The 57,671-nt window shown below is 36.3% G+C and carries 53 protein-coding genes and 1 other annotated feature (1 of these 54 running past the window's edge); of the genes, 37 read left to right on the top strand and 16 right to left on the bottom strand.

Annotated features, from left to right (window positions below; translation table 11 throughout):
- Positions 1-82: the 5' portion of an ABC transporter permease gene (locus tag FC66_RS04130; RefSeq protein WP_057974125.1), read on the bottom strand. It extends 1,013 nt beyond the left edge of the window; the window shows 82 of its 1,095 coding nt (coding positions 1-82); it begins with the start codon at positions 80-82; the stop codon falls past the left edge of the window.
- Complete coding sequence (locus FC66_RS04125) at positions 79-804, bottom strand: ABC transporter ATP-binding protein (RefSeq protein ID WP_057974124.1); 726 nt, start codon at positions 802-804, stop codon at positions 79-81. Before FC66_RS04125 ends, FC66_RS04130 begins: the two co-directional genes overlap by 4 nt.
- A gap of 552 nt (positions 805-1,356) precedes the next feature.
- On the opposite strand from FC66_RS04125, the gene apf reads away from it, so the two are divergent.
- From apf to FC66_RS04105, 4 genes are all read left to right on the top strand, one after another.
- Entirely contained in the window at positions 1,357-1,956 is a 600-nt protein-coding gene (apf, locus tag FC66_RS04120) for an aggregation-promoting factor (RefSeq protein ID WP_404825117.1), read from the top strand.
- A gap of 132 nt (positions 1,957-2,088) precedes the next feature.
- A complete protein-coding gene (locus FC66_RS04115) occupies positions 2,089-2,778 on the top strand; it encodes a YjjG family noncanonical pyrimidine nucleotidase (RefSeq protein ID WP_057974123.1) in 690 nt (229 codons plus the stop codon).
- 51 nt (positions 2,779-2,829) lie between these two features.
- Entirely contained in the window at positions 2,830-3,264 is a 435-nt protein-coding gene (locus tag FC66_RS04110; protein ID WP_057974122.1) for a hypothetical protein, read from the top strand.
- A 44-nt stretch (positions 3,265-3,308) separates the two neighbouring features.
- On the top strand, positions 3,309-4,181 hold the full coding sequence (locus tag FC66_RS04105) for a TMEM175 family protein (RefSeq protein ID WP_057974121.1): 873 nt from the start codon (positions 3,309-3,311) through the stop codon (positions 4,179-4,181).
- A gap of 66 nt (positions 4,182-4,247) precedes the next feature.
- Here the strand turns inward: FC66_RS04105 and FC66_RS04100 are convergent, their stop codons facing one another.
- Entirely contained in the window at positions 4,248-5,498 is a 1,251-nt protein-coding gene (locus FC66_RS04100) for a dicarboxylate/amino acid:cation symporter (RefSeq protein ID WP_057974120.1), read from the bottom strand.
- A 194-nt stretch (positions 5,499-5,692) separates the two neighbouring features.
- Here FC66_RS04100 and FC66_RS04095 point away from each other — a divergent pair, with 194 nt between their 5' ends.
- Positions 5,693-6,121 carry a CopY/TcrY family copper transport repressor gene (locus FC66_RS04095; RefSeq protein ID WP_057974119.1) on the top strand — a complete coding sequence of 143 codons (429 nt, stop codon included), beginning with the start codon at positions 5,693-5,695 and terminating at the stop codon, positions 6,119-6,121.
- A gap of 24 nt (positions 6,122-6,145) precedes the next feature.
- On the opposite strand, the gene FC66_RS08175 is transcribed toward FC66_RS04095, so the two are convergent.
- From FC66_RS08175 to FC66_RS04085, 3 genes are all read right to left on the bottom strand, one after another.
- Positions 6,146-7,297 carry an MFS transporter gene (locus FC66_RS08175; RefSeq protein ID WP_338131899.1) on the bottom strand — a complete coding sequence of 384 codons (1,152 nt, stop codon included), beginning with the start codon at positions 7,295-7,297 and terminating at the stop codon, positions 6,146-6,148.
- Between the two features lie 43 nt (positions 7,298-7,340).
- Positions 7,341-8,210, bottom strand: a complete 870-nt coding sequence (locus FC66_RS08170) for an MFS transporter (RefSeq protein ID WP_268904476.1) — start codon at positions 8,208-8,210, stop codon at positions 7,341-7,343.
- Positions 8,211-8,309: 99 nt separating this feature from the next.
- A complete protein-coding gene (locus FC66_RS04085; protein ID WP_057974118.1) occupies positions 8,310-8,780 on the bottom strand; it encodes a MarR family winged helix-turn-helix transcriptional regulator in 471 nt (156 codons plus the stop codon).
- A gap of 1,017 nt (positions 8,781-9,797) precedes the next feature.
- Here FC66_RS04085 and FC66_RS04080 point away from each other — a divergent pair.
- The 6 genes from FC66_RS04080 (at position 9,798) to FC66_RS04055 (ending at position 17,230) form a co-directional block, all read left to right on the top strand.
- Positions 9,798-10,910 (top strand): aminotransferase, encoded by a 1,113-nt coding sequence (locus FC66_RS04080; RefSeq protein WP_057974117.1) that lies wholly within the window; start codon positions 9,798-9,800, stop codon positions 10,908-10,910.
- A gap of 635 nt (positions 10,911-11,545) precedes the next feature.
- Positions 11,546-12,781, top strand: coding sequence for an arginine deiminase (arcA, locus tag FC66_RS07955; RefSeq protein ID WP_057974116.1), 1,236 nt, complete (start codon positions 11,546-11,548; stop codon positions 12,779-12,781).
- Positions 12,782-12,805: 24 nt separating this feature from the next.
- Positions 12,806-13,822 carry an ornithine carbamoyltransferase gene (gene argF, locus FC66_RS07950; protein ID WP_057974115.1) on the top strand — a complete coding sequence of 339 codons (1,017 nt, stop codon included), beginning with the start codon at positions 12,806-12,808 and terminating at the stop codon, positions 13,820-13,822.
- Between the two features lie 152 nt (positions 13,823-13,974).
- A complete protein-coding gene (gene arcD, locus FC66_RS04065) occupies positions 13,975-15,399 on the top strand; it encodes an arginine-ornithine antiporter (RefSeq protein WP_057974114.1) in 1,425 nt (474 codons plus the stop codon).
- A 23-nt stretch (positions 15,400-15,422) separates the two neighbouring features.
- Positions 15,423-16,370 (top strand): carbamate kinase, encoded by a 948-nt coding sequence (gene arcC, locus FC66_RS04060; RefSeq protein WP_157051992.1) that lies wholly within the window; start codon positions 15,423-15,425, stop codon positions 16,368-16,370.
- 128 nt (positions 16,371-16,498) lie between these two features.
- The gene (locus tag FC66_RS04055; RefSeq protein WP_057974112.1) at positions 16,499-17,230 is read left to right on the top strand and encodes a Crp/Fnr family transcriptional regulator; all 732 of its coding nucleotides are present in this window, start codon (positions 16,499-16,501) and stop codon (positions 17,228-17,230) included.
- 62 nt (positions 17,231-17,292) lie between these two features.
- On the opposite strand, the gene FC66_RS04050 is transcribed toward FC66_RS04055, so the two are convergent.
- Positions 17,293-18,303, bottom strand: coding sequence for a YeiH family protein (locus tag FC66_RS04050; RefSeq protein ID WP_057974111.1), 1,011 nt, complete (start codon positions 18,301-18,303; stop codon positions 17,293-17,295).
- 98 nt (positions 18,304-18,401) lie between these two features.
- Between FC66_RS04050 and FC66_RS04045 the strand changes: the two genes are divergently transcribed.
- From FC66_RS04045 to FC66_RS04030, 4 genes are all read left to right on the top strand, one after another.
- Positions 18,402-19,223: a LysR family transcriptional regulator gene (locus FC66_RS04045; RefSeq protein WP_057974110.1), complete on the top strand. Its 822-nt coding sequence runs from the start codon at positions 18,402-18,404 to the stop codon at positions 19,221-19,223.
- Positions 19,224-19,361: 138 nt separating this feature from the next.
- Complete coding sequence (locus FC66_RS04040) at positions 19,362-20,324, top strand: ring-cleaving dioxygenase (protein ID WP_057974109.1); 963 nt, start codon at positions 19,362-19,364, stop codon at positions 20,322-20,324.
- A 2-nt stretch (positions 20,325-20,326) separates the two neighbouring features.
- Positions 20,327-20,959, top strand: coding sequence for an alpha/beta hydrolase (locus FC66_RS04035; protein ID WP_057974108.1), 633 nt, complete (start codon positions 20,327-20,329; stop codon positions 20,957-20,959).
- Between the two features lie 7 nt (positions 20,960-20,966).
- Positions 20,967-21,584 carry a flavin reductase family protein gene (locus FC66_RS04030; protein ID WP_057974107.1) on the top strand — a complete coding sequence of 206 codons (618 nt, stop codon included), beginning with the start codon at positions 20,967-20,969 and terminating at the stop codon, positions 21,582-21,584.
- A 201-nt stretch (positions 21,585-21,785) separates the two neighbouring features.
- Here the strand turns inward: FC66_RS04030 and FC66_RS04025 are convergent, their stop codons facing one another.
- On the bottom strand, positions 21,786-22,262 hold the full coding sequence (locus FC66_RS04025; RefSeq protein ID WP_057974106.1) for a nucleoside 2-deoxyribosyltransferase: 477 nt from the start codon (positions 22,260-22,262) through the stop codon (positions 21,786-21,788).
- The gene (locus FC66_RS04020) at positions 22,259-23,170 is read right to left on the bottom strand and encodes a nucleoside hydrolase (protein WP_057974105.1); all 912 of its coding nucleotides are present in this window, start codon (positions 23,168-23,170) and stop codon (positions 22,259-22,261) included. Before FC66_RS04020 ends, FC66_RS04025 begins: the two co-directional genes overlap by 4 nt.
- A gap of 217 nt (positions 23,171-23,387) precedes the next feature.
- Between FC66_RS04020 and FC66_RS04015 the strand changes: the two genes are divergently transcribed.
- From FC66_RS04015 to FC66_RS03990, 6 genes are all read left to right on the top strand, one after another.
- The gene (locus tag FC66_RS04015; protein ID WP_057974104.1) at positions 23,388-24,425 is read left to right on the top strand and encodes a BMP family lipoprotein; all 1,038 of its coding nucleotides are present in this window, start codon (positions 23,388-23,390) and stop codon (positions 24,423-24,425) included.
- Between the two features lie 104 nt (positions 24,426-24,529).
- Complete coding sequence (locus FC66_RS04010) at positions 24,530-26,050, top strand: ABC transporter ATP-binding protein (RefSeq protein ID WP_057974103.1); 1,521 nt, start codon at positions 24,530-24,532, stop codon at positions 26,048-26,050.
- Positions 26,051-26,070: 20 nt separating this feature from the next.
- The gene (locus tag FC66_RS04005) at positions 26,071-27,132 is read left to right on the top strand and encodes an ABC transporter permease (RefSeq protein ID WP_057974102.1); all 1,062 of its coding nucleotides are present in this window, start codon (positions 26,071-26,073) and stop codon (positions 27,130-27,132) included.
- Positions 27,132-28,091 carry an ABC transporter permease gene (locus FC66_RS04000; RefSeq protein ID WP_057974101.1) on the top strand — a complete coding sequence of 320 codons (960 nt, stop codon included), beginning with the start codon at positions 27,132-27,134 and terminating at the stop codon, positions 28,089-28,091. The genes FC66_RS04005 and FC66_RS04000 overlap by 1 nt, the downstream gene beginning before the upstream one ends.
- A 136-nt stretch (positions 28,092-28,227) precedes the next feature.
- Complete coding sequence (locus FC66_RS03995; protein ID WP_057974100.1) at positions 28,228-29,256, top strand: galactose-1-epimerase; 1,029 nt, start codon at positions 28,228-28,230, stop codon at positions 29,254-29,256.
- Positions 29,257-29,385: 129 nt separating this feature from the next.
- Complete coding sequence (locus FC66_RS03990) at positions 29,386-30,021, top strand: SDR family oxidoreductase (RefSeq protein WP_057974099.1); 636 nt, start codon at positions 29,386-29,388, stop codon at positions 30,019-30,021.
- A 69-nt stretch (positions 30,022-30,090) separates the two neighbouring features.
- On the opposite strand, the gene FC66_RS03985 is transcribed toward FC66_RS03990, so the two are convergent.
- Positions 30,091-32,679 carry a hypothetical protein gene (locus tag FC66_RS03985; RefSeq protein ID WP_057974098.1) on the bottom strand — a complete coding sequence of 863 codons (2,589 nt, stop codon included), beginning with the start codon at positions 32,677-32,679 and terminating at the stop codon, positions 30,091-30,093.
- A gap of 129 nt (positions 32,680-32,808) precedes the next feature.
- On the opposite strand from FC66_RS03985, the gene FC66_RS03980 reads away from it, so the two are divergent.
- Both FC66_RS03980 and FC66_RS03975 read left to right on the top strand, forming a co-directional pair.
- Positions 32,809-33,408, top strand: coding sequence for a WxL domain-containing protein (locus FC66_RS03980; protein ID WP_057974097.1), 600 nt, complete (start codon positions 32,809-32,811; stop codon positions 33,406-33,408).
- 71 nt (positions 33,409-33,479) lie between these two features.
- On the top strand, positions 33,480-34,541 hold the full coding sequence (locus FC66_RS03975) for a WxLIP family cell surface protein (protein WP_057974096.1): 1,062 nt from the start codon (positions 33,480-33,482) through the stop codon (positions 34,539-34,541).
- A gap of 65 nt (positions 34,542-34,606) precedes the next feature.
- Here the strand turns inward: FC66_RS03975 and FC66_RS03970 are convergent, their stop codons facing one another.
- A complete protein-coding gene (locus tag FC66_RS03970) occupies positions 34,607-37,243 on the bottom strand; it encodes a hypothetical protein (protein WP_057974095.1) in 2,637 nt (878 codons plus the stop codon).
- Positions 37,244-37,514: 271 nt separating this feature from the next.
- On the opposite strand from FC66_RS03970, the gene efp reads away from it, so the two are divergent.
- Together efp and yidA are read left to right on the top strand one after the other, a co-directional pair.
- Complete coding sequence (gene efp, locus FC66_RS03965) at positions 37,515-38,078, top strand: elongation factor P (protein ID WP_057974094.1); 564 nt, start codon at positions 37,515-37,517, stop codon at positions 38,076-38,078.
- A gap of 62 nt (positions 38,079-38,140) precedes the next feature.
- On the top strand, positions 38,141-38,950 hold the full coding sequence (gene yidA, locus FC66_RS03960) for a sugar-phosphatase (RefSeq protein WP_057974093.1): 810 nt from the start codon (positions 38,141-38,143) through the stop codon (positions 38,948-38,950).
- Positions 38,951-39,031: 81 nt separating this feature from the next.
- Here the strand turns inward: yidA and FC66_RS03955 are convergent, their stop codons facing one another.
- Complete coding sequence (locus FC66_RS03955; RefSeq protein WP_057974092.1) at positions 39,032-40,546, bottom strand: ABC transporter permease/substrate-binding protein; 1,515 nt, start codon at positions 40,544-40,546, stop codon at positions 39,032-39,034.
- Positions 40,546-41,505, bottom strand: a complete 960-nt coding sequence (locus tag FC66_RS03950) for an ABC transporter ATP-binding protein (protein WP_057974091.1) — start codon at positions 41,503-41,505, stop codon at positions 40,546-40,548. The genes FC66_RS03955 and FC66_RS03950 overlap by 1 nt, the downstream gene beginning before the upstream one ends.
- Before the next feature lie 217 nt (positions 41,506-41,722).
- Between FC66_RS03950 and FC66_RS03945 the strand changes: the two genes are divergently transcribed.
- The 7 genes from FC66_RS03945 to FC66_RS03920 all read left to right on the top strand — a co-directional run bounded on the left by FC66_RS03945 (position 41,723) and on the right by FC66_RS03920 (position 46,695).
- Entirely contained in the window at positions 41,723-42,157 is a 435-nt protein-coding gene (locus FC66_RS03945) for a MerR family transcriptional regulator (RefSeq protein WP_057974090.1), read from the top strand.
- A 6-nt stretch (positions 42,158-42,163) separates the two neighbouring features.
- Positions 42,164-42,589 (top strand): cupin domain-containing protein, encoded by a 426-nt coding sequence (locus FC66_RS03940; RefSeq protein WP_057974089.1) that lies wholly within the window; start codon positions 42,164-42,166, stop codon positions 42,587-42,589.
- Between the two features lie 14 nt (positions 42,590-42,603).
- Complete coding sequence (locus FC66_RS03935) at positions 42,604-42,924, top strand: carboxymuconolactone decarboxylase family protein (RefSeq protein ID WP_057974088.1); 321 nt, start codon at positions 42,604-42,606, stop codon at positions 42,922-42,924.
- 210 nt (positions 42,925-43,134) lie between these two features.
- The gene (locus FC66_RS07945) at positions 43,135-43,317 is read left to right on the top strand and encodes a hypothetical protein (protein ID WP_157051986.1); all 183 of its coding nucleotides are present in this window, start codon (positions 43,135-43,137) and stop codon (positions 43,315-43,317) included.
- A gap of 66 nt (positions 43,318-43,383) precedes the next feature.
- The gene (locus tag FC66_RS03930; protein ID WP_162253174.1) at positions 43,384-44,670 is read left to right on the top strand and encodes a sensor histidine kinase; all 1,287 of its coding nucleotides are present in this window, start codon (positions 43,384-43,386) and stop codon (positions 44,668-44,670) included.
- Positions 44,670-45,449: a LytR/AlgR family response regulator transcription factor gene (locus FC66_RS03925; protein ID WP_057974086.1), complete on the top strand. Its 780-nt coding sequence runs from the start codon at positions 44,670-44,672 to the stop codon at positions 45,447-45,449. The genes FC66_RS03930 and FC66_RS03925 overlap by 1 nt, the downstream gene beginning before the upstream one ends.
- A gap of 1 nt (position 45,450) precedes the next feature.
- On the top strand, positions 45,451-46,695 hold the full coding sequence (locus FC66_RS03920) for a collagen binding domain-containing protein (protein ID WP_057974085.1): 1,245 nt from the start codon (positions 45,451-45,453) through the stop codon (positions 46,693-46,695).
- A gap of 60 nt (positions 46,696-46,755) precedes the next feature.
- Here the strand turns inward: FC66_RS03920 and FC66_RS03915 are convergent, their stop codons facing one another.
- On the bottom strand, positions 46,756-46,950 hold the full coding sequence (locus FC66_RS03915; RefSeq protein WP_057974084.1) for a hypothetical protein: 195 nt from the start codon (positions 46,948-46,950) through the stop codon (positions 46,756-46,758).
- A 168-nt stretch (positions 46,951-47,118) separates the two neighbouring features.
- Between FC66_RS03915 and FC66_RS03910 the strand changes: the two genes are divergently transcribed.
- The 4 genes from FC66_RS03910 to FC66_RS03895 all read left to right on the top strand — a co-directional run bounded on the left by FC66_RS03910 (position 47,119) and on the right by FC66_RS03895 (position 52,681).
- On the top strand, positions 47,119-48,093 hold the full coding sequence (locus FC66_RS03910) for an aldo/keto reductase (RefSeq protein ID WP_057974083.1): 975 nt from the start codon (positions 47,119-47,121) through the stop codon (positions 48,091-48,093).
- A gap of 133 nt (positions 48,094-48,226) precedes the next feature.
- On the top strand, positions 48,227-49,117 hold the full coding sequence (locus FC66_RS03905; protein WP_057974082.1) for a MurR/RpiR family transcriptional regulator: 891 nt from the start codon (positions 48,227-48,229) through the stop codon (positions 49,115-49,117).
- A 279-nt stretch (positions 49,118-49,396) separates the two neighbouring features.
- Positions 49,397-51,244 carry a beta-glucoside-specific PTS transporter subunit IIABC gene (locus FC66_RS03900; RefSeq protein ID WP_083478959.1) on the top strand — a complete coding sequence of 616 codons (1,848 nt, stop codon included), beginning with the start codon at positions 49,397-49,399 and terminating at the stop codon, positions 51,242-51,244.
- A 12-nt stretch (positions 51,245-51,256) separates the two neighbouring features.
- Positions 51,257-52,681, top strand: a complete 1,425-nt coding sequence (locus FC66_RS03895) for a 6-phospho-beta-glucosidase (protein ID WP_057974081.1) — start codon at positions 51,257-51,259, stop codon at positions 52,679-52,681.
- Positions 52,682-52,852: 171 nt separating this feature from the next.
- Here the strand turns inward: FC66_RS03895 and spxB are convergent, their stop codons facing one another.
- Both spxB and FC66_RS03885 read right to left on the bottom strand, forming a co-directional pair.
- On the bottom strand, positions 52,853-54,592 hold the full coding sequence (gene spxB, locus FC66_RS03890) for a pyruvate oxidase (RefSeq protein WP_057974080.1): 1,740 nt from the start codon (positions 54,590-54,592) through the stop codon (positions 52,853-52,855).
- 147 nt (positions 54,593-54,739) lie between these two features.
- On the bottom strand, positions 54,740-55,714 hold the full coding sequence (locus tag FC66_RS03885; RefSeq protein ID WP_420911472.1) for an NADP-dependent oxidoreductase: 975 nt from the start codon (positions 55,712-55,714) through the stop codon (positions 54,740-54,742).
- A gap of 135 nt (positions 55,715-55,849) precedes the next feature.
- Positions 55,850-56,051: a binding site (T-box leader), on the top strand.
- A 57-nt stretch (positions 56,052-56,108) separates the two neighbouring features.
- Between FC66_RS03885 and tyrS the strand changes: the two genes are divergently transcribed.
- Positions 56,109-57,365 carry a tyrosine--tRNA ligase gene (tyrS, locus tag FC66_RS03880; RefSeq protein ID WP_057974079.1) on the top strand — a complete coding sequence of 419 codons (1,257 nt, stop codon included), beginning with the start codon at positions 56,109-56,111 and terminating at the stop codon, positions 57,363-57,365.
- The last annotated feature ends 306 nt before the right edge of the window (positions 57,366-57,671 follow it).

Genomic DNA, 57,671 nt, shown 5'->3' with positions numbered 1-57,671 from the left:
GCGCAATAAAGATGAGTGCCAAAGAACGCTTATCTCTTAATAATTCAGTTAAAACGCGTTTGGCAATGACTAAAGTTCTCATTTGTTTTCCTCCTCAACCTTTAAAAAGACGGATTCAATTGAATTGACGTGATACTTATTTTTTAGCTTTTCAGGAGTGTCATCTGCAAGTAAGTGGCCGTTTAATAACATAGCAACACGATCGACTAGTTCAGCTTCGTCCATGACATGGGTTGTAACAAGGATAGTGTGACCTTCTGCTTTTAATCGGTGAAGCTCTTGCCAGATATGGCGGCGAAGAGCGGGATCAATACCAACAGTTGGTTCATCCAAAACAATTAAATCTGGATTTCCAATGAGGGCAATAGCAAGTGAAAGACGACGTTTCATACCACCAGAGTATGTAGAGACACGTTTATCCAACGCATCTCCTAAATCAACTACATTCGTGACGTGTTCAACGCTAGATGGTATGTCTTGTTTTGTGATTCCCTTCATTCGACCGAAAAAAATTAAATTTTCACGGCCAGATTGTTGTTCGTATAAGGAATCATTTTGGGCCATATAACCAATGTTTCCTAGTAATTCACGATTAGGCATTACCTGATTGAAGACAGTCGCCGTACCACTATCAGCTGTTTCTGAACCAAGTAATAATTGAATGATAGTTGATTTTCCGGCACCTGAAGGGCCAATCAGACCCAAGATAGTGCCTTCTTCTACGGTTGTTGAAATGTGATCCAGAACGACGTGTTTGTTAAATGATTTTGATAGATCATGTAATTGAATAACTGGTTTATCCATAATAATAACCTCCATTTATAAAGTAAGTAAGTATTCACTTACCCATGAAAATATTTTAATCTTTTTAAATAATGTTGTCAAATTAATCATTTATTGAAAAAATAAGTACTAGATTTTATGAATGTATTACTTCAAGAGGATATAAAAGACTCAATTATTTATAAAAGTGCTCGATTGGATACTTGGACACAGCATGATCAAGTGAAATTTTAAAAGAGTTATTGGCGAGAATTGTCGCTAATAACTCTTTTTTTTATAAAATCAAGCAAAAAAACAAACTTTTTAAATTTATTTTAACGTATTTAACGCCGTATTTTGTCACATAAAATACAAATAAATTATCTTAATGAGGCCTATCGTTGAGAGAATGAGCAGGTGAGCGGACACTTTGATTGGTTTACATTTATTACAGAATATTATAAATATTACATTATTTCAGGATATTGATATTTAGCTGAAATGCTTATGTAAAAGGTAACTGATAGTATGAACCTCGTAAGATAAATAGAAGAAATTAAATAAAACCGCTCAATAAAAAGGAGAACTAACATAATGAAATTGAATACTAAAATGACAAAATTTTCAGTCGCAATGGTCGCAACAGTCGCAGCAGGTCTTGGACTTGCAGTTAAAGCAGCAGACGCTGATGTTTATACTGTAAAATCAGGTGACACACTTAACAACATCTCAGCAACATACAGCACAAAGACATCTAATGATGTTAGTGTTGATGCAATTGTTAAAGCAAATGACATTAAAGATAGCAACTTAATCTATGTTGGTGAACAATTAACAATCAATACTGATACAGCTGTTAAAGCAACAACACCAGCTGCATCAACAAATACAACTTCTGAAGCCGTAGCACCTGCAGCATCAACACCTGCACCAGCTAAAAAAGCCGTAGCACCAGCTGCAGCAACTACTTCTGATTCATCAAGTGCTAAAGCATGGATTGCTAACAAAGAATCTGGTGGTTCATATACAGCTACAAATGGTCAATATATTGGTAAATATCAATTAAGTTCTTCATACTTAAATGGTGACTACTCAGCTGCAAACCAAGAAAAAGTAGCTAATAACTACGTTTCAAGCCGTTACGGTTCATGGGAAGCTGCTAAATCATTCTGGTTATCAAATGGTTGGTACTAAAATTTAAATTAATTATTCAAAGCTTTGGATTCGGACATATGTCCTAATTCAAAGCTTTTTTTGTTTTACAACTAATGTCAAAAATGATAATGTTTAATCACTAAGTCAGACGGATGAAAGTTGAGAGTGAAAGTGAAAAATTACGAATTTTTACTATTTGATATTGATGATACGTTACTTGATTTTGGGGCAGCAGAAGATAATGCACTAGAAACACTTTTTTTAACTCAAAAAGTAACGTTGGATGCTAAAATAAAACAGAATTATCTAAAATTTAATCGTCAATTATGGCGCCAATATGAACGTGGCGATTTAGAACGTGAAAACTTATTTAATAATCGCTTTGAGATATTTTTCAAGAAACAGTTTAATAAAGTAGTCGACGGTAGAGCTCTAGCTAAGCAATATCAAGACCATTTAACTGATGGACATGAAAAAATAAAGGGCGCCGCCGAATTATTGGCATCGATAGATAAGACAAAATATCAATTATCAATCATCACAAATGGTATTGCGGACATGCAATATAAGCGATTAGCAGAAGCAAAACTGGATCAATATTTCCCGCAAGTCTTTGTTTCCGAAACGACTGGATATCAAAAACCAGCAGTGGAATATTTTAATTATGTTTTTAATCGTATTGATAATTTTGATCCAAAAAAAGCACTTATAATTGGTGATTCTTTAACGTCAGATATTCAAGGTGGCAACAATGTGAACGTTGATACTGTTTGGTATAACCCGGGTAATACCAAAAATAAAACATCCGTAAAGGCAACCTATGAAATTGATGACTTATTGGCTATCAATCGTATAATATGATCGTTATATGGCACTCGTATTACGATTTAAGTTAAAGGGGAGATTTTTAAAATGAAAAATATCAAAAAAATAATTACATATGTTATTTTTTTATTGGCTATCTATTTCTTATTTTCACAAGTGTTGGCTATTTCCGAAATGGCCACGGATAAATCTGTTATTGAGTTTGCAAAGGTAGAGCCCGCAATCTTTATTAGCGTTTTCTTTGTAATTTATACACTCTTCATGACGATTAGTATTGCATTCTTTTATTTTTCCCATACGCTATTAAAAATTAAGGGAAGCTATGATGTCAGTCTGATTATATTGAATTTTTTCACAGTGTTTTTCACTATTTCAACGTTAGTTATAAAGTCAGTTGGTGGCGTTCTGCCGTCGTTCTTCCTCATGACTAGTTTGTTTTTTATTTTATTATCAATGTCTTTATCGACGACGGCAAAACTGTTGTCATTGCGAAAAGAACGTCTCAAAAACCAAGATATATAAGGATCGGTTATAAATAATATTAAATATTTTTAGGAGTGTTATATATGAAGATTAAGGAACGACTTGATACATTAAGTGATGCAATTATTGCAATCATCATCACAATCATGGTACTAGAAATGCCAATTGAAGTAAAAAATGGTGAAATTAATTTTGCTGATTTATTTCAAACGATTGGTATTTTTATTGTTAGTTTCTGTTTTGTGGCTAATATCTGGTACCAACACGCAGTTGTTTTTGCGGAAGTCGACGAAGTATCGAATAAAATCATTGTTATGGATTTAATTTTAATGATGTTTTTAGCATTAATTCCAGCATTTACAAGATTAATGACTACCGATACAGTTAAAGAAACAGTTGTGATGTATGGTATTTTATATGTGATTATCATTTATATTTTCAGAGGAATTGCCAAAGCAATCATTCATCAAAAATACACAGAAAAATCCGATATGCAAAAAGTTTACGTGGCGATTTATGGTAAACATAATACTGAGACTGGATTATTAATGCTAGCACTAATTATTTTAGGTTGGTTTTTCCCTAAAATAGCATTAGTTTTTTTCATTATTATCCCAATTCGTTCATTTATTGCTAATAGTGCAGATAATAGTGAATTTACGGGCGTCAGTCAGATGGATCCTAAAGGTACTGAGGCATTTTTGAAGATGTCACAAAAAGATAGAGAAAAATTGAAACCACTTATTTTGACGCTTCGAAGAGAAATGGCACAAAGAGATCCAGATGCTTGGGAAAACTTCACTGAGGATGCCGAAGAAGCACTTGATGTGAGTGAAGAAACGATACTGAGATGGTTCCATCGATATTATGAAGATTTTAAAAATGGTAGAAGAGCAGGTAAGGGCCATGATAGAGTGGCCGGTAAGGAACGGTTGGGGAGACAGGACAGAAAATAGCTAGATAAAAATAAAGGAGTCTTTCAAAATCATTAGATTTTGAAAGACTCCTTTATTTAGTATAAATTACTTTTGTGCCATAAAATCCTTCAACCAATCTTTACCTTCAACGAAACGCGTAACAAGCATTGCAGTTGCAGTATTTCCTGTTGAATTCAATAAAGTAGCTGGAATGTCAATAATTGTCGTAATGATTAAAATTAATGGAAGGGCGGCCATTGGGAAACCAAAAATTGAACAAATTAGGGTTTCGGCAACCATACCACCGCCTGGAATTGCGCCCATAACGACACCAACCAAGAATGATACGCAGATAATCATAATCATGTTATTAACACTCGTAATATCTTTACCAAAAACAGCAAATAAAAATGTTGTTTTTAAAACGCCACCAATTACAGATCCATCTTTATGCGTGTTCGCGCCTAAAGGAATAATGGTATTTGCAATATCTTCTGTCACACCCATTTTTTTAGAGTATTCTAAGTTAACAGGAATACTTGCGGCAGATGAACTTGTTGCGATTGCTGTGACAGCAGGGGCTGAAACGTTTTTCCAAAAAATAGTAAATCCGGCTTTGCCACCCGCAATGAAGGCATATAAACTCATCATTACAAAGAAGTAGAAGGCCGTAATTCCTAGATAGAGAACGAAACTACGTAAATAGCCAGCGGCAATTTGAGGTCCTAAGTTACCAATAATATTGGCAAAGAAACAACCTAAACCAATTGGCGCGTAGTACATAACGTATTTAACCATACGCATAACAACTACGTTTCCGGCTGATAAGAATTTTGTGAACGCACTCGCTTCTTTACCAGTTGCTGAGGCGGCTGTACCCATCAAGATTGAAAAGATAATTAATTGAAGCATATTATCTTTAGACAATAGGTGGTAAAAATCGTTAACAGTAAATGTGTTAACTAACGTTTCTAAACCGGACGATTTTACCGATGTATCTTTAACAGTACCCATTAATCCTTTAATGGTATCAACATTTACACCATGGATCGGATTGAAAAGGCGAACACCAATATAGCCAATAATTCCGGCAATGAAGGCTGTCGTTAAAAAAACAATTAAGGTAGTCATCATAATTTTACCAAGACGTTTCATTTCAGACATCTCTGCGATTGCTGATGAGATACTGAAGAAAACGAGAGGGACTAAAATCATGTACATTAGATTTAGAAAAAGATCACCTAATGGTTTAAGAACGGATGCTTGTTCTTTAAATAATAGGCCAACAATGCCACCTATAACTAATCCTAAAAGTAGAAATAAGGATGTTTTGTAACGATTAAAAAAAGTAGTCATAGCAATTCCCCTTAATTAAAAATAGTCTGAAGTCGTAAACAATAGTATACCAATTATATTGTGTAAAAGCTAAGGCTAAAATAAGCTAATGAGGGTAGGGAAAGCGTTAGTCGAGCGTAACCTATTGACGCGTTATCATCTTTAGTTTACAATTGTAGTCATAAAGATGATGTGAGATTAAAGGAGTGAAGACCATGACAACAAAACAATCGATTGAAATTAGTGACGCCGAGTGGGAAGTTATGCGTGTTATTTGGACGCTTGGGCAAAGTACTAGTAACGAAATATTTGAAAATTTAAAAGAAAAAATGAAATGGCAGATGCCAACAATTAAAACGTTATTGGGACGATTAGTTAAAAAGGGTGCGTTATCTGCTGATAAGGAAGGCCGAGCATTCATTTATAAACCTTTAATAGAAGAACAATCAACGATGGATCACGTTAGTCAGTTGTTATTTGATCATATGTGCCAAATGAAAATTGGATCAACAATCGCAGATTTACTGGACGAAGTGGCACTAAGTCAATCAGATATCGTACGGTTACGAAATGTAATCGATCAAAAAGCTAAAAATGCGCCGGAAAAGGTTGAATGTAACTGTCTAGCGAAAAAAACGGTTTAATTGTTTCACGTGGAACACTAATTTTTATTTATGCTTCCTTTCAGTAAAAAGACCTACGAGTGAAAAACTTGCAATAATCCATGCTGCCAACATAAAAGTTTTGGTAAAGGCTTGGGTTAGTTGCTTATTTTTTAAATTTTTAATCTGACTTAAAAGTTTAGATATTTGTTCATTTACATCGATTTTTGATACTCCACCATCCAATGTAGTTAAACCTTTATTTATTTTTCCGTCCTTAGATAATGTCTTTGATAATATATCTTGTGCTTGAGTAATATTATTGTCAGCGGACCTAGAAGATAATGCTTTAGTAAAGGCTTTTCCAGTAGTGATGTTTGGATTAGTCCCAATTTTATAAATTGAAATCAAACTAGAAAGTTGCGTAATTGATTTTGAATTTTGAATTGATTTTGGTTGAGCCTGTAAAAAAATTAATTTTTTTTCGTAAGTATTCAATATTTTTATGGCGTTGGGATTATCTTTGACCAATTCATATAGTAACGCATTATATTGGGCTGTAATTTCATTTTGCCCAATGGAAATTTTATTGGTTAGGCTGGAAACGGTATTAGGATTACCGTTAAATTGCTTTTTTAAATTTCCAAGGCCAGTATGCATTTTTGATAGTTCCTTATTTTTAATTTGATAATTGGTATTATCAGATTTTAATTCTTCACTAATCGATTTTTTTAATGCATATTGAAAATTTGGACTAACTTTATTTGAGTTTAGAATAGTTATAACCCTCGTTTTCATCAAGTTATCAATATTATTTGGTAATTTTTTGCTAGTAATTTGATCAATAGAACGTCTTTCAATAGTATTTTTGGCTGTGTCGACATTATGGGTCATTGTGCCAACTAATAGTGCAATGCCAAGACAAGTTCCCAATTGTCGGGCAGCGTTAACGATACCTGAAGCAATCCCAGCCTTATTTTCCGGAATAAATTGAACAGCTGAAACAATTGATAAACAAGCGAACCCAAAACCAAATCCCAAAATAATCATGAAAAAAATCATCAGCTGATTAGTAACATGGAACTTAAGATTTGATAATAAAAATAAACTGACTGCCATTAAGACCATTCCCGTTGTAATAATACTGCGATAACCGGTATAAGTTGATAATTTTGACCCTAAGGGCATTGATATCATAACTGTAATTGACATAAACATAATGATATAAGAGGCACTTAGAGCACTATATCCACGTACATTTTCAAGAGAAAAAATTAAAAATTAATGACGAGCAGACAATTGCAAATCCACACATAAAGTAAATAATTGTTGAAGCTGAAAAGGTCATTTCTTTAAATAAATTTAATTCAACTAAAGGCTGTTTCACCTTTAATTCAATCCAAAGAAAAATTAAAAATGTGATTAAAGTTCCAAGCATTAAACTAAAACTAGTAATAGAGTTCCAGCCAATATCGTATCCTTTAACGAGTAAGAAGGTTAATTGTGATAGGCATAATGTTAAAAAAATTAAACCGCCTAAATCAATTTTCTTTGAAATAGTTGGATCAAAAGATTCTTCAAAACAAAAAAGAATTAAAATGAATGTGATAATAACAATGGGAACATTAACAAAAAATATCCATTTCCAATTTAAAAATTTTAAAATAATACCACCAATTGAAGGGCCAGCTGCGGCTGCAACTGCCGTAACGGCACCAATAATCCCAACTGCTTGATTAGCATCTTTACGACCAAATAGGTTTACGGATAGGGGGATCATAATTGGTGTTACAATTGCGCCTCCAATTCCTTGGATAAAACGTGTAAAAATTAAAGTTGGAAGGGTGTTCGATAGCCCACAAAGTGCAGAACCAATTCCAAATATGATAAGGCCGATGCACATTAATTTTTTTCGACCAAACTGATCACCAAATTTTGAAGCCGGAATAATGGTGATTGACATAATCAAAACGTATATTGTACTAATCCAGTTAGTATCAGTTAAGTTGGAGTTAAAGGAATTTGTAATATCAGGAAGCGCAATATTTGTGATTGTTGTATCTAGTGTGACCATAAACATAATTAGGGATAAGGCTATGAGACCTAGTAAGATTTTTTTATTTTTTATCAATGGATTGGTAACTCCTTTTTATTAGTTTGTGTAGTTGAATTAAGATGTTTCCTTGGGATTCTGTTTACATTGGAAACAGGAAGGATGAAAAAAACTATTTTATCGTTTTTTTCTTTCATTAGATATATCTAAAAAAATTTGTTCCGTTTCAGTTCCTATACGTTCTAGATCCATGATAACTTCATCTGGTAAATATTTGTAAAGATTAGCGATACTTTTGTTTAATTGTTTAGAAAATTTAGCATGTGCTTTGTAAATTTCTGAGCCTTTAACGGTTAAATTAATGACAACTTCGTTTTCAGTTTCTGGAGAAATTGATTTAGTCACTAAATCATTCTTTCTCAATTGCTTAATCCGTTTAGAAACTGCTCCTTTCGTGATACCTAATAGTTCGGCTAAACGTGTAACATTAATGTCTGGATTATTGCCAATGAACTCTATCGTATGCGTTTCTGATGGATGAAGTAAGATATCAGTTCCATAGGAATACGGTGTTTTTTCAATTTCATTATATCTATTGATAACTCTTAAAAAAATATCACTTAGTTCTGAAAATGTTTCTTTTTTCATAAGTATGCCCTCAATTCAGTATTTGATTTCGTTTTTATTATAAAGGTTTGTGTTTCCAATGTAAACAAGTTCCTTTGTAAACACAAACGGCTATTACGATATTAAATGGGTCATAGGGATTAGCCAAATTTCTAATCATTTTAAATCTTAAGTCATATTTCTAACGAATACGGTGTCTGGATTGTTTCTTGAATTTCTTTTTTTGGATTATTAACTGATAGTTGTTCTAAAAAATAATGTAGTAACTGCTGTTAGTCCCGCTTGCTATATTGTATTTAATTACAGTGATGTCAGATGATTTTTATTTTATTTACTTTTCATGGTTTATATATGGAATCAGTAACGCTGCAATCGGTGGGTCTTTGAAATCCCATTTTATTAGACGGTTGACGAATGGTGAACGTAAAATTGAGGCATTTAACAGTAAGTATATTAGGTGTGGGAACAGTTATTTTTAAAATGACCTATACATCGTATTTTTGGTTATGATTGCCGTTTTTAAACATCTCATTAGGATTTAAAGATAGTAAAATTAAATTTATTGAGAGATCGATGTTAAAAGATAATATGAAAGATTTAAAAGATAACAAACAGATCACTTATCTATATTTAATTTCAGTTGATAGCCATTTTGAGTAATTATATTTTCGAACAGGTTAACTAAAAATAAGTGCCTTATTATTAATAACGTCCTTATTTAGTCTCTTAATCCTGTTGGTACAATTTCTTTGTTTTTAATACCTTTTAAGTTAAAAATGTGTCATCAAAGATGTCTCTTGTTGGTACCATTGACAGCGTTGTAGCTACGCTATTTCTGTGGGGCGTGGGCATGTTAGATAAATTTTACTTGTTTAATGTCATAATAATCGTAATAAATTTATTGCTCATGATGGTATCTTTATCGTTACTGATTGAGTCAAAAGGATGGAAAAGTGTGAAGTTCTTCCTATTTTAACAATTCATTTCTGTTATTATGTATGCGTTAACAAAATATTGTGGAATGGAGAATGATAACTTATGGAAATTGCAGGATTTGGCGTTGAGGAATGGTTGAACGTTTATGAAACACAGGCTACATATGATATTGCGCAAAGTACAGTTTCATCGATGACGATGAACGAGTTGCTGAATATGGGTCAGGCAAATAGTCAGGATTTTTATCGTGATTTAGATGCACAAAAAATGAATTACGGTTGGATTGAAGGTTCTCCAGCCTTTAAAACAGAGGTCAGTCATTTATATAAAACTGTCTCACCAGAACAAGTTTTACAAACTAATGGTGCAACAGGAGCGAATCAATTAGCTTTATATGCATTAATCGAACCTGGTGATCACGTCATTTCTATGTATCCTAGTTATCAGCAACTCTACGATATTCCTAAATCATTAGGAGCTGAAGTTGATTTTTGGAATATTTCTGAAGAAAATCAGTGGATGCCCGATTTGGACGAATTACGGACACTTATCCGTCCAAATACTAAAATGATTTGTTTAAATAACGCAAATAATCCAACGGGAACGGTTATTGAAACAAATTTAATGACAGAAATAGTAAAAATCGCTCAAGAAGTTGGCGCGTATGTCCTAGTTGATGAGGTTTATTTGCCTTTAGACGATACTACAGATGTCAGTTCAATTGTTGATTTATATGATAAAGGGATTGCGACAAATAGTTTGTCGAAAACATATTCGACGCCTGGTATTAGGATTGGATGGACAGTTGCTAATCCAGCTGTAACGGATATTTTTAGAAAATATCGCGATTATACAATGATATGTGCCGGTGTTTTTAATGATCAGATGGCTGTTCATATTTTAAAAAATAAGGATCTCGTTCTGGATAGAAATCGAAAAATTGTTAAACAAAATTTAAAAATATTAACTGACTGGATCGATAATGAACCAGCTGTCAGCTTAGTCGTGCCAAAATCTGTTTCAACTTCATTTATAAAATTTGAAACAATTGACGATGATGAACAATTTTGTAAGAAGTTATTAAAAGATTATGGGGTTTTAATGGTCCCTGGTAGTCGATTTGGTGTGCCAGGCCATGCAAGATTAGGGTATTGTGCTAAAGAATCAGTTTTAGTAGAAGGTTTGAAACGTTTGTCACAAGCATTACATGAATAATTATGATATTGAATAGAGTCATAAAATCCGATTTAACAATTGGATTTTGTGGCTTTTTTTTTACAAGAAGAAGGGGGCGCAGATATAAATTTTTTGTGTTCTATTTTGAGAGCTAACAGAGGTGGACCAATTTATATTATTCTTACTATAATTTATTGGTTTTATGGTTACATTATTATCGTAATTAATGATTTTTATAAGATATAAAATTACGATAATAGCTAACTTAGTAAGTAATTAAAGAGATATCAGGGTGTCCAAATATTAGAAATATCGGTTGATAGAACATTTAAAAACATAGTTATATCAACGCTTTAATGGGGTGCCGGTTTCCATAAAGACGTGGTTCAGTGGTTATCAAATATGCTTATTATCCCGGTAATAGATGTAATAATGAAAGAGATTAAAAATTATATATTAAAAATAATTATAAAATAATAAAATTCTAATGATTCTCATTTGATATTTTTAAAAACCCAACAATGAAGGCGCATACAACGTTATTTGGGAAGGAATAATGCATTAAAACACTCATAATGAGAAAAAATTCACATTATGAGTGTAAGCGTTTACGCAAATAGACCAATTAGACCTGTTATGCTTTGCATGTAATAAATATATAGGAGGTAATCATTATGACAAGTCCAGTACACGTAACATCAGAAATCGGAACTCTTAAAACAGTTTTGTTAAAGAGACCCGGTAAAGAAGTTGAAAACTTAACACCAGATATTATGGGTCGTCTTTTGTTTGACGATATTCCATACTTACCTGAAATTCAAAGAGAACATGATTTCTTCGCAAAAACATTGCAAGACAATGGCGTTGAAACAATCTATCTTGAAACTTTGGCTGCTGAAGCCCTAGATGCAGGAAATGTAAAAGAAGAATTTTTGGAAAAAATGTTAGATGAATCAGCTTTAGTTTCTAGCACACTCCATGCAGCATTGAAAGAATACTTACTTTCAATGGAAACACAAGACATGATTGATAAAATTATGGCCGGCGTACGAACAAATGAAATCGATTACAAATCAAATGCTTTAGTTGATCTCAGTTCTTCGGAAGACTACCCATTCTTTATGGATCCAATGCCTAACCTTTACTTCACACGTGATCCAGCAGCTTCAATGGGTGATGGGTTAACAATTAACCGTATGACATTCGCTGCACGCCGTCGCGAATCATTATTCATGGAATACATTATGGAATATCATCCACGTTTTGCTAACAAAGGCGTAAATGTATGGCGTAGTCGTAACCATCTCGACCGTATGGAAGGTGGAGACGAATTAATTTTAAACGACCACGTTCTTGCAATTGGTATTTCACAACGTACTTCAGCTCGTTCAATTGAAGAATTAGCACAAGTTCTATTCGCAAAACACAGTGGTTTTGATAAGATTTTAGCAATTAAAATTCCTAGCAACCGCGCAATGATGCATTTGGATACTGTCTTTACAATGATTGATTACGATAAATTCACAATTCATCCAGGAATTCAAGATAACGGCGGAAACGTTGATACATTTATCTTAGAACCAGGTAAAGATAACCACATTAATATTTCACATCGTACAGACCTTCAAAATGTCTTACGTGAAGTCTTAAAAGTGCCTGAACTTATCTTAATCCCAGTTGGTAACGGCGATGCAGTAGTTGCACCACGTGAACAATGGAATGATGGTTCAAACACACTAGCAATTGCACCAAATACTGTTGTGACTTATAACCGTAACTACGTATCAAATGAAGTCTTAAGAAGTTATGGCATTAAAGTTATTGAAGTTATTTCAGCCGAATTATCACGAGGTCGTGGTGGTCCACGTTGTATGAGTATGCCTATTGTTCGTGAAGATCTAAAAAAATAACAATTAAAAAAGGTGGAAATTAACATGTCAAATACAGTCTTTCAAGGACGCAGTCTTTTAGCAGAAAAAGATTTTACTCCGGAAGAATTAGAATACCTAATTGATTTTTCAATTCATTTAAAAGATTTGAAAAAACGTGGAATTCCACATAAATATCTTCAGGGTAAAAACATCGCTTTACTTTTTGAAAAAAATTCAACAAGAACACGTGCTGCTTTCACAACAGCATCAGTTGATTTGGGTGCACATCCTGAATTTCTTGGAAAAAATGATATTCAATTAGGCAAAAAAGAATCAGTTGAAGATACTGCCAGAGTTTTAGGTAGCATGTTTGACGGTATCGAATTCCGTGGATTCAGCCAAGATGTTGTTGAAGGATTAGCTAAGTTCTCAGGCGTTCCCGTATGGAATGGTTTAACTGACGAATGGCATCCAACACAAATGATTGCCGATTTCATGACAGTTAAAGAAAACTTCGGTAAATTAAAAGGCATTACATTAACATACGTTGGTGATGGCCGTAACAACATGGCTAACAGCCTTTTGGTAACTGGTTCAATGTTAGGTGTTAACATTCATATCGTTGCACCTGACTCATTACAACCAACTGAAGAAGTTCAAAAATTTGCTGCAGAATTTGCTGAAAAATCAGGTAGCAAAAACATGATCACTTCAGACGTTGATAAAGGTGTTAAAGGTTCAGACGTTCTTTACACAGATGTTTGGGTATCAATGGGTGAAGAAGATAAGTTCGAAGAACGTATCAACACATTGAAACCATATCAATTAAACATGGACATGGTTAAAAAGACTGGTAATGAAAACATGATTATCATGCATTGTTTACCAGCATTCCATGGCATTGAAACTGAATATGGTAAAGAAATGTTTGAAAAATATGGTGTTAGAGAAATGGAAATTACTGACGAAGCATTCCGTAGTAAGTATGCGCGTCAATTTGAAGAAGCAGAGAACAGAATGCATTCAATCAAAGCAATTATGGCTGCAACTGCAGGAAACTTATTCATTCCACGCGTTTAATAACATCAAGATAGTTTATTTTTAACGGTGAACTAACTTAACAGGGAAGTGTCTCTGCAAAAAAATAGGCTGTCATTAGGGGGACTAATCTGGAGCAAGACTTTAGATTAGTCCCCCTTTTATTTTTAATAAAGAAAGTAGGCAGTTGAATTATGGAAGAAAAAAATACAGTTAAAAAAATTAGTTTGATGGCGCTTGTTGCGCTAGTTATCAGTTCTTCTATCGGTGGTGGGGTCTTCGGATTAACGTCTGATTTGGCCAATGCATCTGCACCGGGTCCTGCGTTAATTGGTTGGGTCATTGTCGGAGTGGGTATTTTAATGTTATCACTCTCATTAAATAACCTGTTGAACAAAGAACCAGAATTAGAAGGGATCTTTACGTACGCTGAAAAAGGATTTGGCCCATTTGCTGGGTTCATTAGTGGTTGGGGTTACTGGTTGTCTGCTTGGTTAGGAAACGTGGCATTCGCTACGATCCTAATGAGTGCGGTTGGCTACTTCTTCCCTATCTTTAAATCGGGTCAAAATCTCCCTTCAATTTTAATTGCAAGTATCCTTTGCTGGGCGTTAACTTTCTTCGTTAACCGTGGTATTGAAGGCGCCGCTGCGATTAATGCAATTGTTACAGTCTGCAAATTAATTCCAATTTTTGTCTTTATTGTTGTTGCTATATTCTTATTCAAGATCGATGTTTTTTCAGCTAATTTCTGGGGCACAATGAGCCATAACTTTGCCGCAGGCGATGTCGCCTTACAAATTAAAAAATGTATGATGGTGATGATGTGGGTCTTTGTTGGTATTGAAGGGGCTTCAATGTTATCTTCTCGTGCAGAAAAAAAATCTGATGCCGGTAAAGCAACAATTATCGGACTAATCAGTTTATTGACTATTTATGTGTTGGCCTCAATGTTACCTTACGGTATTTTAACGCAAGCACAATTAGCTTCAATTCATCAACCAGCAATGCTTTATATCGCTGTTGAAATGATTGGCCCATTTGGTGGCTATCTTATCGGAATTGGGTTAATTATTTCAATTTTAGGTTCATGGTTGTCATGGACAATGCTTCCAGCAGAAACGATGTTACTTATGACAAGAAGCAAGTTGTTACCCGCTTACTTCGGTAAAGTTAACGATAAAAAAGCCCCAACTTTTGCTTTAGTCTTAACGGCAGGATTAATTCAACTATTCCTATTCACGCTTTTATTTACAGATAAAGCATATAACTTTGCCTATTCATTATGTACGGCTGCAATTATTGTTTGTTATATCTTAGTAGCAATGTATCAAGTTAAATATTCAATTCAACACATTGATGAGAAGGGGAACAAAGCGCAATTAACATTTGGCTTAATTGCTTTATTATTCCAAATTTCCGGTATTATCATGGCCGGTGTTAGTTACTTATTACTCTGCTTAATTGCTTATATCCCAGGAATTTACTTTTACGGAAAAGCCAGACAGGCACAGGGTGAGAAGTTTTTATCAAAAGGTGAAATTGGTATGACGATTGTTATTGTTATCGGCGCTTGTGTCGGAATATGGTTAATTGCGTCAGGAAGAATGGTTGTTTAAAAAATAAAAAAGAGGAGTCGATTATTATGTCAAGAAAAATTGTTATTGCTTTAGGTGGAAATGCTATTTTATCAAAGGATGCTAGCGCTGAGGCACAACAACAGGCATTACGTGAAACTGCTGAATATTTAGTTAAATTCGTTGAAAAAGGTGATAAATTAATTATTTCACATGGTAATGGGCCACAAGTTGGGAATTTATTATTACAACAAGCGGCTGCAGTTTCTGAAAAGAATCCAGCTTTACCATTAGATACTTGTGTTGCAATGACACAAGGAAGTATCGGTTACTGGATGCAAAACGCATTAGATAATGCGCTGGCTGAAAAAGGGATTGATAAAGAGGTTGCAACTATTGTGACACAAGTTATTGTTGATCAAAATGATGACGCCTTTAGTAACCCAACAAAACCAGTTGGACCTTTCTTTACGGAAGAAGCGGCCAAGGCAGAAATGGCTGCTCATGAAGAGATGACCTTTGTCGAAGATGCCGGTCGTGGTTGGCGTCGTGTCGTTCCTTCACCACGTCCAACAGGTATCAAAGAATATAAAACAATTGATCGTTTAACAGAAAATGATGTTATTTCAATTTCTGTTGGTGGTGGTGGCGTCCCCGTTGTTGAAGAAAATGGCAAATTGCACGGTGTAGAAGCAGTTATTGATAAAGATTTTGCTTCAGAAAAATTAGCTGAATTAGTAAACGCTGATTTACTCATTATTTTAACAAGCGTTGACAATGTATACGTTAACTTCAACAAACCTAACCAAGAAAAATTAGAAGAAGTAACCGTTTCTCAATTGAAAGCATATATTAAAGAAAATCAATTTGCTAAAGGAAGTATGTTACCTAAGATTGAAGCTGCAATTGAATTCGTTGAAGCTAGTCAAAACGGTCGCGCAATTGTCACATCTCTAGAAAACATTAGCCAGTTATTAGATAACGACGCTGGAACAGTTATTGTGAAAGGTTAATAATCCTTTTGTACTCTTAGGACGGATAGTCCATAAGATAGGGTAGTTAATTGTGGCCAATAGATATCCATGTTAAAATAGTGATGGAGAGAGTTTGAGTCAGTTAGTCGTTAGTGGAGGGGATCAAAATGGGACAGAAAAGTGAAGCAATACCCCAATATATGCAGTATTTGAGACAATTATCGGATTTCGAAACGTTAACCGATGAAGAAGCGAATTTACTAATGAACAATATGAGTATCAAGTCGTTTCAAAAAGGCCAAGTTCTTTTTGATGAAACGGATCAACGCACTCGGTTTTACTTTTTGATTGAAGGCGTAATACGGGTTGAACGATTTGATATCGACGGTGATTTTGGCTTCTATTCATATATCAAAAATGACTTGGGATTTCCGTATCGCGGATTATTAAGTGATAAAAACTACCCATACTTGGCTAGAGCAATGACGGATATTCAAATCGTTTATTTCCCAATGGCTCTAGTTGAACGGATATTAAAGCAAAATATTCTGATGGCCACGCGAGCAATCACAGAGATGTCGACAATTTTAAGTGCTACAGAGAACCAAGTTCAAAGAATGGTAACATCAAGCGCCCATAATCGAATTGTACAAGCCATTAATATTTTGGCGGAACAGTTGGGTGCTGATTTCACCCAAAAGCACGTTATTATCCCATATCGCGTCACAATTAAAGAGCTGGCCCTAGTTAGTGGGACCACCCGTGAAACGACGGGACAGGTCATTAAATGCTTGGCTAAACACGATGAACTTATCTTTGAACGACAACAATTAACCTTATTGGAGGGATGGTTCGCTGACCAGAGTTTTGATCGGCAAGAGCGTATCTTTAAATTATAAGTTAACAAAAAATGACCCCATGACTTGGCATGAAAATATGTCAAAATCATAGGGTCATTTTTTTAAAATAATAGCGTAATTAAACCAATTGCTAATAAAACTTGAACGAGCATAATGCCACCAGCGTAAAGTAATAAACGTTTTCCTTGGCTGAATAGTGATTGTAAATTCAAACGAAGGCCAATAGCGGCTAGAGCAATAATTTCACACCAAGTGCTTAAGAAATGTGCGAACCCACCAATTGGAGCGGGTAAAAAGTGTAAACTGTTAAGGACGCAGAGTGTTAAGAATCCAATGACGTACCAAGGAACTAAGGTTGATTTTTTTGTTGTCACTTGGGATGCTTGTTGAGCAGGTTGATTTTTATGGTGTAGATAACCGAAAATACTAATAACGAAAACTAAGCAAATGATTCTGAGGATTTTGAATAATGTGGCAGTCACAATAACATGTTGATTCAACATAGTTGCACTGGCAACTACCTGACCAACAGATTGAACAGTTCCACCAATTAAAACACCTCTGAATACGTCATTACCACCCCAGAGTAGCGTTCCAATAATGGGTAAAGTTAACATTAAAATGGTTCCCATAAGATTAACTAATGTAATTGAGATACCTGTTTCTTCATTATCAGCATCGATAACTGGCGCAATTGCACCAATAGCAGAAGATCCACAGACGGCGTTACCACCGGCCATCAATAAATAGGTGCCTTCGCCAAAAGCCAGTTTCTTACCCAACCAAATAGCAAATATAATTGTGATACTCATTTGTAAACAGGAGAACAGGAGACCATTTAAACCAATTTCTTTGATACTTTGGAAGGTGATGGTTGCGCCGAGTAAAAGCACGGAATATTCTAGTAATCTTTTCTCAGAAAACTTAGTTCCGGCTGTTAATGATGGCTGTTTTAAAATAGTGTTGCCTAAAATAATACCAATAAATAAAGCAATCGTTGCACCACCAAGCATTGGTAACCAAAGTTTAGCGATAAAATAACTGGCTAGGCCAATTATTAACGATACAATAAAACCAGGTAGTAAGTTAATTATTTTTTTCAAGTTGTTCATCCTCCTAAATAGTATCTTAACTATAGCGGATTTATTTTGATTAATAAAATAAATATTTATAATAATAACTATTAATAAAATGAATGGAAGTGATTGGTATGTTTAAAAACTTAGAAATTTTTAAATCAGTATATGAAACTAGAAACTTTACCACCAGTGCGCAACTATTATTCCTGTCTCAACCCACGATCTCAGTTCAAGTTAAGCAACTCGAAGAGACGCTAGGCGTCATGTTGTTTGAAAGAAACGGGCGACAACAGATTGTGCCTACTGAGAGCGCCATCTTGCTTTATCAACAAACCCAGCAATTATTAGATTTATGGCAACAAGACTTGTTTGCGCTAAAACATCAAAATAGCAATCAGAAAATTTCTTGTAAAATTGCGGCTTCACACACGACCGCGGCGTATTTGCTGCCTGATTTATTACGTAAAAATAAAGAATTTATGAAACCGTTGGAATTGGAAGTCAGTGTGCTTAATTCGTCACAAATTATGGAACAATTAAAACAACATAAATTAGATTTTGGATTTATTGAACAACCGCTAACGGAAAAAAAGATAAAACGACAGTCGTTAACAACGGATCAATTAGTTTGGGCGGGGGATGCAACGGAACCGTGGTTACTAAGGGAGCAGGGCTCTGGCGTCTATCATTATTCAATCAATTATCTAAAGGCAAATAATCTAACCTTAGATCACTTTATGACGGTTAAAAGTAATTCGTTAATTGTTCAGCTACTTAGACAAGGAATAGGGCAGTCAATTGTGTCGCAGACAGCATTAACCGATTACCCAGAGATTCCGGTCAAGACATTATCAAAACAATATCAACGCGAATTTTATCTTGTTTCAAGGGATGAGTTGCCAAAACAAATCCAAACATTTGTGACACAATTAGCAGGTTCATTTATAGCATAGAAAATTAATCTAAAACTGTAAGCGCTTTTGTTATGATTAAAACGTTGCATCAATTATAATGAAATTAGGATAAATAACTTGCTTACTTTTAGTAAGTGTGATATTTTAAATTCATCAAATAAATTGGGGGCATCAATTATGAATACAAAATTATTAGGATTACACCATATTACAGCCATTACTTCGAGTTCACCAAAAATGTTCCGTTTTATGACGGAAATTTTAGGATTACATTTAATTAAAAAAACAGTTAACCAAGATGACGTTAGAACGTATCATTTATACTTTACAGATGATATGGGATCAGCAGGAACGGATATTACATTCTTTGATTTTCCCGGTTTATTCCAAGGTACAAAAGGAAAAAATGGTATTTCAAGAATCGGATTCCGAGTTCCTAGTGATGATGCCTTAGATTTCTGGGCAGAACGATTCCATGATAATGATATCGAACATGATGAAATTCAAACAAACTTTGGTAGCAGAACAATGAATTTCTATGATTTTGATCATGAACAATATCAATTAATTTCAGACGAACGTAACCATGGCGTAGAAGCCGGAACACCTTATTTATATAGCCCAATCCCTAAAATGTTTGCAATTAGTGGATTAGGAACAACTATTATTACAGTGGATTACCCAGAACGCATGGATATTGTGTTAACGGAATTGATGGGCTTCGATAAAATTGCAACTGAAGACCAACGCACGTTATACGAATTGAACGAAGGTGGACACGGCGCTCAAGTTATTATTGAAGAGAGTCGCGTTTTACCAAATGAAATTCAAGCTTACGGAACAGTTCATCATATTGCCTTTAGAACTGAAGACGAAGAATCACTTGCGTACTGGATTGAACGGATTCAAAGTGCCGGTCTTAGTGATTCAGGTTTCGTAGATCGTTTCTACTTCAAATCAGAGTACTTCCGTCCCGGTGAAGGTGTGCTATTTGAAATCGCAACAGATGGTCCTGGATTCTTGCAAGATGAAACGTATGAAGAAGCAGGTATTCATTTGGAATTACCACCATTTTTAGAAGACCAACGTGCAGATATTGAAGCACATTTGGTTAATTTCAATTCAGATAAGAAGATGTAAATATGACAGAAGCGATTACGTCTTATAAACCAGGTAAGCCAGGCAACGCTACGGTCCTGATGTTACATGGGACAGGTGGCACAGAGTCTGACTTGCTATCAATTGCGGATTTTTTAGCACCAGATAGTCCTAAAATTGGTATTCGTGGGCGATTGGTCGAGAATGATTTGACACGTTATTTCGCCCATCTACCAGATGGTGGATTTGATTTGGACAGTTTGGCCGTAGAAACAAGATGGTTAATGACGGTAATTGATGAGTTGGCGGTAGAGTACGCGTTTGACCCGGCACAATTAATTGTGTTAGGCTATTCGAATGGCGCTAACGTTGCTTATTATTCATTATTAACTGGTCAGGCCAAGTTTAAAACGGCCGTGTTACTACATCCGATGGTATTATCGTCTGATGTTAAAACGGATATTGATTTAAGTGATATCAAAATTTGGGGATCCCATGGATTTTTGGATCCCATTGTCTCAAAATCAAACTTTGGTGAGTTGAAGAATTTCTGTCAACAAGCTGATATTGATTTTACAAGTTTTGAAGCTGAACAATCACATCAAATTTCAGAATCAGAGTTAAGAGATGCTGAGCAGTGGTTAGTCGCAACAAATAGACTAAAAATTGAGGAATAAAGACTAAATGATTTCATTTAATAGTAACGAATTATCAACAAAAAATCAGTATAAATTGATGTCTGGAACGTTGATTCCAAGACCAATAGCATGGGTTACTAGTGCAAACGAGGCGGGGCTAATTAATTTAGCTCCGTTTAGTTTTTTCAGCGTTGTTTCGGATAAATTGCCATTGATGTCGATTTCAATTAATCGTCGTAAAGATGGCGTCATGAAACATACCGCCGCTAATATAGTTAAAACGAAACAAGCTGTTGTTCAATTGCCAACTCGAGAATTAATGGAACTGGTTAATCAAAGTGCAGCAAGTTTTGGATCAGACGAGAGCGAAGTTTCCGAACTTGGATTAGAAACGGTAACTAGTAACCTAGTTTCTGTACCTGGTGTTGCGGGTGTTAAGGCCCGTTTTGAAGTGGTGTTGAACCAACATGTGCCTATCATGGATGATGGCGAGATTATTTCTGATTTGTTTATTCTTGAAGTGGTCTATTTTCATATTGAGGATGATATTTTGGACCAGGATAAAATGTATATTGATGCAAAAAAGCTTAATCCGGTAGCGAGGCTTGCCGGACCGGAGTATGCTAATATAGGTGAGAAGTACAAGTTGATTAGACCAAAATAATTAATTTGGATAAACTTGAACCCCGAAGTCATATGACTTCGGGGTTTTTTGTTTCACGTGAAACAAAAAATGTTACGAATTTACGTCAAAGAGTAGGGAAGAGTAGTATTCATGGTTAAAGAGTAGGAAAGGGTAGCATTATAGAAAAAATTTAAATAAAAAACACCTCAAAAATTTTGAGGTGTTTTTTGGTCAATTGTGCTAAAAAATTGATAGATTCACATATTTATTTTGTAAAATTTTAAAGTCGTAGGTTGTTAAATTTTGCATATCTTCTAAACCATCGAACATTGCCGTATAGCTTCCGGCCAACATTAGATTTAAAGGGATACCTTTGTTTTGACGAACTAAAATGACTGGTTTACGGTTTGCTGCGGCGTAACCACATTCCCAAACAGTACCAGAATCAGCTTCGTTATTGTTTTCTTCGAGTTGGTAATCAATGACTGCAACCACAATATCGGCTTGATCAATTTGGCGGATATCATTTTGAAAAGTGGCCGTTTGCCATTCAAATGTACCAAATTCTGCATCGGGATATTGAACATTTCCCGGTAAGTGGATTGAGTCAGCATCAATGGTTGGATTTTTACTGAGAAGGTTAGCTACTAAATCTAAGCGTTCTTTTTGGCCTGGGCTGAAGAAAGGTCCGGCAAGATAAACACGTTTTTTTGTCATGGTTGAACTCCTTTAATTTCTGGTTTGTTTGGGGCTGATTTGGCTAGATTAGTAATAGTTTTAAAGAAAAGGTCGGGATTTATAACTGAACTAACAAGTGACAAATCACGGCCATTAGAGGTAATAAACGTTTTACCCTGGCTCATACCGGTTGTGACAACATCTGCTTTAATTGTTGTTACGTCAACTAAACTGGGATCAATTAAACTGCAAGTTGTTAAAACGTCCCATAGATAGTAGGTTGAGTTATTTGGCAGGTGGACCAAGGGTGGTACAAGTGCGTAACCTTGTCCGATAAAATCTATTGCAGGATATTGGCGATCGAGCGCCCAGTTTGTTCTGACTTCTGATGTTAAAGGGACTTGAATGGTACTCTCTAAACTGACCAAGCGAATAGGAAATGTTGTGTGTAAAACGGTTTTAAATGCTTCAGGGTCCCAAAAGACATTCCATTCAGCTGAGCCATCATGACTAGGTTCATCAACATTTCCTGTCTCGCCAAAAGAACCACCCATCCAAAGTAACTGGTCGATATGTTCTGTAATGCTTGGGACTTTCTGAATGGCACGTGCTAGATCGGTCAACGGACCTGTAAATAACAAGGTAACGGGATTATCAGCGGCCGATAATTTATTGATTAAATCATCAACTGCGTTATTATTGGATATTTTTATTTGATTTGAATATTCATTTAGTATCGGTAATGCATCAATAGAGAAAGCGTCCATCCGCCACTTAATGGGGAAAGGATTCTTCCCACGACTGTCAGATTGGCTAACGGTCAGTGCTTCATGTCGTTTATGACCAAACCTAGAAATGATTTTTTGACTTGCACTCACAGCGGGTTCTACATAAGAATCGGCACCAATCACACCCACGCCGCCGTCATGATTAAAGTAGACATCCAAGTGATAATCCCCCCTTATGTGATTAATAATTTAAGTATACTAATAGTCAAACGATAAATCAATGTATAATTCGGTTATTAAACGTATATGCATTTGTGAATCTAAAATTAATAACCATAATCTTAAAAAGACGAACTATAAATAATATATTTATGTTTACATTCGTATATATTGTGATATGATGAAATCAACAAAATAAGTTTAAAGGGGTATTTAAATGAAAACTCGTAAAATTATCTTTGGCTCACTTTTATCATTAGGACTCGTTTTAACATTGGCAGGCTGTGGTTCTCAAGCAAAATCATCAGCGGGTAAAACAACTAAGAATTCAGTCGCATTGGTAACTGATGGCGGTGGTATTGACGATAAATCATTTAATCAATCAGCGTGGGAAGGTTTGAAAGCATGGGGGAAAGAAAATAAATTCTCTAAAGGTGTTGGTGGATACGATTATGCGCAATCAACATCGCCATCGGACTTTACACCGAACATTAATAAATTAATCAAAGCAAAATATAAAACAGTTTTAGGGATTGGCTATCAGGTTCAAAAGAATATTGCGGATGCGTCTAAACAATATTCAGATGTTAACTTTGTAATCGTTGATTCTGTTATTCCAAATCAAAAAAATGTGGCATCAGTTATGTTTAAGGCTGAACAATCATCATTCTTGGCCGGTGTTGCGGCAGCTGAAACAACTAAAACAAACAAAGTTGGATTCATTGGTGGTGTTAAGAGCGATATTGTTGAAGGATTCCAAGCTGGGTTCACACAGGGTGTTAAGGCAGTTAATAAAAACATTAGTGTCGATGTTAAATATGCCGGATCGTTTTCTAAGGCCGATTTAGGTAAGTCACTGGCAGACGCAATGTATAGCAACCAAGAAGATGTTATTTACCAAGCTGCTGGTGGAACTGGTAATGGTGTTTTCACTTCGGCTAAGGGTTTAGCTAAAGACGGTAAAAAAGTCTGGGTTATCGGTGTTGATCGTGACCAAAAAGCAGATGGTAAATACAATGGTGGTAACGTAACTTTGGCTTCAGCTGTTAAAGAAGTTGGAATTGCTGTTCAAGATTTATCAAACAAAGCACTTAAAGGTAATTTCCCAGGTGGAAAGACAATTGAATATGACCTTAAGGACAAAGGGGTATCTTTAGTTAACGATAATATGTCGGAAAGTGCTGAGAAGCAGGTCAATGCTTATAAAGAAAAGATTATTAACGGGGATATCTCGGTTAGTGCTAAAGCCAACTAATAGAATAACTAGAATTTAGATAATCTAACAAGAAATCTGGAGAGTTGCCATTAAAGGTGCTTTGCAGATTTCGTTTTGTAAACGAAAAGATGGGTGGGATTAGTTTGGCAGAGACGATGGTAGAAATGAAACATATAACCAAACGTTTTGGAAACTTTGTTGCGAATGATGATATTTCATTAACCATAAAAAAAGGTGAGATTGTGGCCCTTCTAGGTGAAAATGGTGCGGGTAAATCTACCTTGATGAGCTTGTTATCAGGCCTTAAGAAGCCATCTTCGGGTGAGATATTAATTAAGAATAAAGTCGTCAGCTTGGCCAGTCCACGTCAGGCGACACAACAGGGCATCGGCATGGTGCATCAGCATTTTATGCTGATAGATGATTTTACCGTTCTTGAAAATATCATTTTAGGTGATGAAAAAACGAAATATGGCATGATTGATCGTATGGGCACAAGAAAAACAATTACCGATCTAGCCGAAAAGTATCATTTACAACTAGATCTAGATAAAAAAGTATCCGATATTTCAGTTGGTATGCAACAGCGAACTGAAATTATGAAGACCTTGTATCGAGATGCAGAAATTCTGATATTTGATGAACCAACGGCGGCACTGACACCGCAAGAAATTGAGAGCCTATTGGTTATTATTAAGCGTCTCGCTTCAGAAGGTAAAGCCATTTTTTTAATTACTCATAAACTGAGCGAAATCAAAGAAATTGCGGATACTTGTATCGTTGTCCGTGCCGGTAAAGTGATTGGGACGGTTAAAGTTTCTGAAACATCAACATATATGATGGCCGAAATGATGGTTGGTCGGCAGATTAGCTTTGCCGCTGAAAAAGTACCGACAAATCAAATGAGAACGGTTTTGGAACTTAAACGTCTTGTTGTCCAAGCGAGTAAAGCAGTGCCCTCAGTTAATGACGTTAGTTTTAAGATTGCGACGGGCGAAATTCTAGGTATTGCCGGTGTTGATGGCAACGGACAATCCGAATTAATGGAGGCAATTTCTGGTTTACGTAAGGTTTCTAGTGGAAATATTATGTTAAATGATAGAGATATCACAAAATTTAAGCCACGTAAAACGACGCAAGCTGGCATTAGCAACATTCCCGAAGATCGTCAAAATGTGGGCCTTATTTTACCAATGTCTGTTTCAGACAACCTGATTCTGCAGGATTATTATCTGTCAAAGAACCAGTCTAAAGGGTTGTTAAATAAATCTAAAATACATCGTGACGGTCAAAAATTGATGTCAGACTTTGATATTCGGGCTGATTCAATTTTGGAACCAGTTGGTTCGTTATCCGGAGGCAATCAGCAAAAAGTGATTATTACTCGGGAGATAAGTCGAAATCCTGATTTACTTATAGCGGCTAATCCTATGCGTGGGTTGGATGTAGGCGCAATTGAGTATGTTCACAAACAAATTTTAAAACAACGAGAAAATGAAAAAGCTATTTTGCTAGTGAGTTTTGAGTTAGATGAATTGTTAAGATTATCTGACCGTATCGCGGTTATCCATCAGGGAAAGATTATGGGAATCGTTAAAACTGGGGACGTGACAAAACAAGAACTAGGATTTATGATGGCTGGTCAACCCATACCAACTCACTAAAGGATAGGAGGGAATACAGTATGCCAAATTCTTCAAAACTATTTAAAGTGTTAGTTCCGTTGACATCCGTCCTTGCCGGATTGGTGGTCGGTGCAATTGTCATGGCTATTTTTGGGTATGACCCATTTTTAAATTATGCGAGTTTATTTACCGGAGCCTTAGGCGACGCTAATGCAATTGGCGAAACACTTCGTGAATTAACACCGTTAATCTTAACTGCGCTTGGATTTTCAATTGCCAGTACCGCCGGTTTTTTTAATATTGGTGGTGCCGGTCAAGCGTTAATGGGATGGATGGCGTCTGTTAGTTTTGCGCTTAATTTTAGTAGCCTCCCTCACTGGTTATTGTTATTGGGGTCAATTATGGCCGGTGCGCTTGCCGGTGGGATCTGGGCCGGAATTGCCGGCGTTTTAAAGGCTTACCTTGGAACAAGTGAAGTTATTACTACGATTATGTTGAATTATATTGCGTTGTATCTAAGTAGTTTTCTGGTTAAGAATTTCTTAGCGCAGGACCAAAGTGATTTTTCAAAAACGATTCCGGAGGGCGCTCGTTTGAGAACACCATTTTTAGAACATCTTACGCAGAACTCAACTTTTAATTACGGAATTATAATTTCGTTAATAATGGTAATCGTGGTGTATTTTTTAATTCAACGGACTAAAGTGGGCTATGAATATCGTGCGGTCGGATTGAATGATAAGGCAGCTAATTATGCTGGGATGAACGTAAAAAAGGTAATTATAAGTGCTATGGTTGTTTCTGGAGCTTTAGCAGGGCTTGGTGGTGCGGTAGAAGGACTTGGTAATTACGAAAATATTTATGTGATGACTTCCTTACCAGATATTGGGTTCAACGGAATGGCCGTTTCACTATTGGCTAGCGGAAATCCAATTGGAATTATTTTTTCTGGTTTACTTTTTTCAATATTAAAAATTGGTGGATTAAGCATCTCGGTTGTTTCAACGACACCACCCGAAATTGTCGACATCGTTATTGCGACAATTATTTTCTTTGTTGGTATTAATTATGTAATTAAAATAGGACTAGAAAAATTGTCGAAGAAGAAGGGGGAAGGCTAATGTCAGTCATAACGATATTGATGACAATGGTTTCTACAGCTTTAATCTACTCAGCGCCGTTAATTTTTGCGGCGCTTGGTGGTACTTTTTCTGAAAGAGGTGGGATCGTCAACGTCGGATTAGAAGGAATTATGATTGTTGGTGCCTTTTCCGGTGCAGTATTTAATCTAACTTATGGACCAGCTTTAGGTGCTGTGACACCTTGGATTGGATTGCTAGTTGCTGGTGGATTTGGACTTCTTTTTTCAGTTTTACATGCATTGGCAACGGTCAATTTTCGTGCGGACCACATTGTTAGTGGAACTGTGTTAAATATGTTGGCTCCAGCACTTTGTGTCTTTTTGACGAAAATATTCTACGATGGTAAGGGGCAAACGCCCGTGCTTGACCAGAGTTTATCAACGTTTACGTTCCCTATCCTGTCAAAAATTCCTGTAGTTGGGGAGATATTTTTTACGAGAACGTCATTGCTGGCTTATCTTGGTATTTTGATTGGATTCATTAGTTGGTGGATATTAATCAAGACGAAGTTTGGTCTCAGACTGAGATCTGTTGGTGAAAACCCTCAGGCTGCAGACACATTGGGTATTAACGTATACTTGATGCGATATTCAGGTGTTTTAATTTCAGGATTTTTGGGCGGAATTGGTGGAGGCATTATGTCGCAATCAATCTCACTGAACTTTAGCGTATCAACGATTGCGGGCCAAGGATTTATGGCACTGGCAGCGATGATATTCGGTAAATGGCACCCGCTTAAAGTGGTTGCAGCTGCTATCTTCTTTGGGATTTCTCAAAGTTTAGCAATTATCGGCGCTTATATCCCAGTTATTTCAAAAATTGATGATGTATGGTTTCAAATGGCACCGTACTTAATCACAATTGTCGTTCTGGCACTGTTTATCGGGAAATTTTATGCGCCGGCTGCTGACGGTGAAACGTATGTTAAATCTAAATAGATAGTTAAAATGGTTACTCGATTTAGAATGAGTAATTATTTTTTTACAATAAAAGTAAACGCTTTCTTGAATAAATGATTAAAATAGACTAAGATTAACAAGAATAAATAAAAACAGTTACCGGAGGGGAATAGGCATGCAAATTACAACGAAAGATTTTGGAAACGACTATAGTCTGATTACGATTACGAATGATAATGGGTTTGAATTATCACTTACGGATTTAGGGGCACGAATTGTTAGTTTAAAAGTACCAGTTAGCACTGGGAAACGTGAGATTGTACTTGGATTTGATTCAGCAAGTGAATACTTACAAAAAGACAGTTTTATTGGTGCTTCAATTGGTCGTGTTGCTGGACGGATTAAAGATGGTAAATTCAACATTGATGATCAGAGTTACCAAGTTCAAATTAATGAAGGCACGAATACTTTGCATGGTGGTACTCCCGGGTTTGATACAAAAAAATGGGCTTATAAAATCGTCGAAGGCCAAAATGAATCATCAGTTATTTTTCATTTAGACAGCCCAGAAGGCGAACATGGTTTCCCAGGAAACATGTCAATTGACGTTACTTATACGTTTAATAATGACAATATTTGGCACCTTGAAACAACTGCCAAAACGGATAAGGATACCTTGTACAATCCAACAAACCACGTGTACTTTAACGTGATGGGGGATGTAACAGAAACAATTGATGATAATTCCTTACAAGTGGATAGCGATTATTTTGCGCCTCTCCAACCAAATTCAATCCCAACTGGTGAAAAAATGGCTGTTGACGGAACACCTTATGATTTCCGTCAAGCTAAGACGCTACGTGAAGTTTTCAGCAGTGATTTTGCGCAGAAGAATCAAGTTAACGGAATTGATCATCCCTTCTTCCTGAACAATCCCATGGTTGGTAAAGAATCTGCTAAGTTAGTCAGTGCAGATAAAGAAGTTTCAGTTTCAGTTTCAACAGATGCAACTAGCTTGGTTATGTTCACAGCAAACTTTGGTGATGATACACCAATAATGCATGGTAAAAAGCTTGCAAATCATGCAGCAATTACTTTTGAAACACAAGCAGCACCTGGTTCTGAACGATTCCCAGAATTTGGCGACATCGTCTTACGCGCGGGTGACACATACAAAACAGTAACAGAATTTAAATTAAATTAATTATTAATAAGTAGAACAGCCATTGTAAAATGGTTGTTTTTTTATATGAATTTATAAGTGTAAGTCGTACCATTTCGCCTAGTAAAGAGGTAGACTTTAAACAAAGAGAATAAAAGGGGTGTCTGAATAATGGCAGAACAAAAAAGAGTATTAGTCATTGGATCAAATGGTCGAATTGGCCAAAAAGTGACGAATAAATTGTCCGAAAAAGGTTATCAGGTATTGGCGGGTTCAAGGCATACGGATAATTTAGATCGGGATAACATTACTTATGTCTACGTTGATTTATTGGATAGCGTGGATAAGTTAGTTAAGAATATGCAAGCTGTTGATGTTGTTTTATTTGTTGCCGGTTCGGGCGGTAAAGATTTAATGAAGATTGACTTGGATGGCGCGGTTAAAACGATGGAAGCAGCGGAAACGGCTCATGTAAAACGTTTTATAATGCTGAGCACCATCTACTCATTAGACCGAGAAAAAGTGGCATCTTCATCAATTAGAAATTATATGACGGCTAAATTTTATGCGGACAACTGGTTAATGAAAAATACACAGTTGGACTACACGATTCTTCAACCTGGTGCTCTGACAAAGGAATCTAGCACAGGTAAAGTAACGTTAAATGATGGCCAGGCAAGCGATAATTCACTTGGAAATGTTGCGGACGTTTTGGTTTCAATTGTGGCAAATGATAATACGATTGGTAAAGTAATTACCATGCATGACGGCGAGACAGATATCGAGAGCGCCGTAAAAAATAGTTAATAGATTATATTGCAAAAAAAGGGTCATAAAGCTAGGTAAAATCTAGCCTTATGACCCTTTTAAATTTATTTACTCAATAACAATACCGCTATTGTTGGTTGGAGAAATGGCCCAAAGTGAATCATAATTATAGGTACCCACGGTATCAAAAATTGAAGTGGCAAAATCTAATGTTAGTTGAGCATAGTAATGCGATTTGTTAATAACAGAATTTGATGAGTCGCCAAGACTTGACGATGGTAAATCAAAGATTGTTTTATTAGAATTACTAAAATCAATTTTGTTTGAAGTTGCCGGTTTTTGTTCGAAGGTAAGTGTTTCGCCGTCTTTACTCGTCTGAACTTGTTTATACCATGATAAACGATCCTTTTTGAAGAGTGGGTTCAGGGTGTCATTAATCGACGAATCATTGGTATTAACACTTAAGTCCCAATTGACTTTGAACGGGTTATCGATAGCTAGGGTTCCGGAAGCGGATAATGTTTTTTTGTTTTCACCTAACTTATAGGTACCGAAATCAAAGTTTTTAGGGTAAGTGACTAACAAATTCCCAGTTACGTTTAAAATATAAGAAATAGGTGTATAATCTGTATCTTTTTCGGTTAAATCCGCATCCGAGATAGTTGGATTTGATGACCCTAAAATTTTATTAATTGAATCATCATTTGTAGCCGTAACCAGATAAGAAATTTTATTTTTATGGTAGAGGTGGTAACCGATTAATTGGTAGCCTTCATCGATCTGATCACTACCACCGGCTGATGTATTAGAATCCATAGCATAAGTTTTCTTGTCGGAGTAAGCTGTACGATCGTACTGATGTTTCTTATCTTGATATTGATTTTCTAAAGCGGTAATTGCATTTCCTGAATTAAAATCAATCGTATTTTCACCACTCGTGAAGGTTTGATTGGCTTCTGTAAGGGAGCTAGAATCCTTATAATTTTTAGCATATTTTTGCCACCTACCATCGTTTAACCGATACCATAAATAGTAAGAAGTGTCATTTGGATTCACATTTAAAGTCGTCGTGTACGTTTTTTCTGACGTTTGAATAGTTGAAGCGTCAGCACCAAGATTGGCATTATCTTGTTTAACAGTCGCCGACGTATTATTGATTGATGCGTTCAATGTCTTAGTTGATCCCGGAATAAAGGCGTTATTACCAGAAACCGTTGCCGATAAAATTGTCGGTTTAGAGGTATTCGTATCACTATTTTTCAAGAAACCGGCCGGATCATCTTTGGTATTAGCGACATCAAAATCGTCAGTATTAAACCCGGCATCACTAGCAACTTCATCGTCAACTGACATATTACCAGTAATATCTTGTCCCGACATGAGGTTACCGGTAAGCGGACTACCACTTCCTGACTGGGTAGCATCAATGGCGATATCAGCATTTGGCGCTAAAACAGAACCTACAAAGTTCTGACTTGTATTGGTACCAAACGATAAGGTCGTATTCTCTGTATTGAAATTATGGAGCAAATGAGAAGACGTATTAAACAGTGTCTTAATTGTTTTAGAACCAACTTTTATGGTTGTATCCTTGGTTAAAAGATTGACGCCTTTAGCATTCGTACCAGTTGTATTTTGACCTTTAAAAATATGACTGTCAGAATCATCCGTGATGTATGTTGCATCACCGTTTAAAGGCGCATAGCCGGCAACGCGCATCCAAGCTTCATTTGTAAAGTTGAACGAAGTAAAATTTTTATAATTTAGAATAATATAAGGCATTTTAGTTGTACCTGAAGTGAAATTCAATAAGTTAACGGAGAGCTCTTTAGCCGCTTGGAACTGGTTAAGATCACCGTTAATATCTACAACAACGACCCCTTGCTTTGTTGTTTTCTTATTCATATCAATGTTAATTTGAATGACGCCTGAACCACCATTATTGTTTGAATTAGTAATCGTATGATCCGTGTTGATAGCTACTGAATTGATTGCGTCATTATACAGGGCATTTTTACCACTGACTTCATGCGTATCTTTTGCAACAGTTGTTGATGTAAAATCGGCATAGTAATCACTAACGTTACGAAGATTTTTAGAAATATCGTCAAATGAAGTGATACTATTTTTTTTCATCGCGGGAAAATTAGCTAATGTGTCAGTTTTGTCCTCGACTTCATGGAAACGAGCGACACCAGCGGTATCCCAAGAACCTAATGATTTTAGCAAATCAGCATCTGTTGGTGGATGTTCAATAAAAAAAGATAGATTTTTTGTTTTTGAATAATGAAAACTCTGCGCATTTGAGTACATGCGCAGCAGACCACCTGAAACGGTATCAGAAACCATTGAAGGGTTCATTTTATCGAAGGTATCAGTGTCAGAATCACTTAAGTTTTTAGCCGAATAATTCTGAATAACAGCTTCACCATAGCCGGTAGATTTAAAATCTTTTGCAAAGTACTGACCTTGTAATGATTTAACTTGATCGGCATTAAATGTAATGGAACCACCGGCAACGCTGTTAACGCCCGTTGCCACACCCAATGGATATTGATCAGGTGTCTCATAGGCACCACCTGATTTAGGACTAGCTTGTATGCTTTCGAAAAATATAAAAAAGAAAATTAAACTAAAAAAAACACTTGCAATAGTCATGTAAACGCTATTACTGCTGGCATATCTAGACTTTAACATGGTTAACCCCCCGCGGATTGTGCTATTGAATCTTATGTAAATTATATGGTATTATTAGTTAAAGGTCAACGTCCCCAAATTTATACGTTGGCCAACTCAATAAATAACAATCTGGGAGGATTTTATATTATGAAAAAGAATTTATTTTTAATCGCAGCGTTAGTATTAGGCGCAACAGCAGCTGTTAGCACAAACGTTTCAGCTGATACGGCAACATCATCAGATGGTAAGGGTACAGCTACCTTGAATATCACGGCAGGTACCTTCAGTCAAGTAGGTGCACCATCATTTAGTTTTAAAACAGCAGTAGATAATGCATTAGTTACAGCTGGAAAAGCTGTTCCATCTACTGGCGTAGACAAAGCTACTCAAACTTTAAAAGTATCTGATTATGTAGGTACAGATGGTGGTTGGAATGTTACGGCGCAATTAGGCGCATTTGATAAAGCTGATGCTAAAGTTGGGTCATTAGACATCCCGGTTGGTGCAATTAATGCGGCAACTGAGGATATAAAAAAAGACACGACAACGATGAAGGCCAATTTAGTGCCAGCCGGATCTGCTGCTACTGTAGCAAGCTCTAAGACTGGTGCTGGTGACACGGTATTAGCATATGCTGACAATGGCGCAACACTAAATCTTAATGCAAGTACGAAGGTAGCAAGTTCTTCGGCTCCTTTAACTTGGACAGCAACTCAAGGTAACGCTACCGCACCAAAATTTAACTAAACCATAATATAAAATTCAATAAAGAGAAGACCGCCCTAAGGCAGTCTTTTTTTTTAAGGAGAAACAAAATAATGAAATTAAGAAAATTATTATTGAGCTTTCTGGCCGTAATGACAGTGACGATTGTTTCTGTGACAACTAACAAAGTCTACGCTAAGGCAGAAAGTGCAGGATTTACGGTCTCTAAAGTAACCCCTGAGAATCAATATCGTGAAGCAGCACAATTTGATATCAAGGTGAAACCTAACTCAACTCAGACGTTAGCGCTAGAAATTAAAAATTCAGAAAATGATACTAAGACGATTGATGTCACACCCAATGATTCTTATACAAATACCAATGGGATAATTGTGTACGATAAAACGTCAGTCAAAAAAACGCCAACAGAGCAATATCAGTTCTCTGATTTGATATCGGGTAAACAAGAAGTTGTTGTTGGACCTAAAAAGACAGTTAAAGTGACGTTTAACGTAAAAATGCCGGCAACATCTTTCTCCGGCATTGTCTTGGGCGGTTTTAATGTTCAGGAAAAAGTCATCAAAGAAAAAAGCGAGAGCAAAGGGATTGCGATTACCAATCGGTTTGCGTACGTTATCCAAGCAGTGATTAGAGAATCTAACACGGATGAGAATCCCGGACCAAAAATTACTATTGGCTCTACTAAAGTAGCGCTTAACGATTTAAAGAAAGTCTCACTGCAAACTAAGATTCAAAATGTTGAGCCAATTGTAATCGGTCCAGCGACCGTTAAAGCAACAATTATGGCAAAAGGTAGTACTAAAGTGTTATATAGTAAAACAATGACGCCAGTTACTTTTGCGCCTAATGCCGAGTTTGATTACGCTTTGGATTTAACGAAAGCTAATCTATCTGCCGGTAAATACAATGTTCATTACGTAGTAACGGGAAACAATAAATCATGGGAAGCAACAAACCCATTCACGATTACCGCCGCTAATGTTAAAAGTATTAAATCGGATAATAACGAAGCCAAACCTCATGCAACCTGGTTATTATGGTTGATTATTGGTATTATCGCGTTATTAGTTCTATTGGTCTTATTCTTACTTTTCATTATTTTGAAAAGAAGGAAAAAAGATAAAGAAGAAGAAAAAGCATTAGAAAATAAATAAGAATTTAAAAAGCCGTCTAAAATGAATTTACTCATTTTAGACGGCTTTTTTTGTGGAACGGATCGTTATTCTTGAGATGGATCCACTGGAATTTTTGGAGATGTAATTGACCATGTGACATTATCCTTAAAATTACCAGGATGGGTAATTTTATTTGTTTGAAGATTCAGGGCTATTTGTGCTGAATAGTAATTATTATTAATAATTGATGTCGTATCAGAACCAAAGATAGATGAATTTAAATCAAAAATCGTATCTTTAGATTTAATAGTTGTTAAATTTGAGGCATTTCCGTAAGTAATGGTTGAATTGCCAAGCGGGCTGGTTTGACGTTTTTCAAACCAGCCAAGTTGATCCGGTATAAAGAATGGATTTTTTGGATTATCGGTATCTTTGGTGCCAACTGCTAAGTCCCATTTAAGACCAAAAGGATTATCAACGGTTAATAATCCAGTTGCAGTTAACTTAGGCGTTGCTACCGATGTGCCCGCCGTGAAATTACCAAAGTTAAATATTTTTGGATAAGAGACTAGTAAATCCCCAATGACATGCAGGTTATATGAGATAGGGGTGTAATCGGGATTTATTTCTGCGAGATCTGAGGCAGAAAGGATTGTTCCGGATGCGCCGCCCAATAGTTCATTAATTGTTTTATCATTGTACTTAGAGTGCGTATCTGTATCGGTCGTTGATGTGACTAAATACGAAATTCTATTTTTATGAAACAGGTGATAACCAATTACTTGATTGGGATCACTTGCCTTATCATAGGTAGCGCTGTTTGTGTAGGCCACTTCATCATATTTGTATTTACTATGTTTCGTACTGTATGTTTTCGCAAGCTTGTCCGCGACGTTCCCGGTGATTCCTAGCTTAGAGCTGGTAAGTTCAGTCGTCCCATCTTGTACATATTTTTCCCAGGGACCATTGTTGAAACTATACCATAAATAATATTTTTCAGTTTTAGCCGGTGTAGATTTTGTATCCACATTAATCGTCGTATCAAATGACTTTTTAGACGTTTGAACGGTATGCTCTGGTAGTTCGGCAGTTATATTATTTAACGAGAAGTGGAAATTGTAAGGTTCAACCTGTGGAATATAATGGGTTGTACCAGAACCGGTATCAATGGATGTATAACCGGGTAATGAAATAGATTTAATCGTGGGATGAGTTGAGTTAACCGAATCAGGATTCTTTAAAAAATCTTGAATAGAGTCATCCCCAAAATCATCAGACGCGTTAAAAATACTTTGATAGGCCATATCACCGGGAACGTTTAGATTACCTATAATATTTTGACCGGTGATGATACTTCCGTACAGGATACCTTGATCTGCGTTGATATCAACGTCAGCGCTGGGTGCCAGTACTGATCCATATAAGGAACTTTTGGGATTACCAATGAAAATCTTGCCGTTCTCAGTATTAAAGTTATTTATAATGTGTGAAGACGTATTAAAAACAGATTTAACTTTTTCAGGTTTTTTACCCGTTGGATCAATAGGTGTTAAATTCTGTGTTAAAAGATCAGTGGCGGGTTTGTCTGCGCCGTTACTATTTTGACCGGTGAACAAGGTCCCTTTACTGTTACCGTCTAACTTATAATTTATAGAAGACCCATCAGATGCGGGTGGGTAGGCATTGCAGGTCATCCAAGTGCCATTATTAAAATTAAAGCTAATACCGGACGAGTCATTTGAAAAATGTTTATAATTTAGAACTATAAAAGGCATTTTCATCGTTTTAACGTTAAAATTAACTAAATTAATTGAAATAGCAGTAGCATCTTCAAAATGCGGAACATTACCATCAATATCGGCGAAAACGACGCCCTGATCTTTTGACTGAGCATTCATATTGATGGTTAGCTGAATGACATGTGCACTACTATCCCCGGCTTTAACAAGTTTATTTGTGTTTAAATCGGCATTTTTAATCGCATCATTATACTTTGTGGTGTCACCCTTTGCCTTTGAGTTTGAATAATTAGTTGACGTGAAGTTAGCGTAATAATCGCTAACATCGATAACATTTTGGGTGGCATCATTGAAGGACGTGATACCGTTATTTTTCATATTCGGGAAACCGGCAAGTGAGCTGGTTTTATCTTTTTTTGAATTAAATAGATTAATGGCAGCAGCATACTCGGGACTTGTTGGAGTGATACCTGACTGTTGAGTAACAGCCTTGGCAATGGTATCATCTGAAGGTGACGTTTCAATGTAATATGATAGATTCTTCGCTTTACCATTAGTTTTTGAAAAAATAAAACTATTTTTATTGGCATACCAGGCAATGATATCAGCCCCTGAGATGTTCTCTGATATCATTGGAGGACTAACTTTATCAAAGTCAGCATCGGTTAATCCCGCTAATGGGTCATGATCATAATTTTGCAGATATCTTGGAGGAATCTGCGGATTGTCTCCAGTGACGTTTCCAGACTGACCAGAAGAGGTAAATGTTTTTGCAAAAAACTGTCCTTGCAAAGAATAAATTTCATTCGAATTGAATGTGATTGTTCGTCCGGCAAAACCAGTAGTATCCGTAGCGGCTCCCATTGGATAACCCTTAGGTGGCGCATATGCCGTAGCGGCCTGAGTATTATAAACCGGCAATAGTAAAAAGAGTAAGCCAAAACAAAAAATGATAATCGATTTATGGATGATGGGTAATTTAGTACAATTGTTTTTAAGCAAGATGAAACCCCTTTCTAAATAATCAGAACTTAATCAATTGATTATATATTCATTATAGACTTGCGGACAAAAGATGTGTAGGTCTATCATGGAACCAACACTATAAAAGAGGGCAATATGGCATATTTATGATTGCTTAATGAAGAAACACTAATTTATCAGCTTTTTATTTTATAAAATAGCGGGATGTTTAATGGTATACCCTAGATTAAGCCTTTTCACTTTGGTATACTCAAGGAGAAACGTTTTAAAAAAAGGGAGATAATAAATTATGATTGAAGCAATTAACTTAAAAGCCGGAATGACTTTCGAACAAGGCGGCAAATTAATTAAAGTTTTAGAAGCAAGTCATCACAAACCAGGTAAGGGTAACACTGTTATGCGTATGAAATTACGTGACGTCCGTTCTGGTTCAACTGTTGAAACAACAATGCGTCCAGAAGTTAAGGTTGAACAAGCTAACATTGAAACAAAACCCGTTCAATTCTTATACAACCAAGACACAATGGCTTTCTTCATGGATTTAGAAACATATGAACAATATGAAATCCCAAGAGATATCATTGAACATGAAGCTAAATTCTTATTAGAAAATATGGAAGTTAAAATCCAATTTTACGGTACAGAAGTTATTGGGTTAACATTACCAACTGTTGTAACATTGCGCGTTGTTGAGACACAACCTTCAATTAAAGGTGCTACAGCAACTGGTTCAGGTAAACCAGCAACAATGGAAACAGGTCTTGTTGTTAACGTTCCTGACTTCATCGCTGCAGATGATGTTTTAGAAATTAATACACAAGAAGGTACATATCTTAAACGTGCACCTAAATAAGGTTCAACAGGTAGTCTCTTGAGGCTGCCTTTTTTTGAACCATTCAGGATGAGGAGATCATTATGGGGATTAAATTAGTTGCAATCGATATCGATGATACATTATTAAATCCAGAAGGCCAGTTAGCGGATGAAACGATTAATGCGATTCAAAAAACGATTCAAAAAGGGGTTAAGGTCGTGCTTTGTACGGGTCGTCCATTAGCCGGTGTCACGACATTTCTTAACCAATTAGGGATTAGCGGGGATGACCAATACGTGATTACCTACAATGGTGCAATTATTGAAACCGTGAGTGGCCATCGGTTGGCGCAACACACGTTAGATTTTGAAGATTATCTAGCCGCCGATAAATTAAGTTATGAACTGAATGTTCATTATAATATTCTGGATGATGAAAGTCGGATTTATACATCCAACAGGGATGTTGGACGTATTACAGTGATCCAAGCCGCCGAAAATGATGAAGGGTTATTCGTCCGAAATCCGGAAGAAATGCCACAAGATTTAACCGTGTCTAAAATTATGTTCGTAGATGAACCGGAAGTTTTAGATGCACAGATACATAAAATTAAAGAAACATTTGATGACCGTTATTACGTCGTTCGTAGCTTGCCAGAATTCTTAGAAGTTCTAAATAAGAAGGCAAATAAAGGTAATGCATTAACGGATTTATTATCAGAACTGGGATTAAAAAAAGAAGAGGTCATGGCAATGGGTGATCAACATAATGATTTAACCATGTTCGCGGTGGCTGGTACGACTGTTGCAATGGGAAACGCCATCCCTGAATTAAAAGAAGTCGCGACATACGTGACAGAATCCAACGCAAATCATGGAGTTGCGGTTGCGTTGGAACGGTATGTTATCTAATCTCGAAAAGATAAATTTAATAAGAAGAATAAAAAAAGTTTGGAACCCGCATTTATTAATGTCAGGGTCCAAACTTTTTAATTAGTCTAAAAGATGGTGCTTCGTTAAATAGTCATGAGCAACCTTACTTGCGGGGACATTTTTAACATCAACCAAGTAATTCATTTCCTGCATATCCGTATCAGAAATTTTATTACCCAGTTTGTTTAAACTCTTTTTCACAGTTGGGTACTTTTTTAAAATTCCTTTTGCGATGAGCGGTGCACCTTGGTAAGGCGGAAATAGGTGCTGGTCATCTCGCAGCGTTACCAGATTATATTTAATGAGCTGACTATCGGTTGAATAAGCATCGATTAAGTTGACGTCGCCATTCGCAATTGCTTGGTAGCGTAACGCTGGTTCGAACGATTTGACGTTAAAGGACACGCCATATTTCTTCTCTATCCCTTTATAACCATCCCCACGATTCAAAAATTCAAGTGTAAATCCTGCTTTAATTTTTGAAGAAACACGGGATAAGTCAGATATTTTCGTTAAATGATATTGATCCGCAAATTCTTTTGTTACAGCAACGGCGTAAGTATTTTGATAGGCCATTGGATCTAAAAAGTCTAAATTATCTTTAGCTTTAATAGCTGATTTTGCTTGCTGATAGACTTGTTCTTTATTTGTGTTTTTAAGGGGCGTTTTAACTAATTCTTCAAGTACCGTACCAGAAAATTCTGGATAAATGTCAATCGATTTAGATTTTAATGCCGAGTATAAAAAACTGGTTTTACCAAAATTTGGTTTTAAGGTTACGTTGATGGTGGGGTCGTCGTTCTCAATTAGATCTTTATACATATTGATTAATATCTCAGGCTCCGCTCCCATTTTGCCGGCAATGACCAATTCTTTTTTCTGATGAGTAAGAGCGTTAATCGTTGCGCCACCAGCGAATAGAACGCCTAAAGCGATCAAGATAGTGGCAATAGTTTTCACTTTTAAGTTTTGAAAACGACGGATTAAGGCGCTGAAAAGAACCGCTAAAATAATAGAACTTAAGGCACCAATAATAATTAAGCTCATGTCATTTCTGTCAATACCGAGTAAGATGAACGTCCCTAAACCGCCGGCACCAATTAAGGCGGCCAATGTTGCGGTCCCGATAATTAAAACAAAAGCGATTCGAATACCCGAGATGATTAGTGGCATAGCCAGTGGTAATTCAAAACGAATCAATTTTTGCGTTCGTGTCATGCCAAATGCGGTGGCTGCTTCTTCTAATGATGGATCAATACTAGTTAAGCCGACGTATGTGTTTTGGAATATGGGTAATAAGGCATAGGCCACCAATGCAATGATTGAAGGTAAGGTACCAATTCCGACTAACGGAATTAATAAACCAAGTAGGGCAAGTGACGGGATTGTTTGTAAAATACTGGTCATTTGCAGGACGATTTCAGCAGCTCGCTTGTATTGGACTAACCAAATTGCCAGCGAAACGGCAATGACAGTTGCAATCAACAACGAAATTAATGAAATTTGCAAATGTTGGAGAATAGCGGTCCATAAATCAGAGCGATGTGTTTGAAATGTTTCCATTAATTGCGTCATTAATGAGTCACCTCACTATTAGCCATGCTGGCATCGTAACGCACTAAACTTTGAGCATTAATGGTACCAAGTATGTGGTGGTTGTCATCTTGCACATTCACAACGGCGTGTTCAGCAAGTATGGGTATCAGTTCTTTAAAGGTCGTTTTGGCGGATATAATTGGATAGTCAGCTGTTTCATCAAAGGGGATACCAAATGAATTTTGAATCATTTCGGTTAAATCGAAATGCATATTTGGTTGATCTAAGCCAAAAAATTCTGAAACAAATGAGTTCTTTGGTGCCCGTCTGATTTCATCCGGTGTTCCAACTTGAATAAGGTTACCATCATGCATAATGCCAATTCGCGTTCCAAGGCGGAGTGCTTCAGACATATCATGCGTGATAAATACAATGGTATTGTGTAATTCTTCATGCAAGTTAATAACAACATCTTGCAGCGTTTTCTTTGAAATGGGATCTAACGCGCTGAAAGGTTCATCCATTAAAATTAATTTTGGTTCAGTTGCAATGGCGCGCAAAATACCGATACGCTGTTGTTCACCACCAGATAAATCGCTGGGCATTCTTTTACGATAGTCTTCAGGTGGTAAGCCGACGCCTAATAATAAGTCATCAACGCGTTTTCTTTGTTTATCTTTAGGCCATTTTTGTAAATCTGGCAGCAAGCTAATATTTTCAGCAACTGTCATATTAGGAAATAAGGCAATTTGTTGTAATACGTAGCCAATTTGCGAGCGTAAATCGTGTAGTGGGATTTTGTTAATATTTTGTCCTTCGAATTCGATAGTTCCAGACATAGGGTCAATTAAACGATTAATCATTTTTAACGTTGTTGTTTTCCCGCTACCACTTGGGCCAACGAGCACAAATAACTCGCCTTTATTAATATGTAAGTTGAAATCATTCAAGACTGGAACATTTTTAAATGATTTTTTAACATGTTTGAAGTCTAACAAAATATGAGCCCCGCTTCGATTTAGTTTATTGATAAAGTCGTTCGAAATATTAACTGTTTCGCTTGATAGTTTACAGTAATAAACTTTGCGATTCAAACATCTGTTCCCAAAGAATTGAAAATAAGTATTTATGGCTCATTATGGTAAACTAATCCTAGTTTAGGCTTGACTTAGAGTTAACTAGAAGTGTTTTAATAGCATTGAGGGGGAAGTATTTATGGATAATGAACAAGAATACAAAATTGGTGAGTTTGCCAAACTGGTCGGACTCTCAAGTTTTACACTTAGATATTATGAAAAAGAAGGTTTGATTAAACCACAACGCAACGCGTCCGGCTTACGGTATTATACGAAGGCCGACATTAAATGGGTAGGATTTTTGTTACACCTTAAAGGTACGGGGATGCGGATCACTGAGATTATTAAGTATGTTGAATTACGGGCACAAGGTGATACAACGATTATGGAACGACGTGAATTACTCAATAGAGTGAAAGATAATGCGGAGTCCGAAATGCGTGAACTTCAACGTAATATTGAGTTTATTTCACATAAAATAGATTGGTACGACGGAAAAGTATCATCTGAAACAAACGAATTTAAAAGTCTTAGTTTTGAAAAATATTTAGAGCGATTCGCAATATACGATTAAAGTAAAATGGAGGCAATTATAGTGAATGAAGAACAAGTGAAAAATGGCCTATTTCCAATGGGCGAGAAAAATGACGCTTATAAAGATGTTTTTGTCGGACAAAGTTATTTGGATATGTTAGTGGCTGATCCGGAGATTAATGTTGGCGTCGGTAACGTTAGTTTTGAACCCGGAACGCGGAATAACTGGCACATTCATCATGATGGATACCAACTACTGTTGGTAACGGCGGGTGAAGGTTGGTATCAAGAAGAAGGACAAGAAGCACGTCGTTTAAAAGTTGGTGACGTCGTTGTCACAAAAGATGGCGTTAAACATTGGCATGGTGCTACAAAAGATAGTTGGTTCTCACATGTCGCTATCACGGCAGGCACGCCGGAATGGTTAGAGGCTGTTGATGACGAGGCATATGGTAAATTAAAAAATAAATAGGGGGGCTATTAATTATGGCAAAAAAACAAACAGCAGGGCGCGACAACTTGGGCGAATTTGCACCTAAGTTTGCGGAATTAAATGATGATGTCTTATTTGGTGAAGTTTGGGCACGAGAAAGTGAGTTACCCGCACATCAACGTAGTATTATCACGATTTCTGCGTTAATTTCAGGTGGTAACTTCGAACAATTACCAGCTCATATGGCAATTGGAAAAACGAATGGCATTACGAAAGAAGAGATTGCAGAAATTATTACGCATTTATCATTTTATGTCGGTTGGCCTAAAGCGTGGTCAGCATTTAATATTGCTAAGGATGTTTTTGAAGATTAAGTCTTAATTATAGGTAAAAGTGCGGGCTATTTAAAAGTGGCGTGCACTTTTTTTGTCATAAAGTGCTTATTGCACGATTAAAAATAGCCACGTTTAGGGTTAATAAGGGAACGATTATATATTTTTTATGGAAAAGACGTGTTTTAAATAGTAAACTTAACGGAGTATACAGATATTGGTTAAAAGAGATAAATCTGGGGGAGATAGATAGTGAAATTAAAGAAAGTTATTGTGGGATTAATGCTCTGCACGGTTATAATGCAGGCGGGAGTCGTTAGTGCGGCTTCATATCACCAAAATTCGCACAGAGAAACAATTAGTAGTCGCTCAATGGGCGGATATACCACTAATGGAAGTTTATGGTCTTCCATTAAACATAAATTTGGCTGGTAAAATCGAATAATGTTGACCGTAACGCCACTCCAAATGTTATTTTTTGACGGAGAAGCAATTGTATTAATGAATTTAATACAATATATGTTAAGTAAAGACATACGAAATACAAATAAAATAAAAATTAAAATGATAACCGATATACTGATATTTCCAATAATTTGCGGAGTAGTCGGAAATATCGGTTATTTTATTTATTTAATCTCAATGATTCTTTTTTATGTCCGTATGAATGAAAAACCATTGAATAAATATCATACGCTTAATACTTTGCTGATTACGTTCGTTCTCTATTTAGTCATCGCCAATGTTGAAACCTATCTTTTTAAACTATTATATGAATATCGATTTCAAGTAAGCGTTAAGGAATTAAATAATACTGATTCATGGCTACATTTTGTCTTGCTCGGATTATTAGGTATAGCGGCTTACTTTGGTCTACGTTTGGCTAAAGTAAAATCATTAAAAAAATTCAATGTAGATAGTATCTATTTAGAAAAATTAATCTTTTATGATTTTCTGGGTATTATTGCGTTGCTTTCACTAGTTATCTTTAGCGCTCAGCATTTAAAAATTCAATTTGAATTTATTGGGATTATCATATTAGTGTTAATCATGATTATTGCCGCAATTGTATTGATGACTTATTTTGTATTTGATAGTTACGCCAAAAGAATGGCGCTTGAGAATAAACTGCAGATGCAAGAAATCCATCAAACTTATATTGATCAAATTGAACATCGTAATAAAGAACTCAGACGATTCAAGCACGATTATCAAAATATACTACTTACGTTAGAGCATTATATCCAAAATGATGACCGTGAAAAATTACGCGAGTATTTTGATGAGGTTGTGCGGGAATCAGGTAGTCAGATTGATATGGATGGAACCGGTTTTGAAACGGTAGCGCTTATTAAAAATGAACAAATTAGGTTAATGATGTATAGTAAAATCATTTTTGCGCAAAATCAAGATATTAAAGTTCATTTGGAAGTGGATCCCGAATTTGAATTCATGATGACCGGTGTTGATGCCATTCGAATACTAGGTATTTTATTTGATAACGCGATTGAAGCTTTGGTTGATTTACCAAAGGGCCAGCGATTTTTAAATATTGCGCTTGTTCGATATCAAGATTTTGATGAAGTCATTATGCGAAACGACTTCGACAAAGGACTTGTAAAAAAAGCGAATTTTATTAATTCAAGTAGTAAGGGCGATGGGCGCGGACAAGGGCTTAAAATCGTTAGAGAGATAATGGCTAAATATGAGGATAGTCAATTTGGCGTTTGTATGAATGGCGAACAATTTGAAGTGAATGTCATTTTAAAAAGAGGAGGTGACGACTAGTGTTATCACTATTTATCTATGAAGATGATGCCCAACAATTACTGGCCGAGAGGGAAGTTTTGAACAATCAAATGATAATTAATGATTTTGATGTTACTTGGGGTGTGGTTTCTAAACGTTCGGCTGATATTTTGAACGAGTTGGACCGGGATGAGACAATTACGGGACTTTATATCTTAGACGTTGAGGTTGACGATGACATGAGCGGGATTGAACTCGCAACTGAAATTCGCAAACGTGATACATTTGCGAAGATTGTTTTCGTCACATCTCATGCTGAGATGGCACTGATGACCTTTGAACGTAAAATTGAGCCTTTAGATTATATTGATAAGGGATTAGGATTTGAGCGGGTCAAAGAAAAATTAATTGACGATTTTCGTGTTGCCAATGAGCGGTATCTAGCTAGTAAAGAGGAAAAAGGCCGTTTATTCTCTTATAAGGTTGGCGCACACCTCTATCAGACCGCAATCGGCGAAGTTATTTTTTTAGAGACGGCAACTAATTCGCATAAAATTATTTTACATAAGTGGAATGAGAGTATTGAATTGAACGTTAAAATGAATGACATGGAAAAAAATTATCCGGCATTATTTAGAAGTCATAAAAGTTATTTAGTTAATTTGGACTGGATAAAAGACGTTGACCTCAAGAAAAAAACGATTAATTTTAAAAATGACGCAGTTGCGTACGTGTCTTATCGTAAATTATCGGAACTAAAACGGTTAATGGAAAACAAAAAAAGATTATCAAAGATAATTAAAAAAGGAGATAAGTAATATGGGAAAAATGTTGAAACGTATTATGGTTAGTTTAATGGGATTTTTTATTATCGCAGTAGTAGCCGAAAATAATGTGCAAGCGTCTGATGTCGGAGATCGTTATGTGACAAATGCAGAGTTACAAGATGGGAATGGGGATGCGCAAACTAGTTTTGATCAATATGACAACATGCAGGCGCATTATGATTTCACTATTCCAGCAAATAGCGGTGTAAAAGCCGGCGATCAGATGACGGTTGATTTACCAAAACAATTGGTCTTAAATAAATCAGTTTCGTTTGATATCGTTAACACTGAGGGAGTAGTCATTGGAAAAGCGGTGGCTGATAAAACAACCGGGAAGTTAACGGTTACTTTTACGGATTATGTTGAAACGCATAATAAATCGGATATCACGGGTAAAATGTCTGTTTGGGTTAGTTGGAATCATGATTTAATTTCTAGCGGATCAAGCGTCCCAATCGATTGGGGTGTGGCTGGAGAGACGACAATCAACGTGAACGATGGTGAAGGATTACCGGATAAGAATGAAGCTTTGTATAAGTGGGGATCAGTTGATCCAGTTGATCCAACTTTAATTCATTGGACCGTTCGATTAAACTATACGTTAAAAAATATCAAAAATGCGGTTTATACGGATACACTGGGTAAAAACCAAACGTTGGTTCCGGGATCGGTGGATGCCGCACACGGTTATTACACGCAGAATACGTTCAATAAAACGCTGGCGGTACCAGCTAGTCAAATCGTAGAAAATGGACAAACAGGATTTACAATTACGCTTGGTGACCTAGACGATACTGTTTTAATGAATTATGATGCACGTGCAACCGATGGAGGAGTTTCTACAACGTACGGTAATTCTGGCGTGTTAACGGGGGATGATTTTAAGACGTCAACCGTGGATGTTTATACGCCTGAAAATGGTGGTAATGGGACTGGTGAAGGTACCGATAACGGTAAGCCCGAAGTACCAAAGCCCGAAGTACCAAAGCCCGAAGTACCAGAAACTAAAGTCCCAGACACGAATAAACCTGTGACAAAAAAACCAGAAGTTGTCGCACCGGTGGTAACTCCTGGAAAATCTGTAGTTAAGAAAACGGTGAAAGAAACAAATAAAAAGACGGAACAACAAACATTGCCTCAAACAGGCGAAAAGTTAGATTATCAATCAATTTGGGTAGGATTGAGTTTAATTCTATTGAGTGGCGGATTGGTTTTAATCGCAAGTCGACGTCGTTAAAAATAGAAAAGAAGCCATAATAGGCTTCTTTTTTTGTGGAGTTTAGTGATGATAATCGATTTATTTTCTGAAATCCTGCCCAATTAAAATGCTGACTACAATAACGGTCACGGATGCAGCAATAAATTCTATGTTTAAGAAATTATGATTTGTAAAAAATTCAATCAGTACTCTAAAAATTGTCGCAGTAGCTAGCGCCAAAATGAATGTTTTAATATAGTGAGCATTTATATACGTATTTATTTTTTTAAACATTTATAGAAACTCCTTTATATTTTTCCTAATGATGGCACAGATAAGAAAAAATAGCGAACGGCATTAAAATGAGATTAAACATCAATTGATATTTAGGGTGGGTATAAATTGTTCAGCGGAACTGAAAGCGCTATAATTAAAATTGTAATTATATTTGGAGGGATGTTTATGTATCAGGCGAATGAAAAACGTTACGATAAAATGATTTATAACCGCTTGGGTAATAGTGGCTTAAAAGTATCCGCAATTGCACTAGGGTTATGGAAAAATTTTGGTGATGAAACACCATTAAGCACGCAAAAAGATATTATTGAAACAGCATTTGATAACGGCATTACTTACTTTGATTTGGCAAACAACTATGGAGATGGTGCCGCCGAGAAAAATTTCGGCCGTATTTTACGTGAGGACTTAAGCACACATCGAGATGAAATGGTTATTTCGACGAAGGCTGGCTATTATATGTGGCCGGGTCCGTACGGCGAATGGGGTTCAAAGAAAAATTTATTTGCTAGCATGGATCAATCATTGGAACGGATGCAGTTGGATTACGTCGATATTTTCTATCATCATCGCCCAGATCCTGATACACCGTTGGAAGAAACGGCAGAGGCCTTGGACTTGTTAGTGCGTCAAGGTAAGGCATTGTATGTCGGGATTTCCAATTATCGTGCGCCAGAAGCTGAAAAAATGATTCAGCTCTTGAAAGCAAAACATACGCCAATTGTCGTTCATCAACCACGGTATAACTTGTTAGATCGTTGGATTGAGGATGGACTAAAAGATATATTGAAGCAGGAACAGATTGGGACAGTTGCATTTAGCCCATTAGCACAAGGATTATTAACGGATCGTTATTTAAATGGTATTCCTGATGATTCACGTGTGAAAAAATTTGATTCTTTGAAGGAAGAGCGCGTTGAAAAAACAATTGTTCAGGTTAAAGGCCTGAACGAAGTAGCAATCAACCGAGGACAAACGTTAGCAGAAATGGCTTTATCATGGGATTTAAAAGATGATTCAGTTTCATCGGTCATTATTGGTGCGAGTCGTGTAAGCCAATTAATGGATAACTTAAAAGCGCTAGAACACCTAGAGTTCAGCGCCGCAGAGTTAGCAGAAATCGATAATATATTAGGATAGAAGAAAGGTTTTCGACAGATTGTCGGAAATCTTTTTTTAACTACTTTGTAAATAAAATATTCACATTTTTCATATTATAATACTGTGGGTTATAAACGATAACAATTTAAATAAACGTGGAAGGGTGAGTGGAATGTACCTTTTTCAAAAAATTGAAGAAGCAGTTTTTAAACAAAATGATGCTAGAAGAACGATTGGAGAATTTATTTTAGCAAATAGAGAAAAAATATCCGGTTATTCGATGGAAGAGATTGCCGGTATGACACATACATCTAAGCCGACGCTCGTACGGTTTGCAAAATATTTTGATTATTCCGGATGGAAAGAATTCACATATGCTTTTGCGCATGAGGTGGCACAGTTTGATGAGACAAACTTGGACGCTAATTTTAATTTACCTTTTGATAAGTCTGCTGACACCTTACAAATTATTGAGAATCTTGCTGATTTAAGTATGCAAACCATTAAGGAAACAGCCTCCCTGATTTCGCTTTCTGATATGGATAAGTCATCTGACATCATTAATCAGGCTAATACAACTGTTATCTTTGGTAGAAGTCCCAATTCATATTTAGGAGAATCTTTTAAAAGAAATTTGAACACAATTTATAAACGATCTTTAGTCACCAATGCAGATGAGGCTGGATTAATAGCTAATTCCTTAACAAACCAAGATTGCGCCGTAATCATATCATATTCTGGAGACAATCCGGAGACATATCCAATGAAAAATGTTAGTATTTTGTTGAAAAATAAAGTACCAATAATTAGTATTACCGGAGGTGGGGAAAACTATTTAAGAAAGTATTCAACAATTTCCTTGAATATAGCTAGTAGAGAGAGATTATATTCTAAGATAGCTAATTTTTCCACAGAGGAATCTATTCGGTTTATTTTAAATGTATTATATGCCAAACTATTTTCTTTAAACTATGATGAAAATTTGCAAACAAAGATAAATGATTCTCGCCATTTGGAAGGATTGAGAAAAACAACGTTTATGGATATATCGGAAGATCTTTAAAAGTAGAAAAAAAGACTCGAAAAAATAATTCTTACAATGACATCATTATAAGAATTATTTTTTCGAGTCTTTTTTGGTGTAATACATTATTAAAAACGGATTAGTTTGTAAAATTTATTTCATCAAAACAAGTTGATTTTGAAATAGAATGAAACGTATTTCAACATACCCTAATGATATTGAAAGCGCTATCTCTTAATGGTAAATTGAAATTAAGGGAAAATATGATGTATGAAATAAGACAATATATAGATTCAAAAAAATATTAGGGGTGACTTTATGAGTAAAAAATATGATAAATTAGCTAAAAATATTGTAGAAGAACTGGGTGGTAAAGAGAACATTACTGATGCGTATCATTGCCAAACTAGATTACGGTTTAAAGTGTCTAATGAGTCAAAAATTAATGTAGAAAAGTTAGAAGATTTGGATGGAGTTGCCAAGTATATTAATAATGCTGGTGTTCAACAAGTGGTTATTGGAACACATGTGAAGGATGTTTTTGAAGAAGTTGAAAAAAATATTGATGGACAGCAACATAACAATAATGACTCAGAGAAAAAAGGCATTTTTTCAACAATTATTGATTTTATATCGGGTAGCTTTCAACCGATTATTCCGGCACTTTCCGGAGCAGGGATGGTTAAAGCTGTTCTGGCACTTCTGGTGGTATTTAAGGTAGTATCAACAGATTCTCAGACTTATTATATGTTTAATCTTTTTGCGGATGGCGTTTTCTTCTTTCTACCAATGATTTTAGCCTTCACAGTTGCTCAGAAGTTAAGGAGTAACCCAATACTTGCGGTTTCTGTCGCGGCTATGATGATGCATCCAAATTGGGGTGCACTGGTTAGTGCGGGACAGCCAGTTAATTTTTTTGAAATTATACCTTTCACCCTAACAACCTATACGGGGTCTGTTATTCCGATTTTGATAATTATTATCGTTCAATCGTATGTTGAAAAATATTTGGAAAAGTTGATACCGAAATCAGTCGAGTTAGTATTTGTGCCAATGTTAACTTTCCTTATTATGGGAACATTAGCATTTTCTGTCTTGGGTCCTATAGGTAGTATTTTGGGTGGGTATCTGGCAACATTCTTTACTTTTTTAAGTGTTAACGCGAGTTGGGTTCCAGCCGTTTTAATTGGAGGGCTATTACCAATTATGGTGATGTTTGGACTACATAACGGTGTTGCACCACTTGGAGTAATGCAAATGTCTCAACTAGGGTACGACAGCATCTTTGGACCGGGTGCGTTAGTTTCTAATATTGCGCAGGCAACGGCTTCCGCGGTAGTAGCTTTCCGAACAAAAAATAAAAAAGTAAAGCAGTTAGCCATTTCGGGATCAATTACGGCATTTATGGGTATTACTGAACCTGTGCTTTATGGCGTTAATTTGCCTAAAAAATATCCACTTATTGCTTCTATGATTGGTGGTGCATCTGGTGGGCTATACGCAGGATTAACGAATACACATCGTTTTGCAACAGGTTCTTCTGGGATACCAGCAATATTATTATACATTGGTAACGATACAATGAAATTTTTTTGGAATATTATTATTGCCTTAATAATATCAGCAGTTGTAACGGCCATAGTGACATATATATTAAGTTTTAAATTTGAAAAAGAAGAAGAAATTACAGAAATTAAAACAGTTATTTTAGAAAATACGCATATGGCTAGTCCCTTATCTGGAACAATTATGCCTTTAAGTGAAGTGGCCGATGAGGCTTTTGCATCGGAGGCATTGGGTAAAGGATTTGCTGTCAATCCTTCAGTGGGTGAAGTCTATGCACCATTTGACGGAAAAGTGGTTGCCGTTTTCCCAACGAAGCATGCAATTGGACTTGTGTCTGATACTGGCGTTGAAGTTTTAATTCATATTGGGTTAAACACCGTTGAATTAAACGGAAAATATTTCGAAACGTTAATTGAAACGAATGACATCATTTCTAAAGGGCAGTTATTAGTGACTTTTGACAAAGAAAAGATAGAAGAGGCGGGTTATTTAACCCAAGTTCCCGTTGTTATTACTAATACCGCACAATATGACTCAATTGAAGTTATAAAATCTGGAGTTATTACTAAGGGCGAAGATATATTGGTAATTAAAGTTTAGGAGGAGTAAAAGATGCAATTAGATAAGAATTTTTTGTGGGGTGGTGCTACGGCATCTAATCAATCTGAGGGTGGCGTGTTGGAAGGTGGGCGTAAACTTTCTAATGTGGATTTACTTCCGACTGGACCGGATCGAAGTAAGGTGGCTGCTGGCGATTTAGAAATGCTGGAATGGAAAGACGGCTATTATTATCCGTCAAAAGTTGGAATCGATATGTACCATAGATACATGGAAGATATTAAGCTATTCGCGGAAATGGGATTCAAAGTGTATCGCATGTCACTCTCTTGGTCACGTATTTTTCCAAATGGGGATGAGAAAAAACCAAACGAGGAGGGATTAGCCTTTTATGAAGGTATATTTAAGGAGTTACGAAAGTTTAATATTGAACCACTAGTTACAATTGCCCATTTTGACGTCCCCGTTCATTTAATAAAAGAATATGGCGGATGGAAAAATAGGAAATTGATTAAATTCTATACACACTATGCGCAAACCGTTTTCCAACGCTATAAAGGACTGGTTAACTATTGGTTAACAATTAATGAAATTAATATATTACTACATCAACCTTTTGTCGGAGGAGGTATTGTATTTAAACCGGGTGATAATAAAGAAGAGATTAAATATCAGGCCGCCCACAATCAATTGGTGGCGAGCGCAATGGCAACAAAATTAGCACATGAAATTGATGCTGACAATAAAGTTGGGTGTATGTTGGCGGGTGGAAGCCATTATCCATATACTAGTCGACCCGAAGATTACCAAGAAGCTATCAATCGAGATCGAGAAGGATATTTCTTTATTGATGTTCAAGCACGAGGTAAATACCCCAATTATGCGTTGAAGAAATTTGCTCGTGAAGGGATAAACATATTAATGGGGGATGGGGATGAGAGAATATTAGCTGAATCTCCGGTTGATTTTGTTACATTTTCTTATTATTCTTCGAGAACAGTTAGCGCTCACCCCGAAGATTATTTACAGGCGACGGGTAATATTTTTCCTTCAATTAAAAATAAATATTTACCTTCAACGGAGTGGGGATGGCAAATTGATCCACTTGGACTACGAAATTCTTTAAACCAATTATACGATCGTTATCAAAAACCGCTATTTATCGTTGAGAACGGGTTAGGTGCTGTTGATACCCTAGATGAAAATGGCAATATTGAAGACGATTATAGAATTGACTATTTAAAGAAACATATTCAGGCCTTTAAAGATGCGGCTGAAATAGATGGGGTAGAATTATTGGGTTATACCACCTGGGGATGCATTGATTTAGTTGCGGCAAGTACGGGCCAAATGAGTAAGCGTTACGGATTTATTTATGTGGATCGAGATGACGATGGGAATGGAACATTAAATAGAAAGAAAAAGAAATCATTTGATTGGTATAAAAATGTTATCCTTTCGAACGGTGAAGAATTATAACGTAAATTTAATAGTTATTGGACATTTAGTGAATTATGAAAAAATAAGCGCGTCTCATCAATTAATCTGATGAAACGCGCTTATTTAGGTTTTGATTACAAAAATAAAGTAATTAATAAAAAAAGAACCCCAAGCATAATACTCACTTGGGAATCCTTAGATTAAGTTAAATTAATTTTGGTTTTCAAGAATTTCGCGGAATGGAATTAATCCTTCTGCTTGATACTCTTTAACGAAAGCTTTAACAGCTTCTGGATCTTGTGTTTTGGAATCAATAACAAGTTGTTCAACGGGAAGTGGACGATCTGACGTTACCTTAACGTCAATAACAACTGGTACTTTAGAACCCTTGGCTTCAGCAAAGGCAGTTTTTAATTCTGCCAATGTCCGGACGGTATAACCTTTTGCACCCATGTTGTTCGCAATACCACCCCAATCGGCGTCAATTAAATCAACACCTGAATGTGGTTGTTGCTTATCATCTTGTTCGGCGCGAATGAACCCGAGTTCCTTATTACTTAGGACAACGTTAATGATCGGCATATTGTATTTAACTTGCGTTAAAACGTCTTGCATAACCATAGTCCAACCACCATCACCGGAAATCGAGAAGACTTGGCGATCTGGGAATGCTGATTGCGCACCAATTGCGGCAGGTAATGCATAACCCATTGTGGCGTACCATGCAGACGTCGTGAATTTATTTTTTTCGCCAAGACGCAAGAAACGCATTGCTTCTACAGTTGCGTTACCCACATCAATTTGGAAAATAGCATCGTCATCTTTAATTTTGTTGATTTCATTGAAAACAGGTTCGAAACGAAGTGGCATACTGTCGTCTTCGTTGAAACTTTCAACCCATTTCATCCAATTTTCTTTATTTGCAATTGATGCTTTATACCATTTTGTTGGTGCAATTGGTGTTTTAACTGCATCATTTAATGCGATTAAGGTTTCCTTGGCATCCGCTAAGATAGGAACATCAACAGCATGACGTTTACCTAATTTTTCAGAATCAATATCGACTTGGATAAATTTGGCATCTGGGGCAAAGAAATAGCCACCAAATGGGAAGTCAGATCCAATAAAGAGCACGGCATCTGCTGCGCGAAGAAGATCAACACCAGGTTTATTAGCTACACGGCCTGCTGAACCCATATAAGCTTTGTAATCATCAGGAATAATTGTTTTTGCAAGTGCAGATGTTGCAATTGGTAGTGACAATTTTTCAGATAATGCAATTAACTCCTTACCGGCACCACGAATTCCTTTACCAGCATAAATAATAGGTGTTTTAGCCGTTGTCAAAATGTCTAAAGCATCTTGAATTTGTTTATCGCGAGGCATTGGGTAAAGTGGTTTTTGATAATTTGTAGCTGTTGATACAAATGTATCGTCAATTTCTTGCCAACCAAGATCAGTTGGAATGGTAACAACAGCCACACCGTTGTATTTGTAAGCTTGACGAATTGCTTCATCAACAACAACGGGCAAATTTTCAGGCGTTGTGGCCGTTCGGTTGTAGACAGAAACGTCTTCAAACATTGGATTTTCGTTCATTTCTTGGAAGTAATTTGTATTCATCATTTGTGTGCCGACTTGCCCAACTAGGGCAAGAACCGGAACGCCATCATATTTAGCGTCATAAAGACCATTCAATAGATGAACGGCGCCAGGGCCAGCTGAACCAAAAGCAACACCTAATTTTCCGGTTACTTTAGCTTCACCGGCTGCAGCAAGTGCCCCAACTTCTTCATGACGTACTTGAACATAATTAATGGTATCTTTACGGTTATGTAAGGCATTCATTGTTGAATCAAATGAGCCACCTGGTAATCCGTAGACGGTTTTAACGCCCCAATCTTCTAAAACTTTAAGCATTGCGTCTGAAGCATTAATTTTTTCTGACATAATAGCAAGTCCCCTTTTTGCAAATTTTATTCTATAAAAATATTATAGAACTATCAGTAAATTAATACTAGTGAAAGCACTTACTTTTTAGTAGTAAAAAAATAACTCAGACATGATTGCCTGAGTTATTTTAAAGAAACAATTAAATTATTTGAAGCGAACCACAATTTTACCAAGCGCGTGATGTGATTCACTGCGATCATGAGCTTCAGCCACGCCTTCTGCCGAGAACTTGTAGACTGAGTCTAACGTTACTTTTAAAGTGCCATTTTCAAGCATATTAGCTAATTTAGTTAGTTCTGCACCGTTTGGGTCTAACCAAATTGATTCAAAACGGACATTACGATTTTCGGCAAGACTGGCCGTTTTTTCAGCGGCGGTTCCGGTAATAGAAACCATTCGACCGGAACCGTGTTTTAAGATGCTGACCGATTTTTCCTGAGCTTCGCCGCCAATTGTATCAACGACAAGATCAATATCTTTTAAAACTTCGGTAAAATCTGTTTCATGGTAATCGATTACTTGATCAGCACCAAGTGCTTTAACGAAATCAATATTCGTTGAGCTAGTCGTTGTAATGACATAAGCGCCAATAGATTTAGCGAGTTGAATTGCAAAAGAACCAACGCCACCTGATCCGGCATGGATAAATACTTTTTCACCTTTTTGTAGGTGGCCGTGGTCAAAGAGTGCTTGCCATGCAGTTAAGCCGGCTAAAGGAACAGCTGCTGCTTCTTCAAAACTGATATTTTCAGGTTTAGGGGCAAGTAAGTTAGCATCAACAGCTGTGTATTCCGCGTATGTGCCAAAACGGGTAGTGGCTGGGCGAGCGAAAACACGATCGCCAACTTTCCAGTCGGTTACGTTAGAACCAACTTCAGTGATAACACCGGCTACGTCCCAACCTAAGATAATAGGAAATGGCCATTTAAACATGGGCTGCAAATAACCTTCACGTGTTTTCCAGTCAACAGGGTTGATTCCGGCCGCTTTTTCTTTCACGATTACTTGGTCCGCGGTCATTTCGGGCATTGGGACATCGCGTTGTTTGAGTTGGTCTTGTCCGCCAAACTCATCGATCACAACGGCTGACATTGTTTCATTTTGTGTCATTGGACTCATCTTCTTCCTAGTTACTTTTAATTTGTAAGTGAATTGTATCGAATAAACGGGTGGAATGCAATAACGACCCTCTTTTCGGGTGACGAAATTCAACGATTAAAATTGACATTTAGGCACTATTTACGTATATTGTAGCTATAAGCGATGAAGTAGTTCAGTAGCTTTTCGACCAATTTTAAAGAAACCTGATGGCCGCTGTAAATCAGGAATTGTCGATGAGTGAAGTACGCTATGGAGCTGTCAACGATTCATCTCGTTAACGATGATTAAGCGATTATCTACTATATATAGTAGATAATAACTTGGGTGGTAACGCGGAAATTAATTCGTCCCTAATATCTTTTTTAGATATTAGGGATTTTTTTATACTTATATTATATAGGAGGAAACAGAAATGAATATTATTGACGAACTAGAATGGCGCGATGCAATTAACCAAACAACAGATGAAGACGGGTTACGCGAATTAACTGCGGAAAAATCAGTTGGCTTGTATTGTGGGGTTGATCCAACGGGTGATAGTATGCATATTGGACACTTAATTCCATTTATGATGCTAAAAAGATTTCAATTAGCAGGCCATCATCCATATATCATCATTGGCGGGGGGACAGGTTCGATTGGTGATCCAAGTGGTAAGAATTCGGAACGCGTCCTCCAATCGATGGAACAAGTTCATCATAATGAACAAGCACTTACTGCACAAATGACTAAGCTATTTGGACAAGATTCAAATATTTCAATTGTGAATAATTACGATTGGTTATCAAAAATTAGCCTTCTGGATTTCTTACGTGATTACGGTAAGTTGTTTAATGTAAACAGTATGCTGGCGAAAGATGTTGTTGCAAGTCGTTTAGAAGTGGGTATTTCATTCACTGAGTTTACGTACCAAATTTTACAATCAGTCGATTTTTTACATTTACTTAGACATCATGATGTTCAATTGCAAATTGGTGGGGCCGATCAATGGGGTAATATTACGGCCGGAATTGATTTAATTCATAAAGAACTTGGATCTGATACAAAGGCTTATGGACTAACAATTCCGTTAATGCTTAAAGCTGATGGAACGAAATTTGGTAAAACAGCTGGTGGCGCAGTTTGGTTAAATCCAGAAAAAACGACGCCATATGAATTCTATCAATTCTGGTTAAACCAGGATGACAGAGATGTTGTGAAGTATTTGAAATTCTTCACATTTTTAACGTCGGACCAAATTGCAGAGTACCAGAAATCAGTGGAAACTGCTCCAGAAAAACGTGAAGCACAACGTCGTTTGGCACGTGAAGTAACGGAATTTGTTCATAGCCCGGAAGCAGTAATAGAAGCTGAGCATATTTCTGCGGCATTATTTTCGGGAGAAGTGAAGGAACTGACGACAAGCGAAATCGAACAAGGATTCAAAAATATGCCGTCAGTTGAATTGGCAGCCGAACCAGAAAATATTGTCGAGTTGCTAGTAAATACAAAAATAGAATCATCGAAAAGACAAGCGCGCGAAGATATTACAAATGGAGCTATCCGGATTAATGGAGAAAAAATTCAAGATTTAGATTTTGTAATCAACCCAGAAAAAGAATTTGATGGTAAGTTTGTGATTATTCGTCGTGGTAAAAAGAAATATTGGCTAGGACGTGTTAACGGATAAGCACGAATGAAATAAATTGCGTGAACTAACGATAAATTACTGAAAAAATAATCTCAAAAATAGGATTAACAGTCTATTTTTGAGATTATTTTTGGTTAAAATGGAGTAATATGCAAGGTGTATCCGATTACATCCATATTTTTAAATTTATTTCAATTAAAAGCTTGACGAAACCTTTTATTCTTGGTAAAGTAATAAACGTTGCTTCAGCAGTAAACAACTAATTCAAAAATAATCATTAATTAAGAATAAAAAAGTTCTTGACAATTAATGAGATAATTGATATGATATAAAAGTTGTCAAAAG

The organism is Dellaglioa algida DSM 15638, assembly GCF_001434695.1.
Taxonomy (GTDB): Bacteria; Bacillota; Bacilli; order Lactobacillales; family Lactobacillaceae; genus Dellaglioa; species Dellaglioa algida.
This window is presented reverse-complemented; position numbering and strand designations above follow the sequence as displayed.

Bases quoted from the DNA above. Each gene is read 5' to 3' on its own strand.
- spxB (WP_057974080.1), bottom strand. From the start codon at position 54,592: ATGTCAGAAAAAATTAATGCTTCAGACGCAATGCTTAAAGTTTTAGAA.
- FC66_RS04105 (WP_057974121.1), top strand. From the start codon at position 3,309: ATGAAGATTAAGGAACGACTTGATACATTAAGTGATGCAATTATTGCA.
- FC66_RS04125 (WP_057974124.1), bottom strand. From the start codon at position 804: ATGGATAAACCAGTTATTCAATTACATGATCTATCAAAATCATTTAAC.
- FC66_RS04005 (WP_057974102.1), top strand. From the start codon at position 26,071: ATGCCAAATTCTTCAAAACTATTTAAAGTGTTAGTTCCGTTGACATCC.
- tyrS (WP_057974079.1), top strand. From the start codon at position 56,109: ATGAATATTATTGACGAACTAGAATGGCGCGATGCAATTAACCAAACA.
- argF (WP_057974115.1), top strand. From the start codon at position 12,806: ATGTCAAATACAGTCTTTCAAGGACGCAGTCTTTTAGCAGAAAAAGAT.
- FC66_RS04095 (WP_057974119.1), top strand. From the start codon at position 5,693: ATGACAACAAAACAATCGATTGAAATTAGTGACGCCGAGTGGGAAGTT.
- FC66_RS04030 (WP_057974107.1), top strand. From the start codon at position 20,967: ATGATTTCATTTAATAGTAACGAATTATCAACAAAAAATCAGTATAAA.
- FC66_RS04035 (WP_057974108.1), top strand. From the start codon at position 20,327: ATGACAGAAGCGATTACGTCTTATAAACCAGGTAAGCCAGGCAACGCT.
- FC66_RS03910 (WP_057974083.1), top strand. From the start codon at position 47,119: ATGTATCAGGCGAATGAAAAACGTTACGATAAAATGATTTATAACCGC.
- FC66_RS03915 (WP_057974084.1), bottom strand. From the start codon at position 46,950: ATGTTTAAAAAAATAAATACGTATATAAATGCTCACTATATTAAAACA.
- FC66_RS03940 (WP_057974089.1), top strand. From the start codon at position 42,164: ATGGAGGCAATTATAGTGAATGAAGAACAAGTGAAAAATGGCCTATTT.
- FC66_RS03980 (WP_057974097.1), top strand. From the start codon at position 32,809: ATGAAAAAGAATTTATTTTTAATCGCAGCGTTAGTATTAGGCGCAACA.
- FC66_RS04000 (WP_057974101.1), top strand. From the start codon at position 27,132: ATGTCAGTCATAACGATATTGATGACAATGGTTTCTACAGCTTTAATC.
- FC66_RS03985 (WP_057974098.1), bottom strand. From the start codon at position 32,679: ATGTTAAAGTCTAGATATGCCAGCAGTAATAGCGTTTACATGACTATT.
- FC66_RS03955 (WP_057974092.1), bottom strand. From the start codon at position 40,546: ATGACGCAATTAATGGAAACATTTCAAACACATCGCTCTGATTTATGG.
- FC66_RS03905 (WP_057974082.1), top strand. From the start codon at position 48,227: ATGTACCTTTTTCAAAAAATTGAAGAAGCAGTTTTTAAACAAAATGAT.
- FC66_RS03945 (WP_057974090.1), top strand. From the start codon at position 41,723: ATGGATAATGAACAAGAATACAAAATTGGTGAGTTTGCCAAACTGGTC.
- arcD (WP_057974114.1), top strand. From the start codon at position 13,975: ATGGAAGAAAAAAATACAGTTAAAAAAATTAGTTTGATGGCGCTTGTT.
- apf (WP_404825117.1), top strand. From the start codon at position 1,357: ATGAAATTGAATACTAAAATGACAAAATTTTCAGTCGCAATGGTCGCA.
- FC66_RS03990 (WP_057974099.1), top strand. From the start codon at position 29,386: ATGGCAGAACAAAAAAGAGTATTAGTCATTGGATCAAATGGTCGAATT.
- yidA (WP_057974093.1), top strand. From the start codon at position 38,141: ATGGGGATTAAATTAGTTGCAATCGATATCGATGATACATTATTAAAT.
- arcA (WP_057974116.1), top strand. From the start codon at position 11,546: ATGACAAGTCCAGTACACGTAACATCAGAAATCGGAACTCTTAAAACA.
- FC66_RS04015 (WP_057974104.1), top strand. From the start codon at position 23,388: ATGAAAACTCGTAAAATTATCTTTGGCTCACTTTTATCATTAGGACTC.
- efp (WP_057974094.1), top strand. From the start codon at position 37,515: ATGATTGAAGCAATTAACTTAAAAGCCGGAATGACTTTCGAACAAGGC.
- FC66_RS03975 (WP_057974096.1), top strand. From the start codon at position 33,480: ATGAAATTAAGAAAATTATTATTGAGCTTTCTGGCCGTAATGACAGTG.
- FC66_RS03900 (WP_083478959.1), top strand. From the start codon at position 49,397: ATGAGTAAAAAATATGATAAATTAGCTAAAAATATTGTAGAAGAACTG.
- FC66_RS04085 (WP_057974118.1), bottom strand. From the start codon at position 8,780: ATGAAAAAAGAAACATTTTCAGAACTAAGTGATATTTTTTTAAGAGTT.
- FC66_RS04080 (WP_057974117.1), top strand. From the start codon at position 9,798: ATGGAAATTGCAGGATTTGGCGTTGAGGAATGGTTGAACGTTTATGAA.
- FC66_RS03930 (WP_162253174.1), top strand. From the start codon at position 43,384: ATGAATTTAATACAATATATGTTAAGTAAAGACATACGAAATACAAAT.
- FC66_RS04100 (WP_057974120.1), bottom strand. From the start codon at position 5,498: ATGACTACTTTTTTTAATCGTTACAAAACATCCTTATTTCTACTTTTA.
- FC66_RS08175 (WP_338131899.1), bottom strand. From the start codon at position 7,297: ATGTTTATGTCAATTACAGTTATGATATCAATGCCCTTAGGGTCAAAA.
- FC66_RS04055 (WP_057974112.1), top strand. From the start codon at position 16,499: ATGGGACAGAAAAGTGAAGCAATACCCCAATATATGCAGTATTTGAGA.
- FC66_RS04045 (WP_057974110.1), top strand. From the start codon at position 18,402: ATGTTTAAAAACTTAGAAATTTTTAAATCAGTATATGAAACTAGAAAC.
- FC66_RS04025 (WP_057974106.1), bottom strand. From the start codon at position 22,262: ATGACAAAAAAACGTGTTTATCTTGCCGGACCTTTCTTCAGCCCAGGC.
- FC66_RS04110 (WP_057974122.1), top strand. From the start codon at position 2,830: ATGAAAAATATCAAAAAAATAATTACATATGTTATTTTTTTATTGGCT.
- FC66_RS03935 (WP_057974088.1), top strand. From the start codon at position 42,604: ATGGCAAAAAAACAAACAGCAGGGCGCGACAACTTGGGCGAATTTGCA.
- FC66_RS04050 (WP_057974111.1), bottom strand. From the start codon at position 18,303: ATGAACAACTTGAAAAAAATAATTAACTTACTACCTGGTTTTATTGTA.
- FC66_RS04040 (WP_057974109.1), top strand. From the start codon at position 19,362: ATGAATACAAAATTATTAGGATTACACCATATTACAGCCATTACTTCG.
- FC66_RS03885 (WP_420911472.1), bottom strand. From the start codon at position 55,714: ATGAGTCCAATGACACAAAATGAAACAATGTCAGCCGTTGTGATCGAT.
- FC66_RS03995 (WP_057974100.1), top strand. From the start codon at position 28,228: ATGCAAATTACAACGAAAGATTTTGGAAACGACTATAGTCTGATTACG.
- FC66_RS03895 (WP_057974081.1), top strand. From the start codon at position 51,257: ATGCAATTAGATAAGAATTTTTTGTGGGGTGGTGCTACGGCATCTAAT.
- FC66_RS03920 (WP_057974085.1), top strand. From the start codon at position 45,451: ATGGGAAAAATGTTGAAACGTATTATGGTTAGTTTAATGGGATTTTTT.